We start from the raw sequence: 55,588 nt of genomic DNA, 5'->3' as shown, positions 1-55,588 counted from the left end.
TCCTCTTCCAGCGCCGATGCGGCGGCAATTTTTACCGTTGTCGCAAGGGGGGCTGCTGCTTCGGGTGTTTCCGTCGCTGTCGCCGCCGCCTGCGGTTCGGCTGCATTCGTCTCTTCACCCGGCCGCTTCAGGTCTTCGGCATGGCGAAGCCCCACGAGCGCATCGATGACGGTGGGAGAAAGGTCCTCGCGCCGGACGATCGCACGCGCATGTGCGGCACCCTGCGTGCGGGCAACGGTGATCAGCGTATCGTCATCAAGGCACTTCGATGCCGTGAGGAAGGGGGCGGCGAGCGAAATCGGCTGGCAGGCGATGAAGAAGGCGACGGCCGAAGGCACGCTCGGATGCTGGGAGAGCGCGGCAATCGCCTCCCGCTTGGCTTCCTCCGTGGAGGCGTTGAAAAGCGGCATGAAGAGTTCGGCGAACTGCCTGAGGTCCGTTTTTGACGGATGGGAAACATTCTCGAAATTCGTCACGGTGGCCATCAGCACCACATCTTTCTTCCTCACGGCTCTTGGCCTCTCAAGTTCTCGAAACCGGTCGGTCAACGCACTACCCAACAAACGCAAACACAATATCGGATCAAATTAGAGCAAATCCGTTGACGTCCTGTTAACTATGGGGGGTGGCAAGAGAGATTCCGCATCTATCAACAAGGAAATTTTAAAACCTTCATGACGGAAAAAATGCCATGGAACTTTGCCGCATCGCCTTGGTTTTCAACGGGTGCAGCCTTGTCGGCGAGAAATCGGCGTCCGGTGATTAGGGTTAACGGATCATTAACCTCTGTCTGTTTGTAATTTCATGGGCAGTATTAGGATTCCATGTTATTCTGGCGTTCGGAATAAAAGCCAAATTGGCGGCGAGATGCCTGAATGTCCGCATAGTCCCGCGTTAAACCCTTCGCGGTTTCCAGGACATGCGAGAACCAGCCTGTGGGCTGGGTTGTGCGCAATGTGATGGTGATGAAATTCCCGACGCAAGACGAGGCTTGCGCGGTTCCCATGGGCAACATTGACTCCCGAAGAGGAGACGAGCATGGCAGACATTATTCCAATCGGCGACGCCCGACGAAGCCTGCGCCCCGCCGGAATGCCCGGCACGGTGATCGGCCCGGCAAAGGTGGTGCTGTTTACCGGCGTGCGTTATGAAAAGCGCGATCAGGAGCCGTCCGGCAAGGTGGCGCGCAAGGGCAAGCCCGCGCCGGAGACCGCGCTGAAATCCTGACTACCCGTGATGAACCGGCGTTATTTCCACGGCGTCGGCTGGCATTTCGCCTCGTTCAAGAAACGTTCCGCTTCTTCCCCGAAGCTTGGCTGCGGCACCAGCGTCCGCAATACCACATATCCTTCCGTCTGATCCGATTCCGCCAGAATGGCCTGCGACAGCGAGGGCGGCTGCGCCTTTCGGATGGCGGCGATCTGCACCGCATCGGCCACCAGAATGTCCATGACGCCGGCGGCCGAGGTGCGGTCGTTCATGCTGAACACCTCGTTCGAAGCCTTGTCGTAAACCGCGACCGACCAGAAGGGCACGGCGCCGATGGCGGTCAAGCGGATCGGCTTTTCCTCGATATCGAAGGTGCAGACGGCAACCCGCATGAAGGGATCGCCGCTGCCAAGTGTCTTTTTCTCCGTCGTTTCCTCGAGCAGGTGGAAAAGATGCGGCTTTCCCTCCGCCACCGCGCGCGTATAGGCATCGCGATTGCTGAAATGCGGTATCGCCAGAAGAATGATGACATGCAGCACGGCGGCGGCGACAAGGCCGGTGAGGATGGCGAGCAGGACCCTAAGCATTGCCACACCCCAGCTTGCGGATCTGCGGCATGGCGATGTCGATCAGGCCGGAACTGCCGGCAACCGGCGTGTCGAGCAGCGTCATGACGAGCTTGAATGTCTGGCCCTGTGGCACAGCCAGCCAGTTATAGGTCTGGGCATCAGGGGCGATGGTGATGTCGACGCCGCCATCGGCGCTGCGCAGAAGCGTGCGGGAATTCAGCGCGAAGGGCCGCCCGGCATCTTCGGCAAGCACATTGCCCTGCTGGTCGGCGGTGTAGATCGTCCAGAAACGCGCGGGCGGCACGGCGCCCGCCAGCCGGTAGCGGCACTCGCCGCTCAGCCGTTGCCCGTCGCTGTCGACGGAGGCGGTAAAAGCCAGCCCTTCCGCGGTTCCGTAAAGCAGCTTGCCGGCATCGGCGCGGTGCGATTTGGCGTAAGGGTCGGCCTCGATCGTCTGCGCTTCGGGAAACGCATCCCAGGAGCCGATGCGGATCGAACCGAAGCCGGATGTTGCCTCAAGTGCTGCCAGCGTCGCGGCAATACCGCCGCCAAAGGCGATCAGAAGGGCGATGCCGACTAGGAATGGAACTCGAAACACGCTGTTTTCCCGTTTTTGAACAGGTCGAGGACTATCACTGATTCCCTGTTTGGAAAATGGCGCGGCTTGTTTAGTCTTCGTGAAAATGATCACAACCGGGGATATTCCATCATGTCGCGACAATCCGCAATCGACCGTGCCGCCGCCTGTTTCGACGATGGCAGCTTCGAGCGGGATCTGTCGCGACGCGTTTTACGACGGACCGAAAGCCAGGATGAGGGGCAGGGCGAGGAACTGACGCTCTATCTGGAACAGGAAATGCTGCCCGCTTTCGCCGCCATGGGTTTTGCCTGCACCATCCTGCGTGATCCGGCGGCGGATCTGCCGTTTCTGATCGCCGAGCGTTTCGAGGGCGATACTTTGCCGACCGTGCTCGGCTATGGCCACGGAGATGTGGTGCGGGGTCAGGATGAAGGCTGGGCGGAGGGCCTTTCGCCCTTCGTGATGTCTGAGCGCAATGGCAGATGGTACGGGCGCGGCACAGCCGACAACAAGGGCCAGCATTCGGTCAATATGGCGGCCCTGAAGGCCGTGCTCGATACACGCGGCAGGCTCGGCTTCAACGCCAAATATCTGATCGAGATGGGGGAGGAGAGGGGCTCTCCCGGTCTGAGGGAGATTTGCCGCGACCATGGCGAGCGGTTGAAAGCCGATCTTCTGATCGCCTCCGACGGCCCGCGCCTGAATGCGGAGCGGCCGACGGTCTTTCTCGGCGCGCGCGGCGGCATCACCTTCGATCTGGTGATCGAGGCACGCGAGGGCGGCCATCACTCCGGCAATTGGGGCGGGGCATTGTCCAATCCCGGCGTGCAGCTGGCCCATGCCGTCGCAAGCCTAATCGGCCCGACCGGCCAGATCCGCGTGCCGGAACTGGTGCCGGATGCGTTGCCGGAAGCGGTGCGTGAGGCCCTTGCCGATTGTGAAATCGATGGCGGCCCGGACGGCCCGAAGATCGACCCCGACTGGGGTGAGCCCGGCCTTTCCACCGCCGAGCGGGTTTTCGGTTGGTGCGCGCTGGAGGTGCTGGCTTTCGAGACCGGCAATCCGCGTGCGCCCGTCAACGCCATTCCGCCACGAGCGTGGGCGCGGCTGCAACTGCGCTTCGTCGTCGGCATCGATCCGCAAGCGGTTCTGCCCGCCGTGCGGCGTCACCTCGACCGGCAGGGTTTCGCCATGGTGGAAATCGCGCCTGCCGGCGACGAGATTTTCCGCGCCACCCGGCTCGATCCGCGGGACCCATGGGTGGATTTCACACTGCGCTCCATCGCCCGCACGACGGGCAGGAAGCCGGCGCTTCTGCCCAATCTCGGCGGTTCGCTGCCCAACGATATCTTTGCCGATATCCTCAAGCTGCGCACCATCTGGGTGCCGCATTCTTATCCCGGCTGCTCGCAGCATGCGCCGAACGAACATCTGCCGAAGGAGATCGCCCGCGAGGCGCTTGCCCTCATGGCCGGGCTTTACTGGGATATCGGAGAGGGGGATACGCCGCCGCTTTAGGCGCCCATGACGAGCTTGAAGGCGATGGCCCACATGGTGACGGCGATGACACCTTCGAGAATGCGCCAGGCGGAGGGTTTTTCGAAGATCGGCCGCAGCCAGCGCGCGCCGTAACCCAGTGAAAAGAAGAACAGCAGGGAGCCCGTGGCCGCGCCCGCCGCGAAGGTTTTTTCGAAGCCGGGAAACTGCGTGGAAATGGTGCCGAGCAGCACGACGGTATCGAGATAGACATGCGGATTGAGAAAGGTCAGCGCAAGGCAGATGGCCAGCGTCTGCCACAGGCTCGCCTCCTGCCGCTCCGCCACCGACAGCGCCTCGGATGAGCGCAGCGCCGAATGCAGGCTTTTTGCGCCATACCAGATGAGGAAGGCGGCCCCCGCATAACGCATGATGGGATCGAGCGCCGGCATGATGGCGCTGATCCGCTGGAAGCCGAATACGCCAACGGTGATCAACAGCGCATCGGCAATGGCGCAGGTGGCGCAGACGGCAAACACATGCGAGCGCGCCAGACCCTGCTTCAGAACGAAGGCGTTCTGCGCGCCGATGGCAACGATGAGGCTGAGGCCCATCGTCAGGCCGGTGAAGAAGATTTGTATGTCCATGCGCGTCGCGGCCCCTGCTTCTGTCCATGCGGAATGGCCGAAGGCGTTGCTTCCGGACCGAGTGCTTGGATATTTCCGCCAGATAGTTTAATCCAGTTAAATAAACTCAATCCAGATAAGTTGAGCTAATGTACCGTAACGCTATTCCACGGACGGATCTCATGAGCGCTTTCCTCACCTCCACCCTCATTCCTGTGCTTGTCACAGGAATCCAGCCGACGCGCGTCTGCGCGACGGGAGAGTCTTTTCAGCCCAAGGAGTTGGGCTTGCTGGATTCCTGTGACAAGCACAGGAATGAGGGCAGAGAGGACCGCCGCCAATGGTCCGAGCCCTTGCATGTGCTATGTCAAAACCAGCCTTCACAGCGGGTGTCATAATGCTCGACTATCCCTCCATGCGGGCCGTGGCGCTCGTGGCTCAAACGGGCAGCTTCGAAAAGGCGGCGCAGGTGCTGTGCGTCACGCCGTCGGCCGTCTCCCAGCGCATCAAGCAGCTGGAGGAGCGGCTGGGCGTGGTGCTGATCGTGCGCGGCAATCCCTGCGTGGCGACGGAAAAAGGCGAGTGGCTCTGCCGTCACATGGATCATGTCGGCATGCTGGAAAGCGAATTGTTCCGCCAGCTTCCGGCGCTGGCGGAAGTGGGGGCAGCGCAGGAGCGTGTGACACTCAACATCGCCACCAATGCCGACAGCCTCGGCACATGGTTTCTGGATGCGGTTTCAAAATTCACCGGCGGCAGCGATTATCTCGTCAATATCGCGGTGGACGATCAGGACCACACGGTGGAATGGCTGCGCGGCGGCAGGGTGCTTGCCGCCGTTACCGCCCATGCCAAGCCCGTGCAAGGCTGCCGGGTCCTGGCCCTCGGCGTGCTGCGCTATCATGCCACCGCGAGCCCGGATTTCATGGCCCGCCACTTCGCCGATGGTGTGACACCCGCCGCCCTTGCCCGCGCTCCGGGGCTGACCTTCAACCAGAAGGACAGGCTGCAGGCGAGCTGGATCAGGCAGGCGCTGGGCGAGGACGTCTCCTATCCCACCCACTGGCTGCCCTCGACGGATGGTTTCGTGAAGGCAAGCCTTTCCGGCATGGGCTGGGGACTCAACCCGGTGCAGCTTGTGGGGGAGCATCTCAAGGCAGGGAGGCTGGTGGAGGTCGTTCCCGGCACGCCGCTCGATATTCCGCTTTACTGGCAGGTCAATCGTCTGGCCGCCGACCGTCTCGGCGCGCTCACGGCGGATGTGGTGGAGACGGCGAGGGCGGTGTTGTTGCGCTAAGTTGCAAACGGTGGCGACGGAGTGCTTGGCTTACCCCCCTCTGCCCTGCCGGGCATCTCCCCCTCAAGGGGGGAGATCGATCTGCGGCGAAGTTTCGCCCATCTCAAGGTTAGAGAATGAAGTGGCGGGAGGGCCACCAGCCGATCTCCCCCCTTGAGGGGGAGATGCCCGGCAGGGCAGAGGGGGGTGCGCTCCGAACTCCGAAAGCACCCTTTCCCACGCCACACTTCACCGCCGCGCCGCATCCTCCGCACCCTCGCGCAACGACGCATCCGCCACCTTCTGCGTCGTCACACTCAATGCCGAAGCGTCCTTCATCTTCTTGGCGATGGAGCGGATCACACGTGTGGCCTCGGCGGAAAGCGAGCGCGGGCGGGTGAGCGCCGGCATTGAGGGTGTGTTGGCGGATGCGGCCGCCACTTCCGCCGAAGGCTGCGGGCGCGCGCCCGTCGGCAGCGGGTTCTGGATGCCGGGAATGGGGCGCAGCTCCATGCCCTGATGGGCGTAATCCATCAGCCGCTTGAAGGTCATGGCCGGAAGCGCGCCACCCGTCATGTTGTTCATCGGCGTGAACTCGTCATTGCCGAACCAGACGGCGGTCGTATAGTTGCCGGTAAAGCCCACATACCAGGCATCGCGATAGGCCTGTGACGTTCCGGTCTTGCCGCCGGAGACGATGCCGTTATCCAGCGCGCCGCGCCGGGCCGTGCCCATCACCGGAATGGTCACCAGCATCTGGTTCATCTTGGAATTGGCGTCTTCAGAAAGCACCCGTTTGGCGGGCGGCTCGTCATGGCTGAAATCGTAGAGAACGTTGCCCTCGTAATCCAGCACCTGCTCGATGCCGTGGCGGCGCGACTGCATGCCATCGGCCGGGAATACGGCGTAGGCGGTTGCCTGATCGAGAACCGTCACTTCCGATGTGCCGAGCGGAATGGTCTTGTCGCTGCGCAGCGGTGTTGCCACACCCATTGCCTTGGCGGTATCGACGATGACCTGCGTGCCGAGCACGTCCTTGGCGAGCCGCACAGGCACGGTATTGTAGGACTTTGCGAGCGCCATCTGCAGCGTCACCCTGCCGGCATAGGAGCGGCCGTAATTCTGCGGCGACCAGCCGCGCCAGGTCACCGGCGCGTCGGAGATCAGCGTTTCCGGCTTCATGCCCTTTTCCATGGCGGCCGAATAGGTATAGACCTTGAAGGAGGAGCCCGGCTGGCGCAGCGCCGCCGTGGCGCGGTTGAACTGGCTTTCGCCATAATCGCGCCCGCCGACCATGGCGCGCACGCCGCCGCCATTCTCGATCATCACCATCGCGCCCTGCTTGACGCGGTAACCCTCGCCGAATTCGCGAAGGCCCATTTCCATCGCCTGTTCGGCCGCCTGCTGCAGGCCGGTATCGATGGTGGTGCGCACGACGACGGTATGATCCCTGAACTTGCCTTCGGCGGCCAGCCGCTGCACTTCGTCAAAGGCCCAGTCGAGGAAATAATCCGGCGCCTTCACATCGGCGCGGTCGATGACGGTGGCCGGGTTGCGCCGCGCGCCGATCACCTGGCCCTCGGTCATCAGCCCGCTCTGCACCAGGTTGGAAAGCACGGTGTTGGCGCGCGCGCGCGCGGCCGGCAGGTTGACATGCGGCGCATATTTGGCCGGCGCCTTGAAAAGCCCGGCCAGGATGGCGGATTCGGCCAGCGTCACGTCGGTCAGGTTCTTGCCGAAATAAAACTGCGCCGCCGCAGCAGCACCAAAGGTGCCGCCGCCCATATAGGCGCGGTCGAGATAAAGGCTGAGGATTTCCTTCTTCGACATGTTGGCCTCGAGCCACAATGCGAGGAAGGCTTCCTTGATCTTGCGCTCCAGCGAGCGCTCATTGGTCAGGAACAGGTTCTTGGCAAGCTGCTGCGTCAGCGTCGAGCCGCCCTGTACCACGCCGCCGGCGCGGGCGTTTTCGCTCATGGCGCGGGCAAGGCCGATGAAGTCGATGCCGAAATGGTCGAAGAAACGCCGGTCCTCGGTTGCCAGCACCGCCTTGATGAAATGATCCGGCATCTGGTCGATCGGGACGCTGTCTTCATGGATGATGCCGCGATGGCCGATGGTGTTGCCGTAACGGTCGAGGAAGGTGACGGCGAAATCGCCGCGATAACGCCAGTCCTTCTTGGTTTCCTCGAAAGCGGGCATGGCGAGCGCCAGAAGCACGATCGAGCCGGCCGTTCCGAAAGTCAGCGCGTCGCAGGTCAGGTTGACGGCAAGCTTCTTCCAGCCGCGGACATGCAGCTTGCGCGAGGCGATGGTGACGTCTTCCCAGAAATCCACCAGCCTTGCCGCAGCCGTCCACAGACCGGAATCGATGAAGCTATCGATCCGGAGCAGGATATGCCGTTTCTTGCGGCCTTTTTTTTCGTCTTTTTCTTCCTGCACCTGGCGATGTTTTCCTGTTCAACGCAACGCGGATCGTCGGTATTTCTGCGTTTCAACCCATTCCCGACGCAAAACCATGGCATGTTTGTGTCGGAATTGCTTGACGCGGCGGCTTCTTGCGGGCCAATGACCCTCTGCCGCCTGCCAATATGCTAAAATATCGTACAAACCAGCCCTTGGCGATACGATATAAAGGATTAGGGACCGGTTAAACCTGGGCCCACCAGGAGATCAAAATGAGACGGAAATGTTAACGATGAATGACGCGCCGTTCTGGAAAACCAAAACGCTTCCCGAGATGACCGGCGAGGAATGGGAAAGCCTGTGCGACGGTTGCGGCCTGTGCTGTCTTAACAAGCTGGAGGACTGGGACACCGGCGAAGTGGTGTTCACCTCGGTTCGCTGCGTGCTGCTCGACGGCGAGAGCTGTCGGTGCTCCGACTACGAAAACCGCCGCGCCACCGTGCCGGACTGTATCCAGCTTGACCTGAAGAAGGTGCATGAGATCGGCTGGCTGCCGCCCACCTGCGCCTATGCGCTGGTGCGCGATGGCAAGGATCTCTACTGGTGGCATTATCTCGTTTCCGGCGATACGCAGACGGTGCATCAGGCCGGCATTTCCGCGCGCGGGCGCACCGTCAGCGAGGCCGATGTGGATGTTGACGACTTCGAGGATTATGTGGTCGACTGGCCCCTGACAGTGGGTGAGACGGCGGGCGAAAGGGAGCGGACCTGACGGAAGACGTCAATTCTTGTTTTGGTCCTATTCCTGCCCCATCCGTCTCCTAATGCATGTCATCCGAAAGCGGTCACGGTTTCGGGATCGACTTGTCTGAAATCAAAGACAGCTTCCGGCCATTCCGGCAAATGATCCGCAAAAGCGGACGAGGGACATCAAAACGCATGCGCTACCGGCTGCCCGCCATCGTTCTTTCATGCCTTGCCCTTCCGGGGCTCCTGCCGCTTTCCGTTTCCGCCCAGCAACAGCCCCAGGCCTTTGAATGCACGCTGGTCACGTCAATCGAGACCGGCGCAATCATCAACCAGCAGGGCGCCTGCGACCAGCGCGTTGCGCCGGCCTCCACCTTCAAGGTACCGCTGGCGCTGATCGGCTTCGATGCCGGCATCCTTCAGGATGAAAAGACGCCCGCATGGGACTGGAAACCGGGTACCGAGGCCCGCGCCGCCGACCGCAAGACGGTCGATCCCTCCATATGGGAGCAGGATTCGGTTCTGTGGTATTCGCGCGAAATCACCCGCCGCCTCGGTCCGGAAAAATTCGCCGCTTCCGTCAAGCGCCTTGGTTACGGCAACGCCGACGTATCCGGCGAACCGGGCAAGAACAATGGCCTCACCCATTCCTGGCTCGGCGCGTCGCTGACCATCTCACCGGTGGAACAGGTGGGCTTCATCCGTCGTCTGCTGGCCGGCAACCTGCCTTTTTCCCGCGACGCGCAGGCGAAGACACGCGCGATCGTGCCGGTATTCGATGCGCCGGAAAGCTGGGCCGTGCATGGCAAGACCGGCACCGGCTACATGCGTGACGAAAAAGGCAATCCCGACCGCAACCGCCCCTTCGGCTGGTTCGTCGGCTGGGCGGAGCGCGAAGGCCAGCACATCGTCTTCGCAAGGCTGCGCGTTTCCGACAAACCGTCGAATGAACCGCTCGGCCCCGCCGTACGCGACGCCTTCCTGCGCGATATTCCGCGGCTGGCGGTGCATCGGTAAAGGATGGCGTGGCCGTGTTGCCCTGAACCCGGGAAAGGACATCAAAAAATGTCGAACGCCTCCCGCGATGTCATCGGGCTTTATACCGAACACGGCGCCGATTTCGACAAAGAGCGCGGCCGTTCCCTTGCCGAAAAATCATGGCTGGACAGGTTCGCTTCGCTTTTGCCCGGTGGCGGTTCCATTCTCGATATCGGCTGCGGTTCCGGTGAACCGATTGCCGGCTATTTCATCGCCAGTGGTTATGACGTCACGGGCATCGACGCGTCCCTGCCGCTGATCGAACTTTGCCGCAACCGGTTTCCGGAAAATCTCTGGGCGGTTGCCGATATGCGCGAGCTGGCTCTCGGTCGCCGTTTTGACGGTTTGATCGCCTGGCACAGTTTTTTCCACCTGAAACCCGAGGATCAACGTCGGATGTTCGGCATTTTCCGCCAGCACGCCAATGACGGTGCGGCCCTGATGTTCACGGCCGGGCCGGGACAGGGCGAAGCGATAGGCACGTTTCAGGGCAAGCCGCTTTATCATGCCAGCCTTGCACGCGACGACTATGAGAGCCTGCTCGCCGCACATGGGTTCCGGCTTCTCGATCACATCGTCAATGACCCGCAATGCGGTGGGGCGACGGTTTATCTTGCCAGACGCGTGGCGGTCTGAGGCGACTGCGCGGTTATCTGACAGCCAAGGTGAACGGCGGAAATCCCTGCTTTTATGGCCGGTGCCAGTGCTCACGATTGTGTGTTCAACAAAAAGCTTGCCCATACCTTGACCTTCCCATCATGGGAAGCCCTACATAGGGTCTCGAAAGGGGATTTCCCATGAACGAGACAGTCAGACACGCCCATTCGAACCAACCGGTTTCCATTCCCGTGGAAGGCATGACCTGCGCGTCGTGCGTGCGGCGGGTGGAAACGGCCGCGGCCAAGGTGCCGGGCGTCGCCTCAAGCTCGGTGAACTTCGCCACGAAGAAGCTCACCGTCGAGCCCGTCGAGGGCTTTTCAGCCAGGACGCTCGGTGCCGCCATCAAGAAGGTCGGTTACAATATCGCACCGGACCGGCATGAATTTGCCGTCGAAGGCCTGCGCAATGACGCGGATGCCGGGCGGTTGAAAGCCGTTCTGGACGCCGTCGCCACCACCGTCGACGTGAAGGTGGACGCCGCAACCGGCAAGGTGGCGGTGGAAACCATCGGTGGCCGCCGTGAGCGGGATGCCCTGGTGGAAACGGCAAAGCTCGCCGGCTTTGCGCTGACGACACGCAAGCCGCACAATCATTCCGCCCATCAAGACCACAGCCAGCACCAAAGCCAGCACCAAAGCCAGCACCATGGACATCATCAGGGCCACAGCCAGATGGCGATGGCCGGCGAAAGCGGCGGCCATGACCATATGCACCATGCGGGTGAAGAGGGCGCGCTGAAACGCGACCTGACGATTGCCGCCATCCTGACGGCACCGCTTTTCGTGCTGGAAATGGGCGGCCATCTCTATGAGCCGATGCATCACTGGCTGATGGGCATCATCGATACGCAGAACCTCTATTACATCTATTTCGTGCTGGCGACGGCGGTGATTTTCGGGCCGGGCCTGCGCTTCCTCAAGACCGGTTTTCCGGCACTCTTGCGCGGCGCGCCGGAAATGAACTCGCTGGTGGCGCTGGGTGTCACGGCGGCCTATCTTTATTCCGTGGTGGCGACCTTCGCGCCCGATCTGCTGCCGGCAGAGGCGCAGTTCGTCTATTATGAAGCGGCAACGGTCATCGTCACGCTGATCCTGACCGGACGGCTTCTCGAAGCCCGCGCCAGCGGCCGCACGGGAGACGCCATCCGCAAGCTGATGAGCCTGCAGGCGAAGACCGCCCGGGTGGAGCGCGACGGTGCGACCATCGATATTTCCCCTGACGATCTGGTGACGGGCGATATCGTCGTCATCCGTCCCGGCGAAAGGCTGGCGGTGGATGGCGAAGTCGTCGAAGGCTCGTCCTATGTCGATGAATCGATGATTTCCGGCGAACCCGTGCCGGTGGAAAAGACGGTCGGCGCAGCGGTCGTCGGCGGCACCATCAACAAGACCGGCGCTTTCAAATTTAGGGCAACCAAGGTCGGCGCGGATACCATGCTGTCGCAGATCATCCGCATGGTGGAGGAGGCGCAAGGCTCCAAACTGCCGATCCAGCTGCTGGTCGACCGTGTTACCGCGCTGTTCGTGCCCGTTGTCATTGCGATTGCGGTGCTGACCTTCATCGTCTGGGCGATCTTCGGTCCCGAGCCTGCCTATACTTTCGCGCTGGTCAATGCGGTCGCGGTGCTCATCATCGCCTGCCCGTGCGCCATGGGTCTCGCCACGCCGACCTCGATCATGGTCGGCACCGGCCGGGCGGCGGAGCTGGGTGTGCTGTTCCGCAAGGGGCAGGCCCTGCAGGAACTGCGCTCGGCGCAGATCGTCGTGGTCGACAAGACCGGCACTGTCACCAAGGGCCGTCCGGAACTGACCGATCTGGTGGTTGCGGAAGGGTTTGCCGATAACGAAGTGCTGGTGCTGGTCGCCGCCGTCGAAGGCCGTTCGGAACATCCGATTGCCGAAGCCATCGTCCGTGCTGCGGAAGATCGAGGGTTGGTAGCGGGAGAGGGACTTGAACCCCCGACCGTCGAGAACTTCGAAAGCGTCACGGGTTACGGCATCGCGGCCACCGTCAATGGCCGCAGGGTCGAAGTCGGCGCAGATCGGTTCATGGCCAAACTCGGCCATTCCGTGGAGATTTTCGCTGAAGCCGCCGCAAGGCTGGGTGACGAGGGCAAGACGCCGCTTTATGCCGCCATCGACGGCAGGCTGGCGGCTGCGATTGCCGTCGCCGATCCGCTGAAACCCTCAAGTGTCACTGCGATCAAAGCGTTGCAGGCGATGGGCATCGAAGTGGCGATGGTGACGGGCGACAATGAACGCACGGCAAACGCCATTGCCCGGCAGGTCGGCATCTCCCGCGTCGTGGCGGAAGTGCTGCCCGAAGGCAAGGTGAAGGCGATCCATGAGATGCGCGCCGGCGGCAAGGTGCTGGCCTTCGTCGGCGACGGCATCAATGACGCGCCGGCACTGGCCGAGGCCGATATCGGTATCGCCGTTGGCACGGGTACGGATGTCGCCATCGAAAGCGCCGATGTGGTGCTGGTTGGCGGTGATCTTCTCGGCGCAGTCAATGCCATCGAGATGAGCCGGGCGACCATGCGCAACATCAAGGAAAACCTGTTCTGGGCCTTTGGTTATAACGTGGCGCTGATACCGGTTGCGGCGGGCGTGCTTTATCCCGCCTTCGGCATCACGCTGTCGCCGATGATCGGCGCGGGCGCGATGGCGCTGTCCAGCGTCTTTGTTCTTGCCAATGCGCTGCGGTTGAAACGGGCGAAGGTCGCTCACAGGGAGGTGACGTCGTGAATATCGGCCAGGCATCGGAAGCATCGGGCGTTTCCGCCAAGATGATCCGTTATTACGAGCAGATCGGCCTCATCACCCCCGCCGCCCGCACCGGCAATAATTACCGGGTCTATGGCGAGCAGGACGTGCACAATCTGCGCTTCATCAAGCGGGCGCGCACGCTCGGTTTCTCGCTGGAAGAAACCGAGACGCTGCTGAAACTCTGGCAGGACAAGAGCCGCGAGAGTTCGGCGGTGAAGGAGATCGCGCTCGTCCATATCGCCGATCTCGAGCAGAAGATCGCCGAGATGAAGAGCATGGTGAAGACGCTGTCGCATCTCGCCCATTGCTGCGGCGGCGATAACCGGCCCGATTGCCCCATCCTCGACGATCTCGCGGGCGCTGAAAAGAGCGTCGGCGAGCCGGCAAGAACCCACTGAACTGCAATGAAAGCCGGCGCGACCATATCGCTACCGGTCAAAAGGAGAAAAAACCATGAGTGCAACCACCTTCCTCGTTTCGGACATGACCTGCGGCCATTGTGAAAAGACCCTGCGCGGCGCTCTCGCCGACGTGCTGCCCGACGCGTCCGTCAGCATCGATCTCGCCACCCACAAACTCACGGTAACGGGTGACGCCGCAACGGCGGAAGCGGCGATCCGCGATGCCGGTTATTCGCCGGAACGGGTGGGCTGAAAGCCATTCTTGCTGGAATGAACATGGAGGGTGTGCTACTGAGTAGCATCATTCTCCATGCCAAAGGAGTGCCGCAATGTCCGTCAAGGCGTCCGTATCCATTTCCGATCAGCAGGACAGCTTCGCCCGCCGGCTGGTGGAGGAAGGGCGTTATGCCAGCCTCAGTGCCGTCGTTCAGCGCGGGCTGGAACTGCTCCGGCAGGAAACCGAGCTGAAGGACGCCGAGCTTGCGGCGCTTCGTGATTTGCTGGTCGAGCGGGGGCAGGGCGACTTCGTCTCCGTGGAAGACGGCAAAGACAGAACCACAGCGATGATAGCAGCCAAGAAGGCCGGCTATGGCCTTTAAGGTCGTGCGCTCGACACAGACGGATCAGGACCTCGGCCTCATTCTCGACCATCTCATCCAGTCCTATCTCGACCTTGGTGATGCTTTGCCGGGGGCTTTCGCGCGCGCTGCACGACGCGTTGGGTCAATTGAAGCGGATATGGAAGCGCTTCACAAAGCGCCTTTTCAGGGGACGTTATTGAACGAAATATTACCTGGCCTTCGCCGGGTAACGAAAAATCAGGCTGTCTTTTATTTCGATGTCGACGAAGGTGAAAAGACCGTGCGTATTCTCGCAGTCTTTTTCGGCGGGCAGGAGCATCTGCGACATATGCTCACGCGCCTTGTGTCTCGTCGCGCCCCGAATCTTCCCTAAACCTCATCGAAAGCCCCGCCTTCCCGCGAGGGATTGCGGTTGATGACGCGTTCCTCGACATCGTCGGGCAAGGCCTCGTCGCTTTCCTGGTAGGGGTCATCCTCGCTCTCGGCCTCTTCCTCCTCGATTTCCTGTTCGATGGATTGCGGGATTTCTCCCTTGGCGGGAAGGGCGTCGATGTCGAGATCAAGCAGATCCTCGTCCATGGCGTCTTCGTCGAGAGGCATGATCTTCCTGCGGTCCATGACGGTGTCCTTTCTGTCGGTTCACTTGGCAAACGGCCCGGGCGCGTGCAGGGTTCCTGCCGCCGTGGAATTCCTTCAGGTCGGATTGCATGAAAAAGCCGACTTGACCTCAATGGTGCTTGAGGTTCTAGTTTGCCCGCCGTATCGCAAAAATCGAAAGGATACGGCTTTGACGAGTATGGAAATGACGGAGAAAAACGGCTGGGGCGAATTGCTGAGCGGAGCGAACCTCTCGCTTCTGACCGTCATATCCTCCGGTATCGGCCTGCACGCCTTCAACCAGTTCGCGGTGGTGACGGCCTTGCCTGTCGCCGTCAACGAAATCGGCGGCGCCGCCTTCTACAGCTGGGCCTATAGTCTCTATTTCGTCGGCTCCGTGGCCGGCGGTGTTACCGCCGTGCTGTTTCGCGAGCGTTTTGGCGCGCGCGCCGTTCTGCTTCTGTGCTGCCTGATCTTTTCCTTCGGCTCGGTCCTCTCCGCAATCGCCGGGGATTTTTTATGGGTCGTCGTCGGCCGGGCGTTGCAGGGGCTGGCAGACGGGTTGATCGTGGCGGTGTGCTACAGCCTCATACCCGCCGGTTTCCGCTCCGGCCTGTTGCCGAAGGTCTTTGCCATCGAGGCGGCGATCTGGGCGGTCGCCTCGTTTATCGGCCCGCTGACCGGTGGTTTCGCCACCGAGCACATGTCCTGGCGCGCCACCTTCCTGCTGTCGGCGCCGCTGATCGTGCTGCTGTTGGTCTACACGACCGTCGCCGTCTCAGTCGAGCGGCCGGTGGCGGCAACGCGCAAACCGCTGGTGCCCCTCATTCTGTGCCTCGTCGGCGCACTGGCCTTTTCCGCGCCTTCCGCCTTTGAGGATGCAAGCCTGCGGGCGATTTCCCTGCTGGCGGGTGCGGCGCTGTTATGGGCTTCTCTACGGGCGGGCATCCGGCCCTCCACCGGGCTTTTCCCGAGGGATTCCTTCCGGTTGAAAACCGTGCTTGGCAGTGGTTTCTGGGTGCTGTTCCTGATGTCCTATGCCCATGCGCTGGGCAGCGTCTATCTCGCTTACGTCGCCATCAACCTGTGGCGCTACGAGCCGACCTTCGCCGGCTTCATTGTGGTGACGATGCCGCTTGCCTGGAGCTTCGTGGCGATGCTGATCGGCAGCCTGCGCTTCGGCCGACTCAGGGAAATTTGCCTGCATTACGGCCCCTACCAGATGGTGCCGGGCTGCGCCCTGCTGGGGCTGGGGCTTGCGAGCGGAAACTGGGGCGAGATGCTGCTGGGACAAATCCTCATCGGCTCCGCCTTCGGCATGTCATGGGCCGGCATCAGCCAGGCCGCCATGGAGGCTGCGCCCGAGGAAGAGCGCAAGATGACGGGCGCGTTGCTGCCCACTGTTTCGACACTGGGTGCGGCGGCAGGCGCAGGCGCCAGCGGCACCGTCGCAGCCGCCACCGATCTCGTTGCGCAGATCGAAAGCGCCGATGTGACGATGCCGATGGTGTATCTTTACGGGCTGGGTGTTCTGGTCTCGCTCATCGCGCTTGTGACTGCCCGCGGCCTGCGCGGTGCATCACGCTGAGCGCCGCGCGCCGGAAAGCGGTTACGACTGGGTGGTGGCGATGGTGATCGCCGCCAGGTAAACCACGAAGGACATGATCGCGATTGCCCCGATAATGATGATGATGCCCTTGCCGGCGCGTTTTTTCTCGGCCCTGTTTTCATTGGCTTCGGTCGGGAACAGGATGGGATCGCTGGTATCGCGGATTTTGGTCATGCCGTTTCTCCTTTTGCGGGTCTGGTCGGCTGTTTCTGAATGATCAACCGCCCGGTCCGCCAAAAGGTTCCTCAGGGGCGCAGCGCCCACGTCGTGGCATGGACCACCGCGCCCGGTGCCGCCTTCAGCACGGCCGAACGCACGGGTTCGAAACCCTCGATGCGTTTTGTGCCGACATACCGGCCCCGGTTGGCAAAGACCTCGATGGAGCCGTAATCGAGGAAGATCCTGAGGCGAGAGGCCCTTGCGCCCTTGGCGATGTAATGCGGCGAAGCGCCGTCCCGCCCATCCTCATGACGGATCCACAGGCCGGTGTCATCCGAGACGAGACCGAGCGTGACCGTCGGGTGCTCCAGCGCCAGTTCGAAAGGCGCGCCGGGTGAGGAAAGCTCGAACAATATTTCCACCGCTCCGTTGATGAAGGTAACGCGTTCGCCGGCGGCAAGGCGCGTGCGGTCGAGAATATGGCTGCGCAGGCTTTCCGCCGCGCCGATGGGCGGGGTCAGAAGCTCACCGTTGAGGTAATGAATCCGGCGCGGCAGCGTCATGGAGGTGGGAAAATCGATTTCCGGATTGGCATCCGCCCAATTGGCGAGCCAGCCGATGCCGATGATGCTGTCACCATCCAGAAAGGCCTGAAAGGCGTAGTTGTCGGTGCCGAAATCCAGTTCCTGACCGAATTCTTTGGTGAAGGCCTTGCCGTCGAACCAGCCGACATCGGCCATGGTGAGGTTCTTGCGGCCGGTTTCCGGGTCTTCGGAATGCATCAGCCCGTAGACCAGAACCCAGCGGGTGGAGCGGGCATTGGCCGGACCGTCGAGCGGCAGCAGGCAGGGGCATTCGATGGCGGTCGTCCTGTAACGTGTTTCCACCCACAGCTTGCCCACATAGGTCCATCCGGAGGCCGCCGTGGGGTCCTGCGTCTCGTAAAGCAGGATGACGCCGCCGCCATCGCTCTGGCTGCCGAGCACCATTTTCCAGAGCCCGTCGGGACCACGAAACACGTAAGGATCGCGGAAATCCGGCGTCAGCCCCTGTCCGTCCGGGCGGTGGGCGAGAACGACCTCTGCCTGCCCGGCCATGATGAGATCGGAAGAGGTGGCGGTGAGCTGGATCTGCTGTTCGGGAATACGGTCCTGCACCTGTTCGGTGAAGAAGACGCGGATGCCGGTGCCTTCCACCAGCGGAATGGTGGAGCCGGAATAGGCGCCGCCGCGCTTGTCCGGCCGCGTCGTCAGGTCTTCGGAGGGGAACAGGAAGATCGGCAGATGCCGCCAGCGCAGGTAGTCCGAGGAGACGGCATGGCCCCAATGCATGGTGTTCCAGCGCAGCCCGTGCGAATAATGCTGATAAAACAGATGCGGGCGGCCTTCGAAACGGCCAAACCCGTTCGGATCGTTCATCCAGCCGAATGGCGGGCGGAAGTGATAGCTATCGGGCAGCTCGGGAGCGGCGTTATCAGGCTTGGTGTGGACGACGGTGATGCCGGTTTCCAGCACATCCGAAGCGGTGAACCAGTAGATGACGGAAACGGCGGTCGTGACCGTGTCATAGCTCAGCTCCACATGGCCGCCGCCGAACACCTGATAGATTCGAAAACCGAACTCTTCGGTATTGATGCTTGAAACTTCAGCGAATTTTCCATTCTGGTTGGAGAAGGAGACGGCACCGGGTTCGGCCGCCTTTTTCGCCTTCAGCCAGACATGGAAGGTGGCGTTGACCGGCAGGTCGGTGTGGAGGGTGCGGATGGCGCTTTCCGATACTTCCGTCACGGTTTCAACGACGCTCATTGCTGTTCCTTTCATTTCGGCATTCTGCGGGTCAAGCATAGGAACGATGATGGCGCTGGAAAGTTCATTGCGCAAAATACAATGAGTGGCGTTATAGGCACGGTGTGACGGTATTATCGCTCGCAACTGCGGCCTTGCCGCCCCATATAAAGGCAAAAGCAGGGAGTTTAACCGTGATCAGATTCGACAATTCCTATGCCCGCCTGCCGGAGCGGTTCAGCGCCGCCGTGCTGCCGACGCCGGTGAAGGCGCCGCGCCTCATCGCCTTCAATCGCAAGCTGGCAGACGAACTCCTTCTGGATGTTTCCGGCCTTGACGATGAAAGGCTGGCGGCGATCTTTTCCGGCAATGTCGTGCCGCAGGGGGCCGAGCCGCTGGCGATGGCCTATGCCGGCCACCAGTTCGGCGGTTTTGTGCCGCAGCTGGGCGATGGCCGCGCCATTCTTCTCGGCGAGGTGATCGACGCGAATGGCAGGAGGCGGGATATCCAGCTCAAGGGTTCCGGCCCCACGCCCTTTTCGCGCAGGGGCGACGGGCGCGCCGCCCTCGGACCGGTGCTGCGTGAATATATCGTTTCGGAAGCTATGTTTGCGCTTGGCATTCCCGCCACGCGGGCCTTGGCGGCGGTTCTGAGCGGCGAAAGGGTGCAGCGCGAGGTCGGGCTGCCGGGCGGCGTCTTCACCCGTGTTGCGGCAAGCCACATCCGTGTCGGCACCTTCCAGTTCTTCGCCGCGCGCGAGGATGACGAGGCGATCAAAAACCTTGCCGACCACGTGATCGACCGCCATTATCCCGATGCGAAAAATGCGGACAACCCCTATCTGGCGCTGCTGCGCGGCATCGCTGAAAGGCAGTGCGACCTTATTGCCCGCTGGATGATGGTGGGTTTCATTCATGGTGTGATGAACACCGACAATATGGCGGTATCCGGCGAGACCATCGATTTCGGCCCCTGCGCCTTCCTTGATGAATACCACCCCAACAAGGTCTTCTCATCCATCGATGCGCAGGGCCGTTATGCCTTCAACAACCAGCCGGGCATCGCCCAGTGGAACATCGCCAGGCTGGCGGAATGCCTGTTGCCGCTGCTCGATCCTCAAGTGGAAAAGGCCGCCCAACTTGCCAACGCCGTGCTAGCCGATTTCGCCGCTGCCTTTCCCAAACGCTGGCTGGCCGGGATGCGCGAAAAACTCGGCCTGACGCTGGAAGAGGAAGGCGATCTCGATCTCGTGCAGGCACTTCTGGCTCTGATGCAGGCGTCAGAGGCGGATTACACGCAGACCTTCCGGCGTCTTTCCCACGCGGCGAATGGCGATGCCGAACCATTTCGCGGCATGTTCATCGATATTGCCGGGGCCGACGAATTTCTGGCCCGCTGGCGCGAAAGAGCCGGGCGTGAAGAAATCTCCGATGCCGACAGGTCACGGGCAATGCTGTCCGTCAATCCGGCGGTCATCCCGCGCAACCACCGTATCGAGGAACTGATCGAGGCGGCGGTGGAAGAGGATGATTTCGAGCCTTTCCACGCCATGCTGGCGGCAATCGCGACGCCCTTCGAGGAGCGGCCGGACAATTTTGTCTACATGCAGCCGCCGATGAGCCATGAGCGGGTGTTCAGGACGTTTTGCGGGACGTGATGGGTTCGTCATCCTCACCGTCATGCCGGATCAAGTCCGGCATGACGGAAAAAAGCTGTTTCCCTTATCCCACCCGGGCCAGCGGCTCATGTGAGCCATAATACCGGCCGAACCGGTTTTCGAGGAATTTCGGCAGCGCCACTTCCTCCTGCCGCACGAAGCCCTTCTGTGGCAGGGAACCCTCGGCGAGCAGATCGAGAACCGTGCAGATGCCGGCTGCGGTGGTGATCTGGATGGCGCTCATCATCCGGCCGGAAACAGGGCCGGCATAGACCTTGTTGGCATAGGTTTCCTGCAGGAAACGGCCGTTGCGGGTGCCGCAGACGGTGACGAAGACGATGACCACATCCTGCATGGTGCCGGGCAGGGCGTTTTCGAACAGGTCCTTCAGCACATCGCGGCGGTTGCGCAGGTTGAGGTCGTTCAGAAGCGCCTTCATGATTGCCACATGGCCGGGATAACGGATGGTGCGGTAATTCATCGTCCGCACCTTGCCTTCCAGCGTGGCGCAGAGCGTGCCGAGGCCGCCCGAGGTGTTGAAGGCCTCGTAGGTAACGCCGTCGAGCGAAAATTCCTCGCGCTCTTCCAGCGCCGGAACGGCGGTGAGGCGGCCTTCGACGATGGCTTCGCAGGGCTCGATATATTCGTTGATCAGCCCGTCCGTGCTCCAGGTGAGATTGTAGTTGAGCGCGTTGGACGGATATTGCGGCAGCGCGCCGACACGCATGCGCACGCTGTCGAGCTTGTCGAAGCGGGCGGCGAGATCGGCGGCGACGATGGAGATGAAGCCGGGCGCCAGACCGCATTGCGGAATGAGCGCGGTCTCGGCCGTTTCCGAGAGCGCCTTGACCTTGCGGGTGGATTCCACGTCTTCGGTGAGGTCGAGATAATGCGTGCCCACGGTGACCGCCGCCTCCGCAATGCCCGCCGTCAGGTGGAATGGAGCGGCGGACAGCACGGCGAATTTGCCCTTCAGCAGTGCTTCCAGCGCCGGGCGATCGGCGATGTCGACGATCTCGGTATCGACGCGCTCATGTGCCGGCACATTGGCCAGCTGGTCGGCCGAGCGGTCGGCAACCGTGATGCGATAATCGCCTGTTGCGGCCAGCATCCAGGCGATGGCTGAACCGATATTGCCCGCGCCGATGACGACAATGTTTTTCATGTTTTTGTTCCCCGCAGTAAATTCGCATGTCTTTGCGCAACGAATGCGCTTCAGAGACAGAATGCCAGCTTCTATTGACGATTCGCAGCTTCACTATGTGCAGATAGAGGTCTATTATTGGACAGTTAGACGAGAGGATTGATCATTATGACGATCGCCGACAAGGATCGGGCGCTGCTGGCCCTGCTTTCCGAAAATGCCCGCATGCCGGTGGCGGAACTGGCGCGCAAACTCGGCCTTTCCCGCACAACCGTGCAGGCGCGCATCGAGCGGCTGGAGGCAGACGGCGTGATTGCCGGTTATGGCCTCAGGCTTTCGGAAAGCTATCTTTCCGGGCTGGTGCGCGCCCATGTGCTGATCACCATTGCGCCCAAGGCGCTGCCCGGCGTGACCGCCGCACTTGCCGCCATCAAGGAGGTCACGACGCTGCATTCGGTGAGCGGCACATTTGACCTGATTGCGATTCTGGCCGCCCCTTCGATCCTCGATCTCGACCGGCTGATCGACCGCATAGGCGCGCTTGACGGTGTGGAGCGCACGCTGTCGTCGATCATTCTGTCGACGCGGATTTCGCGGTAGGGATGTTTTGGGAAGTGTAAGGTACGCAAAACCCACCTCCGTCATGCCGGACGTGATCCGGCATCCAGACGCAGCGCGTCTGCGCGGCGAATAGAGTCCTTTCAGCCCAAGGACTTGGGCTGGCTGGATACCGGCTCAAGGCCGGTATGACGGAAGCAATGTTCTACAAAACGAAGCGGCAAAGGCTTTTGTCGCTACGCGAGGGCGAAGACCATCTAAGCCGCCGCCCTTTCGTCATAAGCCCTCTGCGCCGCCAGCACCGCGTCCATATTGCCCTCCGCCCAATGCGCAAGCGCCGCCACCGTGTCGGTGAGCGTCCGCCCCAGCGGTGTCAGCGAATATTCGACCGTTACCGGCACGGTCGGAAAGGCCTGCCGGGAAATCAGCCCGTCACGCTCGAGCTTCTTCAGCGTCTGCGACAGGACCTTCTGCGAAATGCCCTTGATCTCGCGCCGCAGCAGGTTGAAGCGCACGGGATCGCGCCGCAGCTTGTCGAGGATCAACAGCGCCCATTTGTCGGCGATCCTGTCCAGCACCATGCGGGTGGGGCAGCGGTCCTCATAGACGTCATAGATGTTTTCCATCGGTCTTTTCCATCTTCTTACGGCCACGCCGGTTTCCGCGAGGAAACCAGATAACCGAAAAGTGCTCTCTTTTCATGATTTCGCAAACGCAGTACCTGTATTTCCGAAACATGGTTTCCATTAGATACTAAGGAGATTTGAGATGACAGGCAAGATACTCGTAATCGGTTCCACCGGCACCATCGGCACGCCGCTGGTCAAGGCACTTCTGGCAAAGGGCGAAAGCGTCAAGGCTGCCTCGCGCAGCGGCAATGCGGCGGATGGCGCCGAAGGGGTGCGTTTCGACTATACCGACCGGGCAACTTATGCGGATGCATTCGACGGCGTGGACCGGCTGTTCCTGATCCTGGCGGGCGGGCGTCTGGACGCCATCGACGCTTTGACGCCCGTTGTCGAGGAGGCGGCGCGTCGCAAGGTGAAGATCGTTTTCCTCAGCGTCCTCGGTGTCGATGCCGACGATTCCATTCCCTATCGCCAGATCGAACTGAAGATCATCGCGTCGGGTACGCCTTACGTCATCCTGCGCCCCAACTGGTTTGCCGATAATTTTCACAGCTACTGGAAGGCCGGGATTGAACATGGCCAGATCGCCGTGCCGGCCGGCGAGGGCAAGTCGAGCTTCATCGACGTGCGCGATATCGCCGACAGCGCCGCCGCCGCGCTGACCTCCGACGCCTTTAATGGCAAGGCCTTCAACCTGACCGGGCCGAAGGCCTTCGGTTACGGCGAAGCGGCCGCGGTGATTTCAAAGGCGATCGGCAAGCCGGTGTCTTATGCCGCCGTTTCGGACGAGGTCTTCATCGGCATCCTCACTGGTGCGGGCGTGCCGAAGGATTACGCCTCTTTCCTCGCCTCGATCTTTTATCCCGTGCGTGAAGGCTGGACAGCGGTGGTAACCGGCGATGTCGAAACACTGACCGGCCACGCGCCGCGCTCGCTGGAAACCTATGTGGCCGACCATCTGGACGCGCTGAAGGGCTGACGCCGGCAAGCGATACGCCCGTCGCGCTCACGCCGGATCGGTGGAGCCGCGGCGGGCCTTGAAGAACATCTTCAGCCGCTGGATCTCCTCGGCGCTCCAGCCGTCGGGCTGCGTCACCTCCATCCATGCATCGATGTAATGTTCCGGGGCATAGACATGGCCGTAACCGATCGGTGCGGTGGTGGCGGCAGCGACATCGAGACCGAGCTGCAGCAGCGTCACCACCGGGAACCATCGGAACGACGTGGAAACGTCAGGCCCGTGATGCGCCATCCACTCTGGACGCCGGTAGAGCGACGCGGTTTCGAAGAAGGTGATCGGGTCGCTCGCATATTGCAGATAGACGATCCGCATCGGCCCCCATTTCACATCGGGCATATGGGCGGTGGTATACTGGTTGGCAAAACGGATGACGGAGGAATCGCGGAAACGCGGCAGCCATGCCGGTGTGCCCTCAACCCGCCCGTTGGTGGCCATGCGCCATGTGGGGCTGGAGAACGGCGGGCCGCTCCACAGCGTGCCCTGGAACGGGTCGGACAGCACATCGTAAAGATCGGAGGACTTCTGCGAGTTGAGCGAACCGAGGCTGAGGCCATGCAGATAAAGCTTCGGCCGTGTTTCCTTAGGCAGGGTGGTCCAATAGGCGTAGACGGCCTGAAACAGCGCGCGAGCCGTTTCAACGCCGTAGTCAGGCTCGGTCAGCAGCGCGATCCAGCTGGAAAGATAGGAATATTGCACGGCGACGCTGGCGATGTCGCCATCATGCAGATATTCGACCGTGTCCAGCGCTTCGGGGTCGATCCAGCCGGTGCCGGTGGGAATGACGACCAGCAGCACCTTGCGTTCGAAACCGCCGACCCGCTTCAGTTCCTCCAGCGCCAGTTTGGCTCTTGCTTCGGGTGTCGAAGCGGAATTCAGGCCGGCATAGACCCGGAGCGGTTCGCTGGCCGAACGATGGGTGAAGGCGGTGATTTCCTGCGCTTCAGGCCCGCCTGCCACGAATTCCCGCCCGCGGCGGCCAAGCGATTCCCATGTCATGAGCGACGCGCTGCTGCCGGTCTTCAGTGGATCGGAGGGGCGCGGCACGTCAGGCTCGATCAGTGCATCCACCTGTTTCAGCGAGGAATCGGCAAATTTCAGGCCGATATCGAAGATCAGGCCATTGAGCAGCATCCATGACAGCACGATGGCAGCGGCTATGCCGAGAACATTGGCAAGCCGGCGCGGCAGGAAATGCCGGCTGCGCGCGGCAAAGAACCGGCGGATAAGCTGGAAGAGCCGGCCGGCGCCAATCAGGATGGTGGCGACCAGTACGGCAAGGCCACCGGTCTTGGTGGGATGGGCACTGGGCAGCGGATCGAGTTCCATCAGCACGCGGATGGAATTCTGCCAGTCCTTCGCCTGCCACAAAAACGCAATCGCCGTGATGGCGGCGGCAAGCGCGATGAGAAAACGAACGCCGCGGACATTGTGGCGCGAGGGTTCTGGCAGTTCCAGATAGGCCCAGACGGCGTGCAGGGCGACGCCGATCAGATAACCGATGGCAAAGGAAAACCCGCACAGAACCCCCTGCATCAGCCATGTGCGCGGCAGAAGCGATGGTGTGAGCGAAGCGCAGAACAGGACCGTGCCGAAGACGATGCCGGTTGCCGAAAGACCCGCAAACAACCGCCCAACCCATTGTTTCACCAACTTGACTTGCCCCTTCTGCTCGCTGCCTGGCGCGGAGTGTAATATGCGGCGGGCGAGGGTGCAAATCCTGTCGGCAGGATAAAAATCATCAAAATAGGAAAATAATCCTTTACACCGTGACGGTGGTTTGGTAGTGTTTGGCTACAGTCGGAGATTTGCGGCTGACGGCAGAGGCCGGTTCGAAGGGTTGCCTTCGGGTTTGATGACGAGCCTTCCTATATTTTTCAGCGATACGGCAGTCTATCCGATTGGCTGTCCAGTTCTCTTACCAAGGCATTTTTCTCCCCGTCATACCGGCTCAAGGCCGGTATGACGGGGAGAAAAATGCTTCGTCTCAGAAAAAAACCGGGCGATAGCGCGACAGAGTCACGTAACGCCAGTCACTGCCATTTTTCTCTCAGGCCGATCCCATGACAAATTCTGATAATTGCGACCTGGCGCTCTACAGCGCGTGGCCGGAACGGCCCGCCTATGCGGGCGAGGGCATGCTGGATACCGCGCCTGAGACAAAGTCGCGGGCCGACAAGCTGGCTGCCGAGGATGCGGCGCGTAACGGCGAGCTAAGGCAGATGCTGAATGAGATGACGGAAGAGATGCGTGATCAGTTCCACCTGTACCGCACCCTGCGACAGGAGAGCGAGACGGCCCTGTTGGGGGCTGCGGATGACGCTCCCGGCAAACAGGCGCGTGCCGATGTGAAGGCTGCGACGGATCAGCTTTCGCTGATCGTGCGCACGCTGGAGCGGATCGACGCGCTGCAACGGGTACTGGCGGAAGAGAGGGAAGCGCTTGCCGCTGAGGACGAAACCGATGCCGAGGATTACGAGGCCGCAGTGGCGCATTTCCTGAGGCGCATCGACGAACTGGCCGACCAGAAATGCCGCGCCAAGCTGGAGGCGGGGCTGACACCGGTTGCATCCGGGGAACCTGATGCATGACGGAGCTTTCGCCCGACCCTCATATCAAGGATCAGGTCTTTGCCCTTTCGCGCGACTGGCGTTTCCTTGGCAACCTGCCGCAGCAGCCGCCTGAGGGCGACTGGCGGACATGGCTTTTGATCGGCGGGCGCGGTTCCGGCAAGACCCGCGCCGGTGCCGAGTGGGTGCACGGCATTGCTTCCGCCGGCAAACAATCGGATTTACGCATCGCGCTCATTGCGGAGACGCTGGGTGACGCCCGCGAGGTGATGATCGACGGTATTTCCGGCATCTGCCGCATCGCCCGCCGTCGCCGTCCCGCTTTCGAGGTCACGCGCCGCCGGCTCCTCTGGCCGAATGGCGCGATGGCGCAGGTGTTTTCCTCGGAAGACCCCGAAAGCCTGCGCGGCCCGCAATTCCACATGGCCTGGGCGGATGAGCTGGGAAAATGGAAATATCCGCAGGAAACCTGGGACATGCTGCAATTTGGCCTGCGTTTGGGCGAGGCACCGCGGCAACTGGTGACCACGACGCCGCGGCCCATTCCGTTGTTGAAGGCACTGCTGGCCGATCCTTCGACCCGGGTTGCGCAAATGCCGACCGCCATGAATGCGCAGAACCTGTCGCCCGGTTTCCTGAAGGCCATGCAGGACCGTTACGGCGGCACGCGGCTGGGGCGTCAGGAAATCGGCGGCGAGCTGATCGACGAGCGCGAGGGCGCCTTGTGGAAACGCGCCGATCTGGAAGCAATTGTCGAGGTGACGCATGAGCCGCTCTCGCGGATCGTGGTGGCGGTCGATCCGCCTGCCGGTGCAGGTGAAAATTCCTGCTGCGGCATCGTGGTTGCCGGGCTTGGCATGTCGGGCAAACTCGCCGTGCTTGCGGATTGTTCGGTGGAAGGCGAAACGCCAGCCGGCTGGGCCCGCGCCGTGGTCGCCGCCTTCCGCCGCCACGAGGCTGACCGGGTGGTGGCGGAGGTCAATCAGGGTGGCGAGATGGTGCGGGCGATGCTGCAAAGCGTGGACGCCGACCTGCCGCTCACTCTGGTGCGGGCCAGCCGTGGCAAGTTTACGCGCGCCGAGCCGGTCGCCTCACTTTACGAGCAGGGCAGGGTGCGTCACGCCGCTCGGTTTGAGAAGCTCGAAGACCAGATGACGGATTTCGGACCTGATGGCCTGTCATCCGGTCGCTCGCCCGACCGGCTGGATGCACTTGTCTGGGCGATAACGGCGCTGACGACAATGGTGGTGAATGAGCCGAGGGTGCGGGGGATGTGAGGCGATGTTGGCCCACGTTCCGGCATCACGGGTATGATAGGCAAACGGGTGCGTCTTGCGTTCTTCTCCCCGAGGGGGGAGAAGGTCGCGGCAGCGGATGAGGGGGCTACGGTCAAGATATTCGGAGAGGTTACCCCCTCATCTGACTCTTTGGGCCATCTTCTCCCCGGCGGGGAGAAGAAATTTTTGGCTCCTTATCCGCCCATGACCGGGCGTCGCACAGGTCTTACTTCTTTGGAGATTGCGCCGGTTTCGGCTGGGAGCCGGTTTCGCGCATCTGGCGCCACTCGTTTTCGAGACGGTCATAAACGGTCTGGGGGATTGTCGCTGTCATGGTGGCATTCCTCCTTGAATTGTTAACGCAGCTGGATTGCGCGGTGAATGGAGTTAGCGCGCTAAGGTTCCGGAATTCAAGGAATTTTTTACCCCAAAACCGCGGTCTGCGGATTAAAATCGATTAAGGTTTTTTCAAATCGATTTAGTCCTGACGGCCATCATGTGGAAAAACCGGGTGTCATATCGCCCATCGTTTTCAGGAGCCGGCTATGGCCTATGACGAGGCGCGATTCTTCGCGTCGGTGCGGGTTTCGATCTTTGGCGGCCGCCTGCGTGCCGCGCAACTTGCGGGGACGAAGACGATACTTGCCGGATGGGTAAAGGCCGGGCCACAGGGCGATCCGCGCTGGCTGGCCTATATGCTGGCGACCAGCTTTCACGAAACGGCTGCCACCATGCAGCCGGTGCGCGAGACCCTGGCGGCAAGCGATGCGGAGGCGATTGCGCGGCTGGACCGTGCCTTTGCGGCCGGCCGCCTGCCGATGGTTCGCAAACCTTACTGGCAGCGGGACACGGACGGAAAAAGCTGGCTGGGGCGGGGCTTCGTGCAGCTGACGCATCGCCGCAACTACGAGGCCATGTCGGTGCTGACAGGCATCGACCTTGTGGAAAGGCCCGAGCGGGCCATGGAAACGGAGGTGGCAACAGCCATCCTGATCCACGGCATGATCGCCGGCAGCTTCACCGGCCGCCGGCTTGCCGATTTCTTCGGCGCGCAGCGGGAGGACTGGGAGGGTGCACGCGCCATCATCAATGGCAGCGATCGGGCGCGGCTTGTGGCTGGCCACGCACGCGCATTTCATCGCGCCCTTGTCGCGGCGCGGATTGAACCGGGGCGGGCCAGATGATAACCCGTTACGCGCGCCCAGAAGGCCGCCTTCGAATTTTGCATGACAGGTGACACCGTGATCCGCCATATCGTTTTTTTCACCGTTCCCGAGGAAAACCGCGACGCCGTGCGCAGGGGGCTTTCCGGCCTCACGGCGATCCCGCATGCGCTGACGCTGGAAATAGGCGAGAACGTGAAGAAGGACCAATGGGGCAACTCGGTCGATTTCATCGTTTACGGCGAGTTCGAAAACGAGGCGGCGCTGGCGGCCTACAAGGCCGACCCCGCCTATGATCTCTCGACCCGCACGGTGAAGCCGCTGCGCGAAACCCGCGTTGCCGCCGATTTCAACAGCGACACGGCGGTGAAGGCACCCATCAGGTAATATCCGCCTTCGCCCGCGAAAGCGGGAGGCACATTCGCACCTGGCCTGCTGGCAAGGTACGCAAACCTTTCCTCCGTCGTAGGGCTTAGGCTCCCCCGAATCCCTCATTCCTGTGCTTGTCACAGGAATCCAGCCGACGCGCGTCTGCGCGGCGGGAAGAGTCTTTTCAGCCCAAAGACCTGGGCTGGCGGGATCCCTGTGACAAGCACAGGGATGAGGGCCTGGTGGGAGGCTGAGCCGGAATAAAACAAGGACAACTCCATGCGATTTCCGTTTTCCCTGCCGTGGCTGCGTCCGGCGGATGGCAAAGCCGTGCCCGAAAGCAAAATGGCGTCGGGCGGCTTCATGTCGGTGGCAGCACAAGGCGGGCAGGCCTTCTGGTCCGGCCGGTCCTATGCCGCACTTGCCCGCGAAGGCTTCATGAAAAACCCGGTCGCCCACCGTGCCGCCCGCATGGTGGCGGAAGCGGCCGCATCGGTGAACTGGCTGCTTTATGATGGCGACGAGGAAATCGGCGATCATCCGCTGCTGGCGCTCCTGACGAAGCCGGGCGCGCATATGGGCGGGCCGGATTTTTTCGAGGCGCTTTATGGTCACCTGATGCTGGCTGGAAATGCCTATGTCGAACCTCTGATGATCGGCGGGCGTTTAAGGGAATTGCATCTGCTGCGGCCGGATCGGGTAAGTATTGTCGAGGGAGCGGATGGCTGGCCGGTGGCTTATGACTACCGCGCCGAAGGGCGCGCGTCGCGCCGCATCGCCGCCGAGCGCGATGGGCTGGGGCTGCTGCATCTGAAACTTTTCCATCCGCTGGATGACCGGGCAGGTTTTGCGCCGCTGGCTTCCGCGGGTGCCGCGCTTGATTTGCACAACGCCGCGAGCCAGTGGAACAAGCGCCTGCTGGACAATTCCGCCCGGCCTTCGGGCGCACTGGTCTATCAGCCGAAGGAAGGCGGCAATCTTTCCACCGAGCAATATGAACGGCTGAAGCGCGAGCTGGAGGAGGGGTATCAGGGCGCGATGAACGCCGGCCGCCCGCTGCTTCTGGAAGGCGGGCTGGACTGGAAGGCCATGGGCCTTTCGCCGCGCGACATGGATTTTCTGGAGGCCCGCAACGGAGCCGCCCGCGATATCGCGCTGGCGCTCGGCGTGCCGCCGATGCTGATCGGCATTCCCGGCGACAATACCTATGCCAATTACCAGGAGGCGAACCGTGCCTTTTATCGCCTCACCGTGCTGCCGCTCGTCAACCGCACGGCGGCGAGATTGTGCGGCTGGCTCGCACCAGTCTTCGGCGCGGGGCTGCGGCTGGAGGCGGATCTCGACAGGATCGCCGGGCTCGCCGGCGAGCGGGATGCGCTGTGGAGCCGTATCGGCGCGGCCTCGTTTCTGAGCGACGAGGAAAAACGCGAAGCCGTCGGTTACTGAGGGGGCTAACCGCGCTTTCACAGCCGTCTGTTTCTGCTGAACCATTTTCTGAAGTGGCGGATTCTCTTTGTGAGGCTTTCCGCCCAAGCTTCTCCGAAGACTCGTGAAATCACCCACCGCAGGCGCGCAAACAGCACCTGCGGGCGACGCGGTGCGTTCGCCCGATTGCAACATCCTAAACCGGAATGATTACCCATGTCTGAATTCGCCAATGAGGCCGGCATCTGGGCCGCCCGCATCACCGGCGCCGTCGCGGGTGCCGGCGTGTCGCTTGTCTATCTGCTGCCGAAAAGCAAACGTGAAGCGGCGAGCCGCTTCATCACCGGGGTGTCCTGCGGCATGATCTTCGGCGGGCCGATCGGCCTGTGGATCGTGCAGCAGCTCGACATTGCCGGCGCGCTTTCCGGCCGGGAAATCATGGTGGCGGGCTCCGCCGCCGCCAGCATGATGGCCTGGTGGGGGCTGGGCGTGATGGTGCGCGTGGCCAGCCACTATGGCACACGCCCGCGCAGCTGAGCCCGCGCCGCAGGGCGGCTTCATTTCCACATCGCAGGAGTTTCCCATGCACGCCTATCGCGGGCCGCGTCCCGCCACGCGCAAATTCGCCAGTCTGGAACTGCGCGGCATCGCCGGCGACGGCACGTTTTCCGGTTATGCCAGCGTCTTCGGCGAGGTAGACCTCGGCCGTGACGTGATCGAGCGCGGCGCTTTCCGCCGTTCCATCGAGGAACGGGGAGCGGCCGGCATCCGCATGCTCTACCAGCACGATCCGGCCGAGCCGATCGGCGCCTGGCGCACCATCCGCGAGGACGAGCGCGGGCTTTACGTCGAGGGCGTTCTGGCGCCGGGTGTTGCCCGCTCGTGCGAGGTGCATTCGTTGATGAAGACCGGCGCGCTCGATGGGCTGTCGATCGGTTTCCGCACGGTTCGCTCGGGCAAGGCCGAACGTTCCGGTGTGCGGCGCATTCTGGAGGCCGATCTCTGGGAAATCTCGGTCGTGACCTTTCCGATGCTGCCTTCGGCGCGGGTGTCCGACGTCAAACATGCCCGCTTTTTCCGTGACCGCGAGACCGAACTGGCGCGCAGCATGCGCCGCGCCGCCCGCTCGCTGTTCGACACCGCCTTCAAACGCTGACTTACCGACACGTATTTCCGAAACAAGGATGGCGACATGACAGACCAGATGACAAAACCTTCCGCAATGACCGTTGCGCCGCAGGTAAAGGCCGTGCCCGACACGATGACGGCGGCCTTCGACGAGTTCATGGAGGCCTTCGAGGCTTTTCGCGAAACCAACGACCAGCGGCTCAATGACATCGAACGTAAGATGGGTGCGGATATCGTGACCCGCGACAAGCTCGATCGTATCGACAGGGCGCTCGATGATAACAGAAAGATCATGGACGATCTGGCGCTCAGGAAGGCGCGGCCTGCGCTTGGCCGCAAGGATGCGCCCCCGCACGATGCCGAAGAGCATAAGGCCGCCTTCGAGGCCTATATCCGCCGCGGCGAGGAGGGCGCGCTGCGCGATCTGGAGGCCAAGGCCTTTGCCGGATCGAGCGGTGCCGATGGCGGCTTTCTGGTGCCGACCGAGACGGATGGCGAGATTGGCCGGCGCATGACGGCGATTTCGCCGATCCGGGCGCTCGCCACCGTGCGGCAGGTGTCGACGGCCGTGCTGAAGAAACCCTTCGCCGCCGGCGGACTGGCCACCGGCTGGGTCTCCGAAACCGCGGCCCGTCCCGAGACGGCGACACCGAAGCTGTCTGAGCTTTCTTTCCCAACCATGGAACTCTACGCCATGCCCGCCGCGACCCAGGGCCTGCTGGACGACGCGGCTGTTGATGTCGAGGCGTGGATCGCCTCGGAAGTGGATATCGCCTTTGCCGAACAGGAGGCTGCCGCTTTCATCGCCGGTGATGGCGTCAACAAACCCAAAGGTTTTCTCGCCTATACACCCGTTGCCAATGACAGCTGGAGCTGGGGCAATATCGGTTATGTCGCGACCGGCGTTTCGGCCGGCTTCGCTTCCGCCGGGCCGATGGATGTGCTGCTCGATGCCATCTATGGCCTGAAGGCCGGCCACCGCCAGAACGGCGCGTTCCTGATGAACCGCAAGACGCAGGCGGCGCTGCGCCGTTTCAAGGACACGACCGGCGCTTATCTCTGGCACCCGCCCGCCGCCGCCGGCCAGCCCGCCTCGCTGATGGGCTTTCCGGTGACGGAGGCGGAAGACATGCCGAATGTCGCGGCAAACAGTTTCGCCATCGCCTTTGGCGATTTCCGCTCCGGTTATCTCGTCGTCGACCGCACCGGCGTGCGCATCCTGCGCGATCCCTATTCGGCCAAACCCTATGTGCTGTTCTACACCACCAAGCGCGTGGGTGGCGGCGTACAGAATTTCGAGGCGATCAAGCTGGTGAAATTCGGGGTGAATTGACCACAGATTTAGTGGCGCATTTCTTCTCCCCACCGGGGAGAATATGCCCCGAAGGGGCAGATGAGGGGGGCAAGCTCTCGATCTATCACTGGTCTTGCCCCCTCATCCCGCTGCTGCGGACTTCTCCCCCATGGGGAGAAGAAACTTGTTGCACCCGCTCGCTCATCCAGCCCGCAATTGCGTCATCCCGGAGACCCCATGACCTACGCCCTCATAAATCCGCCGCAGGCGGAGCCGCTGACCCTTGCCGAGGTCAAGGCGCATCTGCGTCTCGACGGCAGCGACGAGGATGCGCTTCTTACAGCGCTGATCCGCACCGCCCGCGAGCATCTGGAGCGCGTGACCGGCCTTTGCCTGCTGTGCCAGACCTGGCGGCTTTATCTCGACCAATGGCCGCAGACGGGTGTGATTCCGATTGGCAAGGGACCGGTGCAAACCATCGAAACGATTCTGGTTTTTGGCAGTGACGGGCGCGAGACCAATATCACCGCCGCTGATAAGTTACTGGACGGCGCGGCCCGTCCGGCGCGGCTGTGGCTGCGCGATCCGCCGGCCCCCGGACGGGTGATGAACGGTATCGAGATCGATTTCATCGCCGGTTATGGCGAAGCCGGGACGGATGTGCCGGATACGCTGAAACGCGCCATGCTGATGCATGTGGCGCAGATGTTTGCCTTTCGCGGCGCCGTTGCCCTGGAAAATCAGCCGGCAGTGGTTCCGGCCGGTTACGAGCGGCTGGTGGCGCCCTTCTGCCGCATGGGGCTTTAAGCCATGAACCTCGTTTTTCTCGACCCCGGCAGGCTGACGGCGCGGCTGGAGCTGGAAATGCGGACGGAGATGCCGGACGGGCAGGGCGGTGCGCTGGAACGCTGGGATGTCCTGCGCTCGCTCTGGGCGGCGATCGAGCCGGTTTCGGAGGCGTTCCATGAGCGTGCTTCGGCCGAGGGCGTGACGATCACCCATCGCGTCTGGCTCACCTGGCGCAGCGATATCGCGGCTGGCATGCGCTTTCGCAAGGGCCGGCGCATTTTGGGCATCCGCACGGTGATGGATCCGGACGAGACCCGCCGCTTCATCGTCTGCCGCTGCGAGGAGGAAAGCCTGTGAGCGCTGCAAACGCACTTCTGAAGGCGGTTTTTGCGCGGTTGACGGGCGATGCGGTGCTGATGGCGCTGACATCAGGCGGCATCGTCGACCGGCTTCTGCCGCGCGCGCTTATGCCCTGCATCGTCATCGGCGAAATTGACAGCCGGGATTATTCGACCGCGACGGAAAAAGCCGAGGAGCATGTCCTGTCGCTGGAAATCTGGAGCGATGCCGCCGGCCGCAAACAGGCCGGCGAAATCACAGAGCGGGTGAAAACCCTGCTCGATGATGCCGCCCTGCCGCTTGCCAATGTCTCGCTGGTCAACCTGCAACTGCGCTCCTGCCGCTCGCGGCGCGAAGCAAAGTCGCGGAATTTCATCACGGACATGCGTTTCCGCGCGGTAACGGAATAGCGCCGTTTCAGGAACCCTGCCTGCGCATGGTCTTCCAAAGTACAAGCAGCAGCACAAACGAAATGCCGATCAGCACGGAAGCGATGGTCAGCATGGACGAGACCCCGCCACGGTCCAGCGCCAGCGTGAAGATAACAGGCGCAAAGGCGATGGCGAGGTTCTGCGGCAGGGAAATCCGTGCGGCCTGAAGGCCATATTCTTCCGGCGAAAACACCGCCAGCGGCAACACCGCCCGGCTGACGGTGAGCACGCCCGCGCCAAAACCGAAGAATACGATAAAGCCGATGAAAGCCGGCATGGCAGGCGCAAAGGCCAGCAACAGCAGCAGCGACACGAGCAGCAGACAGAAACCGATCATGGCGGTGACGAACGGGTTGCCGTGTTTGCCAAGCAGGAAATCCAGCCCGCGCGCGGTGATCGCAAGCACGCTGCGGGCGGATGCCAGCTGCACGGCCAGCGATTGTGTCGCCCCTGCCTGAACCAGCAGCAAGGGCAGGAGCGGCGACAGGCCGAAGGTCGTAAACGCGCTGATCGTCGTCATTGCGGCCAGAAGCATGAAGGCGCGGCGTGTATCGACGGGCGGGGGCGAAGCCCCGGCTACCTCCCGCGACCCCGTGGCCTTGCGGGCCGGCTGCCCCGGAAGAACGAAGACGTAGAGAGGCAGAAGCACGAGGAGTTGCAGACCGGCATAGGCGACAAGCGTGCCGCGCCAGCCGAGATGCTGGTCGGCAAGCGCGGTGACCGGCAGGAAAACCGCGGCCGAAAGCCCGGTAAACAGCATCAGCAGCGTCAGCAACCGGCCGCTTTCCGCCCCGACACGTTCCACCACGGCGGCATGGGCCGCCGTCGTCAGGCCACAGGTGGCGGCAAAACCGATCACGGCCCAGCCGAGCAGATAACTTGTCACGCCGCCCGCAAAGGCGAGCACGGCAAAACCGGCGGCAAACAGCAATGAACCCGCCACAAGCACGGGTGCCGCGCCGTGCCGCACCAGCGTTCTTCCCAGAAGCGGACCGCAGAGCGCGCTGATCGTCATCATGACGGTGAGGCCGGCGAAAACCACCTCGTTGGCGATGGCCAGTTCCTGCCCGATCCGTGGGCCGAGCACGGCCAGCATGTCGAACCCGCTGCCCCAGCTGACGATCTGCCCAACCGCAAGCACGCCGATAAGGCGCGCGCGGGACGGGAAGGGAGCGGCTTCGGACATGATGAAAATCAGGGGTGCGGGATGCGGAGAAACAATTGGTAGCAGGCGCATTGCGGCCCGGCAACATCAATCGAAACGGTAAGGAGAACAACATGGTGGCGCAGAAGGGCAAGGACCTGCTGTTGAAGATCAACAATGCCGGTTCCTATGTGACCGTGGCGGGGCTGCGAACAAAGCGGTTGGCCTTCAACGCGCAGGCGGTGGACATAACCGATGGCGAAAGTGCGGGGCGCTGGCGCGAGCTTCTGGCCGGCGCCGGCGTACAGCGGGCGTCGCTGACGGCATCCGGCATCTTCAAGGATCAGGCGAGCGACGCATTGGTGCGCGGCGCGTTTTTTGCCGGCAGCATTCCGGGCTGGCAACTCCTCATCCCCGATTTCGGTACCGTGACCGGGCCGTTCCAGATCGTCGCGCTCGAATATTCCGGCCGCCACGATGGCGAGGTGCAATTCGAGATCGCGCTGGAATCGGCCGGTCCTCTCACATTCGGAGCACTGTGATGCCGCAGGGTTTGCGCTATGGGCGGGCGAACCGCCATCGCGGCGAGATCGAAGCGCTGATCGACGGTGAAAGGCGCATTCTGTGCCTGACGCTTGGGGCGCTGGCCGAGCTCGAAACCGCCTTTCAGGCCGATGATCTCACCGCGCTCGCTGAACGCTTTGCGACCGGCCGCATGAAGGCCGCCGATATGATCCGGGTCATCGGCGCCGGCCTGCGCGGCGCGGGCAATGTGTTTTCCGACGAAGACGTGGCTGCGGCAACCGTGGAGGGCGGGATCACCGGCCATGCCGCGATCATCGCCGATCTTCTGACCGCCACCTTCGGCGGCCCGAAAGGAGAAACACAGCCGGACCCTTGAGTGCCGCAGCAGGCGAGGCGAGGCCCCGCCCTTTCCCCTGGGAGGCGGTCATCCATGCCGGCTTCTGCCTGCTGCGGCTTTCCTCCGAAACCTTCTGGCGGCTGACGCCAAGGGAGTTCTTCGCGATGACGGGTGGCGCACGCGCCATCTCCCGCAGCCCCGATCGTCAGGCGATGGAGACGATGATGCGGCTGTTTCCTGATGGGTGAGGTGGACTTGTCTCGTTGCGGAAGCGGGGCGTTTTTTCGTGAAAACGGCCAGACAATTCAAAAACCTATCGTTCCGATTTGAATCAGAAAGGCAAGCGCAATGGCAGGCGAAGGATCGATTGCGGAGAACCGGGAAGAGGCGGAAGCGCTTGCGGATGTGATGGGCGATCTCGAAAAGCGCTCCGAGCGGTTCGGGGCGGCGCTGACCAGCGCCCTGCAGGCCGCAACGACGGGTGGCAAGGGGCTGGACGATGTGCTGCGCGGGCTCGGCGAACGCCTGTCCGGCATGGCGCTTTCGGCCGGGTTGAAGCCGCTGGAGAGCATGATCGGCAATGCCGTTGGCGGACTTTTGAACGGTGGCGGTTCCCTGTTTGCCTTTGCCGATGGCGGGGTGCCGGGGCGCGGCATCACGCCTTTTGCCGATGGCGGTGTGGTGTCCAGCCCAGCCTTTTTTCCGATGGGCGGCGGGCTGGGCCTGATGGGCGAGGCGGGAGCGGAAGCGATCCTGCCGCTGAAGCGCGGTTCGGATGGTGCTCTGGGTGTGGCCACACCGGCGGGCGGTGGTGGTGCGCAGATCGTCTTCAACGTGACGGCCACCGATGCGGCGAGTTTTAGAAAAAGCGAAGGCCAGATCGCCACCATGCTGGCCCGCAGCGTCGGGCGCGGCCAGCGCGGTTTGTGACGCATCGACCTTTCAACACAGCAAAAAGATTCGTGGAACAACGACATGGCGGCATTTCATGAAGTGCGGTTTCCGCTGCGGCTGGCGCTTGGTGTGAGCGGCGGGCCGGTGCGGCGGACCGATATCGTCAATCTGTCCAATGGCCGCGAGAGCCGCAACCAGCGCTGGAAGCATGCGAGGCGCGCTTATGATGCCGGGTCCGGCATCCGCTCGGTGGCCGATCTTTACGAGGTGCTCGGCTTTTTCGAGGCGCGGCGCGGTGAGCTTTATGGTTTCCGCTTTCGTGATCCCGTCGATTGCAAATCCTGCCCGCCGGGCGGGACACCTGCCGCCACAGATCAGAGGATCGGCACCGGCGATGGCGCAACCGCGCAGTTTCAGCTGGTGAAGACCTATGCGGATGCCGGCGGTGCCTTCATCAGGCGGGTGGAAAAGCCGGTCGAGGGCTCTGTCCTCGTTTCCGTCGAGGGGGTGAAGGTCCCGCCTTCGGATGTGTCGGTGGATCATCTGACCGGCATGGTGACGTTTCGTGCCGGCAAGGTGCCACCTTCAGGTGCGGCGATCCGGGCGGGTTTCGAATTCGACGTGCCGGTGCGCTTTGCGATCGATCGCATCGACGTCAACCTCACCGCCTTCGAGGCCGGCCGCATTCCCTCCATTCCCTTGATGGAAATCCTGCCATGAAAACCATTCCTCCGGCCCTTGCCACGCATCTGCAGGGTGATGCCACCACCACCTGCCATTGCTGGAAGGTGACGCTGAAGGATGGCGTTGTGATCGGCTTTACCGACCACGATGAGACGTTATCCTTTGCCGGCACGGCCTATCTGGCTGCCAGCGGTTTCGGGGCGAGCGACAGCGACAGCGAAACCGGGCTGGGTGCGAGTGCGGGCGAGGTAGCCGGCGGTTTTTCCAGCGAGGTGATTTCCGAGGATGATCTGGCGGTCGGCCGTTTCGATGGCGCGAGAGTGGAGCTTTTTCTCGTCAACTGGCAGGCGCTGGATGAGCATATGCTGCTTTCCATGCGCGAGATCGGCGAGGTGACACGGGCGGGCGGGGCGTTTCGCGCCGAGTTGCGCAGCCTTGCCCATCGCCTCGGCCAGCCGCAGGGCCGGGCCTATGGGCGGCGTTGCGATGCCGCACTGGGCGACCGGCGCTGCGGCGTCGATCTTTCGCGGTTCACCGGCAATGGCAGCGTGGTGGCGGTGGATGCGGTGGGCAACCTGCTGGTCTCGGGGCTTGATGCTTTCGCCGATGGTTTCTTCAGCAGGGGGAAGTTGCGGTTTTTGAGCGGCGCGCTCGCCGGCAGGGGTTTCGATCTCGACGGTCATGCGCGACGCGACGGCGGCACGCTTCTGTCCTTCTGGCTCATGCCGGAACGGATGCCATTGCCGGGAGACGGTTTCTCCATCACCGCCGGCTGCGACAAGAGTTTCGCGACGTGCAAGGCGAAATTTGCCAATCACCCGAATTTCAGGGGCTTCCCGCACCTGCCGGGGGCGGATTTCGCCTATTCCTATGCCAGCGGCGGCCAGACCCATGATGGCAAGGCACTGTTTCCATGAGTGATACCGGAGAAAAAGTGCTGGCGCTGGCGCAGGGCTGGCTGGGCACGCCTTACCGGCATCAGGCCTCGTTAAAGGGCGTCGGCTGCGATTGCCTCGGCCTCGTCAGGGGCATCTGGCGTGAATTGTACGGCGCAGAGCCGGAATTGTTGCCGCCCTATGCGCCTGATTGGGCCGAACGCGGCGGTGAAGACCGGCTGATGGCGGCGGCGAAGCGCCATTTTCTGGCGGTGCCTGATATGGACGAGGCGAGGCCGGGCGACCTCTTGCTGTTTCGCTGGCGGGCCGATGCGGCGGCGAAACATCTCGGCATCCTCGCCGGGCCTCAGCATTTCATCCACGCCTATGAACAGGCCGCAGTGGTGTGTTCCACGCTGGTGCCGGGCTGGAAGCGGCGCATTGCCGGTGTTTTCCGGTTCCCCGATCCCTGAATTTTCGAGGCAAGCATGGCGACCATAGTTTTTCAGGCGGCGGGTGCGGCGCTCGGCGGCATTTTCGGCCCCGTGGGTGCCATTATTGGCCAGGCGGCCGGTGCGCTGGCGGGCAATACCGTCGACCGTGCCCTGCTTTCCAGCGGCCGCACCGTATCGGGCGCACGGCTTTCGACGGCGCGTATTCCGGGAGCGGATGAGGGAGCGGCCATCAACCGGCTTTACGGCACGGCAAGGATCGGCGGTACGCTGATCTGGGCGACGCGGTTTGAGGAAAGCGTCGAGGTGGAGCGGCGCGGCGGCAAGGGCAATCGCGGCCCGAAGGTGGAGACTTTTCGTTATTTCGCCAATCTCGCCATTGGCCTCTGCGAAGGCGAGGCGGCCATGGTGCGGCGCATCTGGGCTGACGGCCGCGAAGTTGATCTGACCGGCATCGAGATGCGGTTTTATCCCGGCAGCGAAACGCAATTGCCGGATCCGCTGATCGAGGCAAAACAGGGCAGCGGCAATGCGCCTGCCTTTCGCGGGCTGGCCTATGTGGTCTTCGAGCGCCTGCCGCTCGACGACTATGGCAATCGTATTCCGCTGATGCAGTTCGAAGTCGTGCGGCCGGTCGGCCGGCTGGAAAAATCGATCCGCGCTATCACCGTTATTCCGGGTGCAACCGAGCATGGTTACGCCACGGCCCCTGTTTCGGAACGCACCGGCATGGGACAAAGCCGGGTGATGAACCGCAACGGCCTGACCGCAGTGACCGACTGGCAGGCGGCCATCGACGAATTGCAGGCGCTGTGCCTCAACCTGCAAAGCGTGGCGCTGGTGGTGAGCTGGTTCGGCACGGATATGCGGGCGGGCGAATGCCGCATTCTGCCCGGCGTTGAAGCGGCGGCCCGCGATGGCGAAACGGCGCCGTGGTCGGTTGCCGGCCTTTCGCGTGGTGAGGCGCATCCGGTCAGTCATCATGGCGGCGGCCCGGCCTATGGCGGCACGCCTGATGATGAAAGCGTGCTGCAGGCGATAGCCGACCTCAAGTCTCGTGGATTGAAGGTCTGCCTTTATCCCTTCGTGATGATGGATGTGCCCGCCGGCAATGGTCTGCCGGATCCCTATGGCAAGGGTGAACAGGATGCTTATGGCTGGCGCGGGCGTATCACCTGTTTTCCCGCACCCGAAAGGCCCGGCTCTCCCGACCGCAGCGCTGCGGCGCGCCGGGAGGTCGAGCGGTTTTGCCACCGCGATGAGGGTTATCGCCGCATGGTGCTGCATTATGCGGCGCTTGTGGCGAAAGCGGGCGGGGTGGATGCTTTCCTGATCGGCTCGGAACTGCGCGGGCTGACGCGCCTGCGCGATGAGAACGATGCCTTCCCCTTTGTGGAGGAGCTGGTGCGGCTGGCGGGTGATGTGCGCGCCATCATGGGACCGGCGGTGAAGCTGACCTATGCGGCGGACTGGAGCGAATATTTCGGCCATCAGCCGGCGGATGGTTCGGGCGATGTCTTTTTCCATCTCGATCCGCTCTGGGCGAGCCGCGACATCGACGCCATCGGTATCGACAATTACATGCCGTTGTCCGACTGGCGCGACGAGGACGTTGCAAACGGCAATCCGGATGGCATGACCGGCGCTGATGATGCCAGCGCCTTCCGCCGCGCCATCACGGCGGGTGAGGGTTTCGACTGGTATTATGCCAGCGATGCCGACCGCGCCGCGCGGCGACGCACGCCCATCACCGACGGGCTGAAGGGCAAGCCGTGGGTCTTCCGCTACAAGGACATCGGGAACTGGTGGGGAAACCGCCATTACGACCGGGTGCGGGGCGAGGAGAAATCGACACCCACCGCATGGGTGCCGGGCTCGAAACCGATCTGGCTCACTGAACTCGGCTGCCCGGCGGTGGACAAGAGCGCCGCGCGCCCGAATGTCTTTCCTGATCCAAAATCGGCGGAAAATGCCTTTCCCTATTTCTCCGGCCGGAACCGGGCAGACAGCCAGCAACGGCGGTTTCTGGAAGCGCATCTCGACCATTGGGATCAAGGCGATACCGCGATGGTGGATAAAAACCGGGTCTATCTCTGGACCTGGGATGCGCGGCCCTTTCCCGCCTTTCCGCAGAATGGCGCGGTGTGGAGCGATGGCGGCAACTGGCGCACCGGCCATTGGCTGAACGGCCGGCTGGGCACGGCGACACTTGCCGATACCATCGCCGCGATCCTGACCGACCATGGCTTTCCCGCCTTCGACGTCTCCGCCGTCAGCGGCGACATGACCGGTTATGTGCAGGGTGATGTGACCTCGGCGCGCGCCCTGCTGGAGCCGCTGATGGCGGCGTTTCAGCTGGATGTGGCGGAGGACGGCGGCACCCTGCGTTTCCGCTCCCGCAATATGGCGGTTTTACCCGTCAGAGATATTTCCGTGCTTGCCGATCTCGATGACGAGCCGCTCTGGTCAGAAAATCGCGGCCATGACAGCGATTTCGCGGCTGAAGTCATGCTGACCTCGTTCAACCCGGCGCTCGATTACGAACAGGCTGGCGCGCGTTCCCGCCGCATCGATGATGCCGGCAGCCGGGTGATGCGGTTCGACCTCAACGCCGCTTTGCCGGCGGAAACGGCGGAAGCAGCCGTCGAGGCGGTGCTGCGAGACAACCGTCAGGCGCGGCGTACGGTGCGTTTTGCCCTGCCGCCTGCCGATATCACCTTGGAATCCGGCGATTGTATCCGCCTGCCGGACGGCGCTTTTCCACTGGCGCCGGCAGGCCGGTTTCTGGTCAGCCGCATCGAGGATGGCGCGGTGCGGCAGGTGGAGGCACGCGCCTTTTCCGCTGCCCTTTCGGCTTTTGCCGGCGTGGTGGATGAGCGGCGTGCCGGCGGTGCAAGCGGTGCTGAAGGTTTCGCGCCGGAAGTGCTCTTTCTCGACCTGCCGCATCATGATGGCGTCGCGCCGGAGCATTCGGCGCGCATCGCAGCCTTCGCAAGGCCATGGCGGCCGATCCTCGTTTCCGCATCCTCCGGCACGGAAGGTTATCGGCAGCGCGCTGTGCTCGATCAACCGGCCATGATCGGCGCGCTGGCGATGCCGCTTTTGCCCGGCCCTTCGGGCCGTTTCGACCGGAAGAATGCTGTCCTGATCGACCTGCCTTTCGGAGGGCTCGCCTCGGCAAACGAGTTGTCGGTGCTGAACGGCGAGAACCGCATCGCCATCAAGGCCACAAACGGTGTCTGGGAGATCGTCGCCTTCGCAAAGGCCGAAGAAATTGCGCCCTCGCGCTGGCGGCTCTCCACCCTCTTGCGCGGACTTGCGGGCACGGAAGATGCGTTGGCCGCCGGCGCGCCGGCGGGCGCACCAGCGGTGATGCTGGATGCGGCGGTGCAGCCGCTCGGCCTTGCCGCGGGCGAACGGGGACGGCGGCTGAACTGGATCGTAGAGGCCGTAGGAAAGGCGGGCGCTTCGGCCGGGCCTTTCGCCTTCGAGGGCGGATTGCGGGCGCAGATGCCGCTTTCCCCGGTGCATCTTTCCGCCGAGCGGAAAAAGGATGGCGTGCTGATCCAATGGAAACGCCGGAGCCGGATGGAGGCCGATGGCTGGGATGCGAGCGACATTCCGCTGGACGAGCCTTTCGAGCGATACCGTGTCGAGGTGCTGGAAGGCGAGGCCGTCAAACGCGTGTCGGAGGTTTCCGAACCCCTCTGGTTTTACCCTGTCGCAGCCGAACTCACAGATTTCCCGGTCCTGCGGGATCACATTTCCGTGCGTGTCCGCCAGCTCGGCCGCGCGGTGCCTTGGGGAGTGGCGGCGCAAGTCCTTCTCCCGCTTTGACAACTGTCTGAAAAACAACGCAAAGGACGACATGATGGACAACACGAAGGCATGGTATCAATCGCGCACGATCTGGGGCGCGCTGATTGCGGTTTTTGCTCCGCTTTTCAGCATCGCCGGTCTTGATCTGCCCGCCGGCCTGCATGGCGAGCTGGCGGAAGGTCTCGTCGCCGTGGCGGGCGGAATTGGCGGTCTGATCGCGCTTTATGGCCGCCTTTCGGCAACCCGCGCCATCCGCTGACGACGGGCGCAGCAGCAAAGCCCCCGCCTCGTCTCATGGCGGCGGGGGCAGCATTCATTTGCCATTCAGACGCTTTGCGCTACATATTCGGTCACAATAAGGTTCGAGACGCACCCGGTTTTTGTGGAAGTTTGTAGAATGGCATCACCTCTCATCATCGCGACGCTTGCAGCCGGGCTTTCCGGTTTCACGGCGCCCGAGGCTGATCAGCAGGGCCACTACATATTGGCGGCGAGCGACTGCGGCGCAGCCGTTGCCCGCGTCGTGCGCGAAACCGGTGGCCAGCTTCTTTCGGTCTATCCTTCCGGCGACGGTCAGTCCTGTGTCGTCACCGTTCTCGTCCAGGGCAATGGCGAGCGCCCGCGCAAGGTAACGATGCGCGTGCCGATGTAGCTTGCCCGCATCGCCGAAATATCGGAAAACAATCCGAGACACTTAGCATGACCGGAACGCAGGCGGGCCGGGACACAGGAAAGGGCGGACAATGCGTATTCTCGTTGTTGAGGATGATGCCAATCTCAATCGTCAGCTGACCGACGCGCTGAAAGAGGCCGGTTATGTTGTCGATCAGGCATTTGACGGCGAGGAAGGGCATTATCTCGGCGATACCGAACCCTATGACGCCATCGTCCTCGATATCGGCCTGCCGCAGCTGGATGGCATCACCGTCGTTGAAAAATGGCGTGCGGCCGGCAAGGCCATGCCGGTCCTCATCCTCACCGCCCGCGACCGCTGGAGCGACAAGGTGGCGGGCATCGATGCCGGCGCCGATGATTACGTGACCAAGCCTTTCCATGTGGAGGAAGTGCTTGCCCGCGTGCGCGCGCTCATCCGCCGTGCCGCCGGCCACGCCTCCTCCGAACTGGTCTGCGGTCCGGTCCGGCTCGACACCAAATCCTCCAAGGCGACCGTCAACGGCACGACACTGAAGCTCACCTCGCACGAGTTCCGCCTGTTGTCCTACCTCATGCATCACATGGGTGAGGTCGTCTCGCGCACGGAACTGGTCGAACATATGTACGATCAGGATTTCGACCGCGATTCCAACACGATCGAGGTGTTTGTCGGACGTTTGCGCAAGAAGCTCGGGGTTGATCTGATCGAGACGATCCGTGGTCTCGGTTACCGGATGCAAGCGCCGGCAGATGCGAAGTAATTCTCTCACCGCCCGCGTTCTGCTGCTCGCGTCTGCTTGGTCGGCGCTGGCGCTGGTGGTGATCGCCGTCGTCATTTCGACGCTTTACCGGCAGGGCGTGGAGCGCAGCTTCACCGACCTTCTCAGGGCGCAGCTCTACAACGTCATCAATTCCGTGACGATTTCCAACGAAAATACGCTGGCCGGCAGCCCGCAGCTCGGCGATCTCCGGTTTTCGCAGCCCGATACCGGCTGGTACTGGGTGGTGGAGCCGCTCGGCAATTTCCAGACCGCGCCGCTGGTGTCTTCTTCGCTCGGCGTTTCTTCCCTGCCGGTGCCCGGCATTCTCGATGTACCCTTCGACAACCGTTATGAGCGCTTTTACGCCGTCACCGACGAGGCCGGCAACAAGGTGCGGGTGGCGGAAACGGAAGTCGTGCTGGACGGGGAGGGCCGGGCGGCCCGTTTCCGTGTTTCCGGCAATCTGAATGTCGTCGAAGACGATGTGCGCGATTTCTCCAACAGCCTCTATCTGGCGCTGGCCGTCTTTGGCGTCGGCAGCCTCGTCGTCAACGGCCTTGCCATTCTCTACAGTCTGCGGCCGCTCGATCAGGCCCGCGTCGCGCTTGGCAAGATAAGAGGCGGCGAGGCGGAAAGCCTCGAAGGTGAATTCCCGCGTGAAATCCAGCCGCTCGCCAATGAGGTCAATGCGCTGATCGACAGCAACCGCCGGCTGGTGGAGCGTGCCCGCATGCAGGTCGGCAATCTCGCGCATTCGCTGAAGACGCCGATTGCCGTACTGTTGAACGAGGCCCGTACGCTGGAGCCGCAGCATGGCGATCTGGTACGCGCGCAGGCCGACGCCATGCAGGCGCAGGTGCAATCCTATCTCTCCCGCGCCCGCATCGCCGCCCAGCGTGGCTCGATCCTTGCCCGCGTGGAAGCCGAACCGGCGCTGGAACGGCTGGTGCGGGTGATGCGTCGCCTGAACCCCGAAAAGCAGTTCGTGCTGAATTTCGAGCAACCGGGCGCGGTACTCGGCATGGAGCAGCAGGATCTGGAGGAAGTTGTCGGCAACCTTCTGGAAAATGCCGCACGTTTTGCGCAGACCAGAGTGGTCGTCACGCTTGCCGCCGGCACGCACCCTTCTTCCGATGCTGAAATCGCCCGTCGTTCATGGGTGGAGCTGACGGTGGAGGATGACGGGCCGGGGCTGGAGCCGGAACAGATCAGCGAGGCGATGAAGCGCGGCCGGCGGCTGGACGAGAGCCGCCCGGGCACGGGACTGGGATTGTCGATCGTTTCTGAAGTGGTGTCAGAGTACCATGGTCGCTTTTCGCTGTCGCGCAGCGCCATCGGCGGGCTGAAAGCCGATCTGATTTTGCCGGGCCTTTCGAAAGAGCTTGCGTGAGGCAAGAAAAAAGGCAAGAAATTCAATGGCACAATATTGGGTGCAATGCGGTAGGAAAGAGGGCAGGGTTTGGTTGACGTGTATGATGGCTGTCGCTCCGTGACGATGCGTTCGCTGGTGTCACGCCCGGCACTTCTCTCGATCCTGTGCGTTTCGATGCTGAGCGCCTGCACCACCACGGGCACCCGCCCGGCGGGCGGTGGGCTGTTCGGCCGCTCGGCGCAGCCTTCGACACCGTTCCTTGCCAATCTTGAGGGCGGCATTGTCGGGCGAAGCGGCGTGCAGCTCGACAGGGGCGATCAGACCAAGGCGCTGGAGGCGGAGTACAAGGCACTGGAAACGGCGCCTGTCGGAACCCCAGTCGTGTGGACCGGCGATGACGCCAAGGGGCAGGTGGTCGCCAACGCGCCCTATCAGGTCGGAAACCAGAACTGCCGGCAATATTCACACAGCCTCACCGTGGATGGACGTGAAACCAAGGTGCGCGGTGCGGCCTGCCGCAATGCCGATGGCAGCTGGTCGCCTTTGACCTGACGAGTTTGACGTAAATCAAGGTCACCGACCTCTGGCGATGACAAGAAGAGGCACGGCGGAACAGCCGAACAGGGCTTGCGGTGCGGCGTGATGTCTCAAATTCGCGTCATCCCCGCGCTTCATGTTTCCATGTGCCGCGCATTCGAGTAATTGAGCCTTATGTTCTGGATTGTCGTTGCGATATTGACGGCGGCTGTCGCCATCGTCCTGATGTACCCGCTGATGCGGAAGACCGAGGTGTCCGAGACGCGCCGCGACGGTGAGGTTGCCGTCTATCGCGACCAGCTGGCGGAACTGGACCGTGAACGTGCGGCGGGTCTGATCGGCGAAACCGAGGCGGATTACGCCCGCGCCGAAATCGGCCGCCGCCTGCTTGCCGCCGCCGAGGCGGAAGAAGAGCAGGGCAGGCAGGACCGGCCACGCCGGCACAATTTCGCCGCGAGCCTCATCACCGTTCTTTTGCCCGCACTCGGGCTCTGTCTTTACGTCTGGAACGGCAGTCCGGAAGTGCCGGACATGCCGCTCGAGGCGCGTCTTGAAAAGCCCGGCAATGACATGAACCTGCTGGTCGCCCGCGCCGAAAGGCATCTGGCGCAGAACCCGGATGACGGCGCCGGCTGGGATATTCTGGCCCCGATCTATTTCAAGACGCTGCGGCTTGGCGATGCCGAGCTTGCCTATCGCAATGCGCTTCGTATTCTGGGGCCAAGCGCCGAACGGCTGACGGGCCTTGGCGAAACGCTGGTGGCTGGCAATGACGGCATCGTCATCGAGGCAGCACGTGATGCCTTTGCTGAGGCCGAGAAGCTGAAACCCGGCAATCCGCGCGCCCGCTTTTATCTGGCGCTGTCGCTGGAACAGGCGGGCAAGGCGGACGAGGCACGTGCAGCCTTTGCGGCGCTGGAGGCCGATGCACCGGCTGGCGCACCCTGGCTGCCGCTAGTCCGCGAACATATTACCCGCACCGGCGGCGAGACGGCTCCCGCCGCGCCCGGCCCGACCGCGCAGGATATGGCGGCTGCGAATGACATGACGGCCACCGACCGGCAGGCGATGATCGAGGGCATGGTGGCAAGCCTCGACGCCAAGCTGAAGGAAAACCCGGCCGATTTTGAAGGATGGATGCGGCTTGTGCGCGCCTATGCCGTGCTGAAGAATGAAGCCAGGGCCGGTGAAGCCTTGAGGGCCGGCCTGCAGGCTTTCCCGCCGGAGGGTGAGCAGGGCCGGCAGCTGCTGGCGCTGGCGAAGGAACTGGGCGTTTCCGCCGGGCCGATCCGCACCACCGGGCAACAGGATGCCGCGCCGCAGGGAGTGACGCAATGACCCGCAAACAGAAACGCCTGGCAATCATCGGCGGCGGCATGAGCTTCATCGTTGCAGCCGTGCTGCTCGTCATGTTCGCTTTCGGCCAGTCCATCGCCTATTTTTACATGCCGGCCGATCTGGAAAAGACGCCCGTCAATCCCGGCACCCGCATCCGTCTTGGCGGTCTGGTGGCGGAAGGCTCGATCAAGCGCGGCGAGGGCCGCACGGTAAGCTTCACCGTGACGGATGGCGAGGCCAATGTGCCCGTCAGCTATACCGGCATCCTTCCCGATCTTTTCCGCGAAGGGCAGGGCGTCGTGACCGAGGGCGTGTTCGACGCCGCCACCCATGGTTTCGTGGCCGACAGCGTGCTGGCCAAGCATGACGAGAACTACATGCCGAAGGAAGTGGCCGACCGGCTGAAGGACAAGGGCCTGTGGCAGCATGGCGGTGACGGCGAGAACCCCGCCGCCGCAACGCCATCGGCCGGTGCCGTCTCCACTGACAAGACCGGAGCGACAAAATGATCAACGAGATCGGCCATTATGTTCTGGTTCTGGCGCTCGGCGTGGGGCTCATCGTCTCGACGCTGCCGGTCATCGGCGCCCGCCGCAACGACCGGGCGCTGATGGATGTCGCCTCACTTGGCTCCGTCATGATGTTCCTGCTGGTGGGTTTTTCCTTCGCGGCGCTGACGCGGGCCTATGCGGTCTCGGATTTCTCCGTGCGCAACGTCTGGGAAAATTCCCATTCGCTGATGCCGATGATCTACAAGCTGACCGGCGTGTGGGGCAACCATGAAGGCTCCATGCTGCTATGGCTGCTCATTCTGGTGTTTTTCAGCGCGCTCGTCGCCGCCTTCGGCCGCAACCTGCCGGAAACGCTCAAGGCCAATGTTCTGGCCGTGCAGGCCTGGATTTCCGTCGCCTTCCTGCTGTTCATTCTGCTTACCTCCAATCCGTTTCTCCGTCTGTCACCGGTGCCGGCCGAGGGTCAGGATCTGAACCCCATCCTTCAGGATTTCGGCCTCGCCATCCACCCGCCGCTGCTTTACCTCGGTTATGTCGGCTTTTCCGTCTGCTTTTCCTTCGCCGTTGCGGCGCTTTTGGAAGGCCGGATCGACGCCGCCTGGGCGCGCTGGGTAAGGCCGTGGACGCTCGCCGCCTGGACCTTCCTGACCGCCGGCATCTCCATGGGTTCCTACTGGGCCTATTATGAACTCGGCTGGGGCGGCTGGTGGTTCTGGGATCCGGTGGAGAACGCCTCCTTCATGCCGTGGCTGGCTGGAACAGCCCTTCTGCATTCGGCGCTCGTCATGGAAAAGCGCGAGGCACTGAAAATCTGGACCGTGCTACTGGCGATCATGACCTTCTCGCTGTCGCTACTCGGCACCTTCCTCGTCCGCTCCGGTGTCTTGACCTCGGTGCATGCCTTCGCCACCGATCCGAGCCGCGGCATCTTCATCCTCGGTATTTTGACCATCTTCATCGGTGGAGCCTTCGCGCTCTTTGCATGGCGCGCGCCATCGCTGAAGGTCGGCGGCCTGTTTGCACCGATCTCGCGCGAAGGATCGCTCGTCCTCAACAACCTGATCCTGACGGTCTCGACCGCCACGGTGCTGATCGGCACGCTCTATCCGCTCATTTTGGAAACCCTGACGGGCGAAAAAATCTCGGTCGGTGCACCCTTCTTCAACCTCACCTTCGGCCTGCTGATGATCCCGATCCTGATCGTCACGCCCTTCGGGCCGATGCTGGCGTGGAAGCGCGGCGATCTTCTTGGCGCCTTCCAGCGGCTTTATGTGGCCGCCGCCATTGCAGCCCTTGCCGGACTGGCGCTCTGGTATGTTGAAAATGGCGGCCCGGTGCTGGCGGCACTCGGTATCGCCGCCGGTTTCTGGCTGATTTTCGGTGCGTTTGCCGATCTCTGGTATCGCGCCAATTTCGGCAAGCTGGCCTTCGGCATCGCATTCCGCCGTTTGAAGGGCCTGCCGCGCTCGGCCTTCGGTACGGCGCTGGCGCATATGGGCGTCGGCATCACCGTGCTCGGCATTGTCATCGTCACCACCTATGAGACCGAGACCGTCCTTGAAATGAAACAGGGCATGGTGGCGGAAGCGGGCGGTTACAGCCTTACCTTTGATGGTATCCGCCACGCCGTTGGCCCCAACTTCACCGAGGATCGCGGCCATTTCACCGTGCGCAAGGCGGGGGTCGAGGTGGGCGACGTCTGGTCCTCCAAACGGCTCTATACCGCGCGGCGCATGCCGACGACGGAAGCCGGCATCCTGACCTTCGGCCTCAGCCAGCTTTATGTCTCGCTGGGCGACCCGATGACCGATGGTGGCATGGTGGTGCGCATCTGGTGGAAACCCTTCATCCTGTGCATCTGGGGCGGCACGCTGTTCATGATGGTGGGCGGCTTCATCTCGCTCTCCGACAGGCGTTTGAGGGTGGGGGCACCAAATCGCAAGGCGAAGCCTGTACGGGCTGCAATGCCGGAGGCGGCGGAATGAGGGAGCTTGTGGTAGCGCTCGGGCTTCTTTTCACCCTCATCTTCGCTGCAGCCTCGCCCGCCTTCGCCTTCAACCCCGACGAGGTCCTCAAAGACCCCGTGCTGGAACAGCGCGCCCGCAACCTGACGTCTCAGCTGCGCTGCATGGTCTGCCAGAACCAGTCCATCGATGACAGCAACGCCGAGCTTGCGCGTGACCTGCGCGTTCTGGTGCGTGAGCGGCTGGTTCAGGGCGACAGCGACAAGGCCGTCATCGATTATGTCGTGTCGCGTTATGGCGAATTCGTGCTGCTGAAACCGCGCCTCAGCCTTCGCACCGTGCTTTTGTGGGGCGCGCCCGTCGGTCTTACCCTTGCGGGCATTTTCGCCGTTTTCGTCTTTTCGCGCCGCCGGGCAACGCAGGAGCGGCCACAAAAACTGAGCGCGGACGAAGAAGAGAGAATTCGCAATCTCATTGAAAAATAACCGGTTTCCATGCCGGTCCCCGGTTCTTTTTCAACATTACGGATTTTTCATTCGTCAGACACTTCGCCGTAAGGTGTTGCCTCCTATATCTTCATCATCCACCGCTTCTCCCCCGGTCAAACGGGCTCCAGTTGAATGAAGAAAGAAGGTACCCATGTCTCACTCGCAAAACGGACGTTCCCCGCTGAAGACGGCCCTGAAGGCCACGACCGTTGGCGGTCTTGCCGCCCTGATGCTTTCGACCGGTATCGCCGCGCCGATCGCCCATTTGTTTGCCGCCCCCGTGGAAGTGAATGCGCCGCAGGTTCCGAGCTTCGCCAATGTGGTCGATGCGGTTTCGCCCGCCGTCGTCTCCGTCCGCGTCCAGTCGAACGTGCAGCCCGCTTCCGATGATTCCAGCAACTTCTCCTTCAACTTCGGCGGCCGTGGTCTCGACCAGCTGCCGGATGACCATCCGCTGAAGCGCTTCTTCAAGGAATTTGGCGGCCCCAATCAGGACCGTTCCGACCGTGGCCCCAACCGCCACCGTGACGGCAAGGGTCCGCTGCGCCCGGTTGCCCAGGGCTCCGGCTTCTTCATCTCCGAAGACGGCTACATCGTCACCAACAACCACGTTGTCGATGACGGCTCCGCCTATACGATCGTGATGAATGACGGCACCGAACTTGACGCCAAGCTCGTCGGCCGCGATCCGCGCACCGATCTGGCGCTCCTCAAGGTCGATGTGAACCGCAAGTTCACCTATGTGCAGTTTGCCGATGACAGCAAGATCCGCGTCGGTGACTGGGTCGTTGCCGTCGGCAACCCCTTCGGCCTCGGCGGCACGGTGACATCGGGCATTATTTCGGCCCGTGGCCGCGATATCGGCTCCGGCCCCTATGACGACTACCTGCAGATCGACGCCGCCGTGAACCGTGGTAACTCGGGTGGTCCCGCCTTCAACCTCAACGGCGAAGTGGTCGGCATCAACACCGCCATCTTCTCGCCGTCGGGCGGCAATGTCGGCATCGCCTTCGCCATCCCCGCATCGGTTGCCAAGGACGTGATTGCCGACCTGCAGAAGGACGGCAAGGTCGAACGCGGCTGGCTCGGCGTGCAGATTCAGCCCGTCAGCAAGGATATCGCCGAATCGCTCGGTCTTTCCGAAGCAAGCGGCGCACTCGTTGTCTCGCCGCAGTCCGGTTCGCCGGGCGACAAGGCCGGCATCAAGCAGGGTGACATCATCACCGCCGTCAATGGCGAGCCGGTCAAGGATGCCCGCGACCTGTCGCGCCGCATCGGCGGCATGGCCCCCAACGCCAAGGTTGAAATCTCGCTCTGGCGCGGTGGCAAATCGCAGTCGGTAACCGTGACGCTCGGCGATCTCGCAAGCGATGACGCTTCCAAGGCGACGCCTGCCCAGAACGACGACAAGGGCGGCCAGTCCTCCAGCGAGAAGGTGCTCTCCAGCCTCGGCCTGACGGTTTCGCCCGCCGATGACGGCAACGGCCTTGCCATCACCGATGTCGATCCGGACAGCGATGCTGCCGCCCGCGGCCTGAAGACGGGTGAGAAGATCACCTCGGTCAACAACCAGCAGGTCGCTTCCGCCGCCGATATCGAGAAAATCCTCGAGCAGGCCAAGAAGGACGGACGTTCCAAGGCGCTGTTCCAGATCCAGACGGACGACGGCAGCCGCTTCATCGCTCTGGATATCGACCAGGGTTGATAGGTTAAAAGGCGATGCCGGTTCTTTTGGGAGCCGGCATCGCCACGGAATGTGTCTCGCCTCGAGGCGGGACAAAGAAATATGGAGCGAGCGCGCGCCGCTTGTTTCTTCTCCCCTAGGGGGGAGAAGGTCGCGGCAGCGGGATGAGGGAGCGGCGTCAGCGATAGATCGCGAGCTTGCCCACTCATCCGACCCTTCGGGCCACCTTCTCCCCGGCGGGGAGAAGAAAGGACCCGCAACGCCGGTCCAGGCAGCATCGCGGAGGAAACCTCATGGAAAACAAGGTTCAGGAAATGTCTGTCGCATCTCTTTCCGGTTGTGCGGAAAAGGGCGAGGGCGCTATTGTCCCGCACATGAAGATTCTTGTCATTGAAGACGACCTGGAGGCTGCGGCCTATATGACCAAGGCGTTCCGCGAAGCCGGGATCGTCGCCGATCACGCGAGCGACGGTGAGAGCGGTCTGTTCATGGGCTGCGAGAACGCCTACGACGTCATGGTGATCGACCGCATGTTGCCGCGCCGTGACGGGCTTTCCGTCATCAGCGAGCTGCGCCGCCGCGGCATCGAGACGCCGGTTCTGATCCTTTCCGCGCTGGGGCAGGTGGATGACCGCGTCACCGGCCTGCGCGCCGGCGGTGACGATTATCTGCCGAAGCCCTATGCCTTTTCCGAATTGCTCGCCCGCATCGAGGTGCTGGGCCGCCGCAAGGGCAAGCCCGAGCAGGACATGGTCTACCGCGTCGGCGATCTCGAACTTGACCGGCTCTCCCATGATGTCCGCCGTGGCGGCAAGGAAATCCTCCTCCAGCCGCGTGAATTCCGCCTGCTGGAATATCTGATGAAGAATGCCGGCCAGGTCGTCACCCGCACTATGCTGCTGGAAAACGTCTGGGATTATCATTTCGACCCGCAGACCAATGTCATCGACGTGCATGTCTCCCGCCTGCGTTCCAAGATCGAGAAGGACTTCGAGAAGCCGCTGCTGAAGACCATTCGCGGCGCCGGTTACATGATGAAGGATGAGGGCTGATTGGCGAAAATGGCCCGCCTCAGAATATTGTTCAGATCGACGGCGGTGCGCCTATCGGCGCTCTATATCCTGCTGTTTGCGCTCTGCGCCGCCTTTCTCGTGTTTTATGTCACCGCCCTTTCCGAACGGCTGCTGAACCAGCAGACGCGCGATGCCGTCCTTCAGGAAGTCTCGGATGTGCAGCGTATCTATAATCGCGGCGGCATCAACCCGTTGCTCAGGATGATGGAGCGCCGCGCCCGCCAGCCGGGTGCGAGCCTTTATGTCATCGCCGGGCCGAATGGCGAAATCCTCGCCGGCAACGTCGCCTCCGTGCAGCCCGGCGTCTTCGACAAGGAAGGCTGGACGGGATTTCCCTTCCGTTACGAGCGTTATTCCGAAAGCGGCGACAGCGTCCAGCATCTTGCCACGGCCAACGTCTTCCTGCTGGACAATGGTCTGCGCATCCTGATCGGCCGCGACCTCGGCGAGCCGACAAAGTTCCGCGCACTCGTGCGCAATGCGCTGATGGTGGCGTTGGCGATCATGAGCGGCGGTGCGCTGCTCATCTGGTTCGGCATCGGCCGCAATGCGCTGAAGCGCATCGACCGCATGTCTGCGGCGACCAAGAAGATCATGGCCGGCGATCTTTCGCAGCGTCTGCCGCAGGGCCGCTCGGGCGATGAGTTCGACCGGTTGTCGGGTTCGCTCAACGCCATGCTCGGCCGCATCGAAAAATTGAACGAGGGCTTGCGGCAGGTTTCCGACAATATCGCCCACGACCTCAAAACGCCGCTGACGCGGTTGCGCAACAAGGCGGCTGCCGCGCTTGACGATGATGACGAGACCAGACGGCGCGCGGCGCTCGAGGGCATCATCGCCGAGTCCGACCAGCTTATCCGCACCTTCAACGCGCTGCTGATGATTTCCCGTGTCGAGGCAGGCTCGATTGCCGCCGAAATGACCGATGTGGACATGTCTGCGATTGCCGCCGACAGCGCCGAGCTTTACGAACCGGTGGCCGAGGACGCCGGCCTTGCGCTCGAAGCGCAGATTGAGCCCGGCCTTTCGGTGCAGGGCAACCGCGAACTGATCGGCCAGGCCCTGTCGAACCTCATCGACAACGCCATGAAATATGCCTGCGAAAGCGAGGGTGACAAAAAACTTGCCGTCCGGCTGGTAAAAGAGCCGGAGGCAATCGTGCTCTCCGTTGCCGATAATGGCCCGGGCATTCCTGCCGACAAACGCGGCGAAGTGCTGAAACGTTTCGTGCGGCTGGACGAAAGCCGCTCCAAACCGGGCACCGGCCTCGGCCTCTCGCTGGTGGAGGCCGTTATGGAATTGCACGGCGGATCGCTGGTGCTGTCGGACACCGATGCCTCGAATGCGGCTTGCCCGGGCTTGACCGTCTCGATGGTCTTTCCCCTTCCAAAGCCATAAAACGGCGGCCTGACGGCTGGGTGCGGCAACGCTGTCTCTCGTGCATGAGCCGGCCTGGCAAAGCTCGTGCTGATCGCGGATATTTGCGCGGAAATTCTTCTCCGTTCGAGACATAACGGTCTTTTGAGATTGAATTAAAAGAAGATCGGAAGAATATTGCGGAGATTATTGCCGCACTTTATTCGTCGATCCCATGGCGATCGGCAAAAGGACTTGTGACAGATGGCAGGCACAACGCCCCCGGCCGGCGACCCGCATGGCCCCATCATTCTGTTCGACGCTGAATGTGTGCTGTGTTCCGTCAATGCCCAGTTCGTGCTGCGGCATGACACGCGGGGATATTTCCGGCTGGCATCCATGCAGGGGGCGGCCGGGGCGGAAATCTACCGGCGGCACGGCATGGACCCGAAAGATCCGGTCAGCCTGCTGGTCGTGGACGGCGGCAGGGTGCGGCAGGATAGCGACGCTGTTTTGAGCATCTACGAGGCGCTTGGCTTGCCTTGGCGGCTGCTTGCCGTCCTTCGCATCATCCCCGCATTTTTGCGCGATCCCGTTTATCGCTGTGTCGCACGCAATCGCTACCGTTGGTTCGGAAAGCGCGCGCAATGCTGGGTGGCGCCGCCGCAATATAGGGACAGGATTCTTTGACTGCGGTGATTGCCGCACGCACAAGACATGCGGCACCCCCGGCGGGACGGATGCGATTGACAGCGCGGAAAGGGTGCGCTGGCCGCACGATGTCCGCAGTTCCGGTCTTTCCTCCTGGTCTCGCGGGAACATGCCGCTGCGGCGCATGTTC

59 protein-coding genes (1 of these 59 running past the window's edge) are annotated in these 55,588 nt (G+C 62.5%); 47 read left to right on the top strand and 12 right to left on the bottom strand.

Annotated elements, in window-relative coordinates; genetic code table 11:
- Positions 1-485, bottom strand: partial view of a DUF2336 domain-containing protein gene (locus JZX88_RS21950; protein WP_210347578.1) — the 5' portion only. The gene continues 463 nt to the left of window position 1, outside the view; the window shows 485 of its 948 coding nt (coding positions 1-485); it begins with the start codon at positions 483-485; the stop codon falls past the left edge of the window.
- A 553-nt stretch (positions 486-1,038) separates the two neighbouring features.
- On the opposite strand from JZX88_RS21950, the gene JZX88_RS21945 reads away from it, so the two are divergent.
- On the top strand, positions 1,039-1,227 hold the full coding sequence (locus JZX88_RS21945; protein ID WP_065115171.1) for a hypothetical protein: 189 nt from the start codon (positions 1,039-1,041) through the stop codon (positions 1,225-1,227).
- Positions 1,228-1,247: 20 nt separating this feature from the next.
- On the opposite strand, the gene JZX88_RS21940 is transcribed toward JZX88_RS21945, so the two are convergent.
- Positions 1,248-1,796, bottom strand: a complete 549-nt coding sequence (locus JZX88_RS21940) for a DUF1254 domain-containing protein (RefSeq protein ID WP_065115172.1) — start codon at positions 1,794-1,796, stop codon at positions 1,248-1,250.
- Positions 1,789-2,376, bottom strand: a complete 588-nt coding sequence (locus tag JZX88_RS21935) for a DUF1214 domain-containing protein (protein WP_065115173.1) — start codon at positions 2,374-2,376, stop codon at positions 1,789-1,791. Before JZX88_RS21935 ends, JZX88_RS21940 begins: the two co-directional genes overlap by 8 nt.
- Before the next feature lie 111 nt (positions 2,377-2,487).
- On the opposite strand from JZX88_RS21935, the gene JZX88_RS21930 reads away from it, so the two are divergent.
- Positions 2,488-3,876, top strand: coding sequence for a M20 family metallopeptidase (locus JZX88_RS21930; RefSeq protein ID WP_206914688.1), 1,389 nt, complete (start codon positions 2,488-2,490; stop codon positions 3,874-3,876).
- On the opposite strand, the gene JZX88_RS21925 is transcribed toward JZX88_RS21930, so the two are convergent.
- Positions 3,873-4,481: a LysE/ArgO family amino acid transporter gene (locus JZX88_RS21925; RefSeq protein ID WP_142855495.1), complete on the bottom strand. Its 609-nt coding sequence runs from the start codon at positions 4,479-4,481 to the stop codon at positions 3,873-3,875. The two genes, JZX88_RS21930 and JZX88_RS21925, sit on opposite strands and share 4 nt — an antisense overlap.
- A gap of 376 nt (positions 4,482-4,857) precedes the next feature.
- On the opposite strand from JZX88_RS21925, the gene JZX88_RS21920 reads away from it, so the two are divergent.
- The gene (locus JZX88_RS21920) at positions 4,858-5,757 is read left to right on the top strand and encodes a LysR family transcriptional regulator ArgP (protein ID WP_206914687.1); all 900 of its coding nucleotides are present in this window, start codon (positions 4,858-4,860) and stop codon (positions 5,755-5,757) included.
- A 228-nt stretch (positions 5,758-5,985) separates the two neighbouring features.
- Here the strand turns inward: JZX88_RS21920 and JZX88_RS21915 are convergent, their stop codons facing one another.
- The gene (locus JZX88_RS21915) at positions 5,986-8,178 is read right to left on the bottom strand and encodes a transglycosylase domain-containing protein (protein WP_065115178.1); all 2,193 of its coding nucleotides are present in this window, start codon (positions 8,176-8,178) and stop codon (positions 5,986-5,988) included.
- 256 nt (positions 8,179-8,434) lie between these two features.
- Between JZX88_RS21915 and JZX88_RS21910 the strand changes: the two genes are divergently transcribed.
- The 8 genes from JZX88_RS21910 to JZX88_RS21875 all read left to right on the top strand — a co-directional run bounded on the left by JZX88_RS21910 (position 8,435) and on the right by JZX88_RS21875 (position 14,710).
- The gene (locus JZX88_RS21910) at positions 8,435-8,914 is read left to right on the top strand and encodes a YcgN family cysteine cluster protein (RefSeq protein ID WP_174029018.1); all 480 of its coding nucleotides are present in this window, start codon (positions 8,435-8,437) and stop codon (positions 8,912-8,914) included.
- A gap of 167 nt (positions 8,915-9,081) precedes the next feature.
- Positions 9,082-9,906: a class D beta-lactamase gene (blaOXA, locus tag JZX88_RS21905; RefSeq protein WP_065115180.1), complete on the top strand. Its 825-nt coding sequence runs from the start codon at positions 9,082-9,084 to the stop codon at positions 9,904-9,906.
- 48 nt (positions 9,907-9,954) lie between these two features.
- Positions 9,955-10,563 carry a class I SAM-dependent methyltransferase gene (locus JZX88_RS21900; RefSeq protein WP_206914686.1) on the top strand — a complete coding sequence of 203 codons (609 nt, stop codon included), beginning with the start codon at positions 9,955-9,957 and terminating at the stop codon, positions 10,561-10,563.
- A 161-nt stretch (positions 10,564-10,724) separates the two neighbouring features.
- A complete protein-coding gene (locus tag JZX88_RS21895; RefSeq protein ID WP_206914685.1) occupies positions 10,725-13,334 on the top strand; it encodes a heavy metal translocating P-type ATPase in 2,610 nt (869 codons plus the stop codon).
- Complete coding sequence (gene cueR, locus JZX88_RS21890; protein ID WP_065115185.1) at positions 13,331-13,753, top strand: Cu(I)-responsive transcriptional regulator; 423 nt, start codon at positions 13,331-13,333, stop codon at positions 13,751-13,753. The genes JZX88_RS21895 and cueR overlap by 4 nt, the downstream gene beginning before the upstream one ends.
- Before the next feature lie 55 nt (positions 13,754-13,808).
- A complete protein-coding gene (locus tag JZX88_RS21885) occupies positions 13,809-14,009 on the top strand; it encodes a heavy-metal-associated domain-containing protein (RefSeq protein ID WP_065115186.1) in 201 nt (66 codons plus the stop codon).
- A 76-nt stretch (positions 14,010-14,085) separates the two neighbouring features.
- On the top strand, positions 14,086-14,355 hold the full coding sequence (locus JZX88_RS21880) for a type II toxin-antitoxin system ParD family antitoxin (protein WP_065115187.1): 270 nt from the start codon (positions 14,086-14,088) through the stop codon (positions 14,353-14,355).
- Positions 14,345-14,710: a type II toxin-antitoxin system RelE/ParE family toxin gene (locus JZX88_RS21875; RefSeq protein ID WP_206914684.1), complete on the top strand. Its 366-nt coding sequence runs from the start codon at positions 14,345-14,347 to the stop codon at positions 14,708-14,710. The genes JZX88_RS21880 and JZX88_RS21875 overlap by 11 nt, the downstream gene beginning before the upstream one ends.
- Here the strand turns inward: JZX88_RS21875 and JZX88_RS21870 are convergent.
- Positions 14,707-14,955, bottom strand: coding sequence for a hypothetical protein (locus JZX88_RS21870; protein ID WP_206914683.1), 249 nt, complete (start codon positions 14,953-14,955; stop codon positions 14,707-14,709). The two genes, JZX88_RS21875 and JZX88_RS21870, sit on opposite strands and share 4 nt — an antisense overlap.
- A gap of 178 nt (positions 14,956-15,133) precedes the next feature.
- On the opposite strand from JZX88_RS21870, the gene JZX88_RS21865 reads away from it, so the two are divergent.
- The gene (locus JZX88_RS21865) at positions 15,134-16,522 is read left to right on the top strand and encodes an MFS transporter (RefSeq protein WP_174029215.1); all 1,389 of its coding nucleotides are present in this window, start codon (positions 15,134-15,136) and stop codon (positions 16,520-16,522) included.
- A 21-nt stretch (positions 16,523-16,543) separates the two neighbouring features.
- On the opposite strand, the gene JZX88_RS21860 is transcribed toward JZX88_RS21865, so the two are convergent.
- Complete coding sequence (locus JZX88_RS21860; protein ID WP_077767646.1) at positions 16,544-16,717, bottom strand: hypothetical protein; 174 nt, start codon at positions 16,715-16,717, stop codon at positions 16,544-16,546.
- Between the two features lie 71 nt (positions 16,718-16,788).
- Complete coding sequence (locus tag JZX88_RS21855; protein WP_206914682.1) at positions 16,789-18,507, bottom strand: glycoside hydrolase family 32 protein; 1,719 nt, start codon at positions 18,505-18,507, stop codon at positions 16,789-16,791.
- A gap of 176 nt (positions 18,508-18,683) precedes the next feature.
- Between JZX88_RS21855 and JZX88_RS21850 the strand changes: the two genes are divergently transcribed.
- Positions 18,684-20,144: a protein adenylyltransferase SelO family protein gene (locus JZX88_RS21850; protein ID WP_206914704.1), complete on the top strand. Its 1,461-nt coding sequence runs from the start codon at positions 18,684-18,686 to the stop codon at positions 20,142-20,144.
- A gap of 64 nt (positions 20,145-20,208) precedes the next feature.
- Here the strand turns inward: JZX88_RS21850 and JZX88_RS21845 are convergent, their stop codons facing one another.
- Entirely contained in the window at positions 20,209-21,309 is a 1,101-nt protein-coding gene (locus tag JZX88_RS21845) for a saccharopine dehydrogenase family protein (protein WP_110757503.1), read from the bottom strand.
- A 147-nt stretch (positions 21,310-21,456) separates the two neighbouring features.
- Here JZX88_RS21845 and JZX88_RS21840 point away from each other — a divergent pair, with 147 nt between their 5' ends.
- Positions 21,457-21,888: an Lrp/AsnC family transcriptional regulator gene (locus tag JZX88_RS21840; RefSeq protein WP_052817598.1), complete on the top strand. Its 432-nt coding sequence runs from the start codon at positions 21,457-21,459 to the stop codon at positions 21,886-21,888.
- A gap of 215 nt (positions 21,889-22,103) precedes the next feature.
- Here the strand turns inward: JZX88_RS21840 and JZX88_RS21835 are convergent, their stop codons facing one another.
- On the bottom strand, positions 22,104-22,472 hold the full coding sequence (locus JZX88_RS21835; protein WP_065115193.1) for a helix-turn-helix domain-containing protein: 369 nt from the start codon (positions 22,470-22,472) through the stop codon (positions 22,104-22,106).
- A gap of 142 nt (positions 22,473-22,614) precedes the next feature.
- Between JZX88_RS21835 and JZX88_RS21830 the strand changes: the two genes are divergently transcribed.
- Positions 22,615-23,454, top strand: coding sequence for an SDR family oxidoreductase (locus tag JZX88_RS21830; protein WP_206914681.1), 840 nt, complete (start codon positions 22,615-22,617; stop codon positions 23,452-23,454).
- 27 nt (positions 23,455-23,481) lie between these two features.
- On the opposite strand, the gene JZX88_RS21825 is transcribed toward JZX88_RS21830, so the two are convergent.
- Positions 23,482-25,122, bottom strand: a complete 1,641-nt coding sequence (locus JZX88_RS21825) for an alpha/beta-hydrolase family protein (protein ID WP_206914703.1) — start codon at positions 25,120-25,122, stop codon at positions 23,482-23,484.
- Between the two features lie 434 nt (positions 25,123-25,556).
- Here JZX88_RS21825 and JZX88_RS21820 point away from each other — a divergent pair, with 434 nt between their 5' ends.
- The 11 genes from JZX88_RS21820 (at position 25,557) to JZX88_RS21770 (ending at position 34,257) form a co-directional block, all read left to right on the top strand.
- Positions 25,557-26,084, top strand: a complete 528-nt coding sequence (locus JZX88_RS21820) for a hypothetical protein (RefSeq protein ID WP_206914680.1) — start codon at positions 25,557-25,559, stop codon at positions 26,082-26,084.
- Positions 26,081-27,340, top strand: coding sequence for a DNA-packaging protein (locus tag JZX88_RS21815; protein ID WP_206914679.1), 1,260 nt, complete (start codon positions 26,081-26,083; stop codon positions 27,338-27,340). The genes JZX88_RS21820 and JZX88_RS21815 overlap by 4 nt, the downstream gene beginning before the upstream one ends.
- Before the next feature lie 545 nt (positions 27,341-27,885).
- Positions 27,886-28,524, top strand: coding sequence for a hypothetical protein (locus tag JZX88_RS21810; protein WP_206914678.1), 639 nt, complete (start codon positions 27,886-27,888; stop codon positions 28,522-28,524).
- Positions 28,525-28,581: 57 nt separating this feature from the next.
- Positions 28,582-28,890 (top strand): Dabb family protein, encoded by a 309-nt coding sequence (locus JZX88_RS21805; RefSeq protein WP_206914702.1) that lies wholly within the window; start codon positions 28,582-28,584, stop codon positions 28,888-28,890.
- A gap of 261 nt (positions 28,891-29,151) precedes the next feature.
- Positions 29,152-30,318, top strand: a complete 1,167-nt coding sequence (locus tag JZX88_RS21800) for a phage portal protein (RefSeq protein ID WP_206914677.1) — start codon at positions 29,152-29,154, stop codon at positions 30,316-30,318.
- 195 nt (positions 30,319-30,513) lie between these two features.
- Positions 30,514-30,834 carry a DUF6107 family protein gene (locus JZX88_RS21795; protein ID WP_046798657.1) on the top strand — a complete coding sequence of 107 codons (321 nt, stop codon included), beginning with the start codon at positions 30,514-30,516 and terminating at the stop codon, positions 30,832-30,834.
- Between the two features lie 46 nt (positions 30,835-30,880).
- Positions 30,881-31,453, top strand: coding sequence for an HK97 family phage prohead protease (locus JZX88_RS21790; protein ID WP_052817609.1), 573 nt, complete (start codon positions 30,881-30,883; stop codon positions 31,451-31,453).
- Between the two features lie 36 nt (positions 31,454-31,489).
- Positions 31,490-32,758, top strand: coding sequence for a phage major capsid protein (locus JZX88_RS21785; RefSeq protein WP_206914676.1), 1,269 nt, complete (start codon positions 31,490-31,492; stop codon positions 32,756-32,758).
- Between the two features lie 198 nt (positions 32,759-32,956).
- Positions 32,957-33,526 carry a head-tail connector protein gene (locus JZX88_RS21780; RefSeq protein ID WP_206914675.1) on the top strand — a complete coding sequence of 190 codons (570 nt, stop codon included), beginning with the start codon at positions 32,957-32,959 and terminating at the stop codon, positions 33,524-33,526.
- Between the two features lie 3 nt (positions 33,527-33,529).
- Positions 33,530-33,865 carry a phage head closure protein gene (locus tag JZX88_RS21775; RefSeq protein ID WP_206914674.1) on the top strand — a complete coding sequence of 112 codons (336 nt, stop codon included), beginning with the start codon at positions 33,530-33,532 and terminating at the stop codon, positions 33,863-33,865.
- Positions 33,862-34,257, top strand: a complete 396-nt coding sequence (locus JZX88_RS21770; protein WP_142855514.1) for a DUF3168 domain-containing protein — start codon at positions 33,862-33,864, stop codon at positions 34,255-34,257. Before JZX88_RS21775 ends, JZX88_RS21770 begins: the two co-directional genes overlap by 4 nt.
- Positions 34,258-34,264: 7 nt before the next feature.
- On the opposite strand, the gene JZX88_RS21765 is transcribed toward JZX88_RS21770, so the two are convergent.
- Positions 34,265-35,464 carry an MFS transporter gene (locus tag JZX88_RS21765; protein ID WP_206914673.1) on the bottom strand — a complete coding sequence of 400 codons (1,200 nt, stop codon included), beginning with the start codon at positions 35,462-35,464 and terminating at the stop codon, positions 34,265-34,267.
- Between the two features lie 92 nt (positions 35,465-35,556).
- Here JZX88_RS21765 and JZX88_RS21760 point away from each other — a divergent pair, with 92 nt between their 5' ends.
- The 21 genes from JZX88_RS21760 (at position 35,557) to JZX88_RS21660 (ending at position 55,437) form a co-directional block, all read left to right on the top strand.
- The gene (locus JZX88_RS21760) at positions 35,557-35,964 is read left to right on the top strand and encodes a phage major tail protein, TP901-1 family (RefSeq protein WP_206914672.1); all 408 of its coding nucleotides are present in this window, start codon (positions 35,557-35,559) and stop codon (positions 35,962-35,964) included.
- Complete coding sequence (locus JZX88_RS21755) at positions 35,964-36,323, top strand: gene transfer agent family protein (protein WP_206914671.1); 360 nt, start codon at positions 35,964-35,966, stop codon at positions 36,321-36,323. Before JZX88_RS21760 ends, JZX88_RS21755 begins: the two co-directional genes overlap by 1 nt.
- Positions 36,320-36,532: a rcc01693 family protein gene (locus tag JZX88_RS21750; protein ID WP_206914670.1), complete on the top strand. Its 213-nt coding sequence runs from the start codon at positions 36,320-36,322 to the stop codon at positions 36,530-36,532. Before JZX88_RS21755 ends, JZX88_RS21750 begins: the two co-directional genes overlap by 4 nt.
- Positions 36,533-36,632: 100 nt before the next feature.
- A complete protein-coding gene (locus tag JZX88_RS21745) occupies positions 36,633-37,214 on the top strand; it encodes a phage tail tape measure protein (protein ID WP_206914669.1) in 582 nt (193 codons plus the stop codon).
- Between the two features lie 45 nt (positions 37,215-37,259).
- Positions 37,260-37,898 carry a TIGR02217 family protein gene (locus JZX88_RS21740; protein WP_206914668.1) on the top strand — a complete coding sequence of 213 codons (639 nt, stop codon included), beginning with the start codon at positions 37,260-37,262 and terminating at the stop codon, positions 37,896-37,898.
- Complete coding sequence (locus JZX88_RS21735) at positions 37,895-38,779, top strand: DUF2163 domain-containing protein (protein WP_206914667.1); 885 nt, start codon at positions 37,895-37,897, stop codon at positions 38,777-38,779. The genes JZX88_RS21740 and JZX88_RS21735 overlap by 4 nt, the downstream gene beginning before the upstream one ends.
- Positions 38,776-39,210 (top strand): NlpC/P60 family protein, encoded by a 435-nt coding sequence (locus JZX88_RS21730; RefSeq protein ID WP_206914666.1) that lies wholly within the window; start codon positions 38,776-38,778, stop codon positions 39,208-39,210. Before JZX88_RS21735 ends, JZX88_RS21730 begins: the two co-directional genes overlap by 4 nt.
- 15 nt (positions 39,211-39,225) lie before the next feature.
- Positions 39,226-43,026 (top strand): glycoside hydrolase/phage tail family protein, encoded by a 3,801-nt coding sequence (locus JZX88_RS21725; protein ID WP_206914665.1) that lies wholly within the window; start codon positions 39,226-39,228, stop codon positions 43,024-43,026.
- A gap of 34 nt (positions 43,027-43,060) precedes the next feature.
- On the top strand, positions 43,061-43,267 hold the full coding sequence (locus JZX88_RS21720; RefSeq protein ID WP_206914664.1) for a hypothetical protein: 207 nt from the start codon (positions 43,061-43,063) through the stop codon (positions 43,265-43,267).
- Positions 43,268-43,405: 138 nt separating this feature from the next.
- Entirely contained in the window at positions 43,406-43,660 is a 255-nt protein-coding gene (locus tag JZX88_RS21715) for a hypothetical protein (RefSeq protein WP_035218215.1), read from the top strand.
- Positions 43,661-43,751: 91 nt separating this feature from the next.
- Positions 43,752-44,423 carry a response regulator transcription factor gene (locus tag JZX88_RS21710; protein WP_003509815.1) on the top strand — a complete coding sequence of 224 codons (672 nt, stop codon included), beginning with the start codon at positions 43,752-43,754 and terminating at the stop codon, positions 44,421-44,423.
- Entirely contained in the window at positions 44,413-45,813 is a 1,401-nt protein-coding gene (locus JZX88_RS21705; RefSeq protein ID WP_206914663.1) for a HAMP domain-containing sensor histidine kinase, read from the top strand. The genes JZX88_RS21710 and JZX88_RS21705 overlap by 11 nt, the downstream gene beginning before the upstream one ends.
- A 105-nt stretch (positions 45,814-45,918) precedes the next feature.
- Positions 45,919-46,347, top strand: a complete 429-nt coding sequence (locus JZX88_RS21700; RefSeq protein WP_065116166.1) for a hypothetical protein — start codon at positions 45,919-45,921, stop codon at positions 46,345-46,347.
- 159 nt (positions 46,348-46,506) lie between these two features.
- Complete coding sequence (ccmI, locus tag JZX88_RS21695; RefSeq protein WP_206914701.1) at positions 46,507-47,670, top strand: c-type cytochrome biogenesis protein CcmI; 1,164 nt, start codon at positions 46,507-46,509, stop codon at positions 47,668-47,670.
- A complete protein-coding gene (ccmE, locus tag JZX88_RS21690; protein ID WP_110757540.1) occupies positions 47,667-48,179 on the top strand; it encodes a cytochrome c maturation protein CcmE in 513 nt (170 codons plus the stop codon). The genes ccmI and ccmE overlap by 4 nt, the downstream gene beginning before the upstream one ends.
- Positions 48,176-50,167, top strand: coding sequence for a heme lyase CcmF/NrfE family subunit (locus JZX88_RS21685; RefSeq protein ID WP_206914662.1), 1,992 nt, complete (start codon positions 48,176-48,178; stop codon positions 50,165-50,167). The genes ccmE and JZX88_RS21685 overlap by 4 nt, the downstream gene beginning before the upstream one ends.
- Entirely contained in the window at positions 50,164-50,631 is a 468-nt protein-coding gene (locus tag JZX88_RS21680; protein ID WP_142855527.1) for a cytochrome c-type biogenesis protein CcmH, read from the top strand. Before JZX88_RS21685 ends, JZX88_RS21680 begins: the two co-directional genes overlap by 4 nt.
- A gap of 154 nt (positions 50,632-50,785) precedes the next feature.
- Complete coding sequence (locus JZX88_RS21675; protein ID WP_065115217.1) at positions 50,786-52,339, top strand: Do family serine endopeptidase; 1,554 nt, start codon at positions 50,786-50,788, stop codon at positions 52,337-52,339.
- 272 nt (positions 52,340-52,611) lie between these two features.
- Positions 52,612-53,370, top strand: coding sequence for a response regulator transcription factor (locus JZX88_RS21670; protein WP_035218197.1), 759 nt, complete (start codon positions 52,612-52,614; stop codon positions 53,368-53,370).
- Between the two features lie 9 nt (positions 53,371-53,379).
- The gene (locus JZX88_RS21665) at positions 53,380-54,789 is read left to right on the top strand and encodes a HAMP domain-containing sensor histidine kinase (RefSeq protein ID WP_065116167.1); all 1,410 of its coding nucleotides are present in this window, start codon (positions 53,380-53,382) and stop codon (positions 54,787-54,789) included.
- 222 nt (positions 54,790-55,011) lie between these two features.
- The gene (locus tag JZX88_RS21660; RefSeq protein ID WP_065115218.1) at positions 55,012-55,437 is read left to right on the top strand and encodes a thiol-disulfide oxidoreductase DCC family protein; all 426 of its coding nucleotides are present in this window, start codon (positions 55,012-55,014) and stop codon (positions 55,435-55,437) included.
- Positions 55,438-55,588: the final 151 nt, after the last annotated feature.

This window comes from Agrobacterium sp. OT33 (assembly GCF_017313365.1).
Classification (GTDB): domain Bacteria; phylum Pseudomonadota; class Alphaproteobacteria; order Rhizobiales; family Rhizobiaceae; genus Agrobacterium; species Agrobacterium rhizogenes_A.
This window is presented reverse-complemented; position numbering and strand designations above follow the sequence as displayed.

Coding starts and splice junctions, on each gene's coding strand:
- JZX88_RS21945 (WP_065115171.1), top strand. CDS start 1,039: ATGGCAGACATTATTCCAATCGGCGACGCCCGACGAAGCCTGCGCCCC.
- JZX88_RS21940 (WP_065115172.1), bottom strand. CDS start 1,796: ATGCTTAGGGTCCTGCTCGCCATCCTCACCGGCCTTGTCGCCGCCGCC.
- JZX88_RS21930 (WP_206914688.1), top strand. CDS start 2,488: ATGTCGCGACAATCCGCAATCGACCGTGCCGCCGCCTGTTTCGACGAT.
- JZX88_RS21925 (WP_142855495.1), bottom strand. CDS start 4,481: ATGGACATACAAATCTTCTTCACCGGCCTGACGATGGGCCTCAGCCTC.
- JZX88_RS21920 (WP_206914687.1), top strand. CDS start 4,858: ATGCTCGACTATCCCTCCATGCGGGCCGTGGCGCTCGTGGCTCAAACG.
- JZX88_RS21910 (WP_174029018.1), top strand. CDS start 8,435: ATGAATGACGCGCCGTTCTGGAAAACCAAAACGCTTCCCGAGATGACC.
- blaOXA (WP_065115180.1), top strand. CDS start 9,082: ATGCGCTACCGGCTGCCCGCCATCGTTCTTTCATGCCTTGCCCTTCCG.
- JZX88_RS21900 (WP_206914686.1), top strand. CDS start 9,955: ATGTCGAACGCCTCCCGCGATGTCATCGGGCTTTATACCGAACACGGC.
- JZX88_RS21895 (WP_206914685.1), top strand. CDS start 10,725: ATGAACGAGACAGTCAGACACGCCCATTCGAACCAACCGGTTTCCATT.
- JZX88_RS21885 (WP_065115186.1), top strand. CDS start 13,809: ATGAGTGCAACCACCTTCCTCGTTTCGGACATGACCTGCGGCCATTGT.
- JZX88_RS21880 (WP_065115187.1), top strand. CDS start 14,086: ATGTCCGTCAAGGCGTCCGTATCCATTTCCGATCAGCAGGACAGCTTC.
- JZX88_RS21875 (WP_206914684.1), top strand. CDS start 14,345: ATGGCCTTTAAGGTCGTGCGCTCGACACAGACGGATCAGGACCTCGGC.
- JZX88_RS21870 (WP_206914683.1), bottom strand. CDS start 14,955: ATGGACCGCAGGAAGATCATGCCTCTCGACGAAGACGCCATGGACGAG.
- JZX88_RS21865 (WP_174029215.1), top strand. CDS start 15,134: ATGGAAATGACGGAGAAAAACGGCTGGGGCGAATTGCTGAGCGGAGCG.
- JZX88_RS21860 (WP_077767646.1), bottom strand. CDS start 16,717: ATGACCAAAATCCGCGATACCAGCGATCCCATCCTGTTCCCGACCGAA.
- JZX88_RS21855 (WP_206914682.1), bottom strand. CDS start 18,507: ATGAGCGTCGTTGAAACCGTGACGGAAGTATCGGAAAGCGCCATCCGC.
- JZX88_RS21845 (WP_110757503.1), bottom strand. CDS start 21,309: ATGAAAAACATTGTCGTCATCGGCGCGGGCAATATCGGTTCAGCCATC.
- JZX88_RS21840 (WP_052817598.1), top strand. CDS start 21,457: ATGACGATCGCCGACAAGGATCGGGCGCTGCTGGCCCTGCTTTCCGAA.
- JZX88_RS21835 (WP_065115193.1), bottom strand. CDS start 22,472: ATGGAAAACATCTATGACGTCTATGAGGACCGCTGCCCCACCCGCATG.
- JZX88_RS21830 (WP_206914681.1), top strand. CDS start 22,615: ATGACAGGCAAGATACTCGTAATCGGTTCCACCGGCACCATCGGCACG.
- JZX88_RS21820 (WP_206914680.1), top strand. CDS start 25,557: ATGACAAATTCTGATAATTGCGACCTGGCGCTCTACAGCGCGTGGCCG.
- JZX88_RS21815 (WP_206914679.1), top strand. CDS start 26,081: ATGACGGAGCTTTCGCCCGACCCTCATATCAAGGATCAGGTCTTTGCC.
- JZX88_RS21810 (WP_206914678.1), top strand. CDS start 27,886: ATGGCCTATGACGAGGCGCGATTCTTCGCGTCGGTGCGGGTTTCGATC.
- JZX88_RS21800 (WP_206914677.1), top strand. CDS start 29,152: ATGCGATTTCCGTTTTCCCTGCCGTGGCTGCGTCCGGCGGATGGCAAA.
- JZX88_RS21795 (WP_046798657.1), top strand. CDS start 30,514: ATGTCTGAATTCGCCAATGAGGCCGGCATCTGGGCCGCCCGCATCACC.
- JZX88_RS21790 (WP_052817609.1), top strand. CDS start 30,881: ATGCACGCCTATCGCGGGCCGCGTCCCGCCACGCGCAAATTCGCCAGT.
- JZX88_RS21785 (WP_206914676.1), top strand. CDS start 31,490: ATGACAGACCAGATGACAAAACCTTCCGCAATGACCGTTGCGCCGCAG.
- JZX88_RS21780 (WP_206914675.1), top strand. CDS start 32,957: ATGACCTACGCCCTCATAAATCCGCCGCAGGCGGAGCCGCTGACCCTT.
- JZX88_RS21775 (WP_206914674.1), top strand. CDS start 33,530: ATGAACCTCGTTTTTCTCGACCCCGGCAGGCTGACGGCGCGGCTGGAG.
- JZX88_RS21765 (WP_206914673.1), bottom strand. CDS start 35,464: ATGTCCGAAGCCGCTCCCTTCCCGTCCCGCGCGCGCCTTATCGGCGTG.
- JZX88_RS21760 (WP_206914672.1), top strand. CDS start 35,557: ATGGTGGCGCAGAAGGGCAAGGACCTGCTGTTGAAGATCAACAATGCC.
- JZX88_RS21755 (WP_206914671.1), top strand. CDS start 35,964: ATGCCGCAGGGTTTGCGCTATGGGCGGGCGAACCGCCATCGCGGCGAG.
- JZX88_RS21745 (WP_206914669.1), top strand. CDS start 36,633: ATGGCAGGCGAAGGATCGATTGCGGAGAACCGGGAAGAGGCGGAAGCG.
- JZX88_RS21740 (WP_206914668.1), top strand. CDS start 37,260: ATGGCGGCATTTCATGAAGTGCGGTTTCCGCTGCGGCTGGCGCTTGGT.
- JZX88_RS21735 (WP_206914667.1), top strand. CDS start 37,895: ATGAAAACCATTCCTCCGGCCCTTGCCACGCATCTGCAGGGTGATGCC.
- JZX88_RS21730 (WP_206914666.1), top strand. CDS start 38,776: ATGAGTGATACCGGAGAAAAAGTGCTGGCGCTGGCGCAGGGCTGGCTG.
- JZX88_RS21725 (WP_206914665.1), top strand. CDS start 39,226: ATGGCGACCATAGTTTTTCAGGCGGCGGGTGCGGCGCTCGGCGGCATT.
- JZX88_RS21720 (WP_206914664.1), top strand. CDS start 43,061: ATGGACAACACGAAGGCATGGTATCAATCGCGCACGATCTGGGGCGCG.
- JZX88_RS21715 (WP_035218215.1), top strand. CDS start 43,406: ATGGCATCACCTCTCATCATCGCGACGCTTGCAGCCGGGCTTTCCGGT.
- JZX88_RS21710 (WP_003509815.1), top strand. CDS start 43,752: ATGCGTATTCTCGTTGTTGAGGATGATGCCAATCTCAATCGTCAGCTG.
- JZX88_RS21705 (WP_206914663.1), top strand. CDS start 44,413: ATGCGAAGTAATTCTCTCACCGCCCGCGTTCTGCTGCTCGCGTCTGCT.
- JZX88_RS21700 (WP_065116166.1), top strand. CDS start 45,919: ATGCGTTCGCTGGTGTCACGCCCGGCACTTCTCTCGATCCTGTGCGTT.
- ccmI (WP_206914701.1), top strand. CDS start 46,507: ATGTTCTGGATTGTCGTTGCGATATTGACGGCGGCTGTCGCCATCGTC.
- ccmE (WP_110757540.1), top strand. CDS start 47,667: ATGACCCGCAAACAGAAACGCCTGGCAATCATCGGCGGCGGCATGAGC.
- JZX88_RS21685 (WP_206914662.1), top strand. CDS start 48,176: ATGATCAACGAGATCGGCCATTATGTTCTGGTTCTGGCGCTCGGCGTG.
- JZX88_RS21680 (WP_142855527.1), top strand. CDS start 50,164: ATGAGGGAGCTTGTGGTAGCGCTCGGGCTTCTTTTCACCCTCATCTTC.
- JZX88_RS21675 (WP_065115217.1), top strand. CDS start 50,786: ATGTCTCACTCGCAAAACGGACGTTCCCCGCTGAAGACGGCCCTGAAG.
- JZX88_RS21670 (WP_035218197.1), top strand. CDS start 52,612: ATGGAAAACAAGGTTCAGGAAATGTCTGTCGCATCTCTTTCCGGTTGT.
- JZX88_RS21665 (WP_065116167.1), top strand. CDS start 53,380: ATGGCCCGCCTCAGAATATTGTTCAGATCGACGGCGGTGCGCCTATCG.
- JZX88_RS21660 (WP_065115218.1), top strand. CDS start 55,012: ATGGCAGGCACAACGCCCCCGGCCGGCGACCCGCATGGCCCCATCATT.